Source organism: Rhizobium sp. SRDI969, from assembly GCF_025152725.1.
In the GTDB taxonomy this organism is placed as follows: Bacteria; Pseudomonadota; Alphaproteobacteria; order Rhizobiales; family Rhizobiaceae; genus Rhizobium; species Rhizobium leguminosarum_I.
The window spans coordinates 112230-169024 of record NZ_CP104035.1 but is presented as its reverse complement, the minus strand read 5'-3'; the positions used below and the strand labels follow the sequence as shown (position 1 = coordinate 169024).

The window sequence follows — 56795 nt, the reverse complement described above, 5'->3', positions numbered from 1 at the left end:
GCTGTCCTCGATGCTGACGCGATAGAAGCGCTCGGTCAGGCGCGGCACATGCTCGGCCGGAATGCCTGGGCCCTTGTCGACGATGCTGACCTCGACCGGCTGGCCGGTGCCGTTCTTCAGCCAGACGTCGACGACCTCGCCCTCTTGGCCGTATTTGCAGGCGTTTTCCATCAGGTTCTCGAAGACCTGGACAAGCTCGTCGCGGTCTCCGAGCACCTCGACCTTGCCGTCGGGCAGATGCAGGTTGATGGCGACGCCGACATCCGTTGCCAGCGGCACCAGCGCATCTCTGACATGGCCGAGCAGCGGCACCAGATCGACCTTCTCATCCGGGGCGATGTGCGATTTCAGCTCCAGGCGCGAGAGCGACAGCAGGTCGTCGACCAGCCGGCTCATGCGCGTCGTCTGATCCAGCATGATGTTGAGGAAACGCGCCTGCGCCTTCAGATCGTTCTTCGCCGGCCCCTGGATGGTTTCGATGAAGCCGCGCAGCGAGGCAAGCGGCGTGCGCAGCTCGTGGCTGGCATTGGCGACGAAATCCGACCGCATGCGATCGATGCGGCGGACCTCCGATATATCGCGGAAGGAGAGGATAAAATAGCGCTCATGCGGGCCGTCATCGGCTGCGAATTCTATGGGCGCGCTGCGGACCATATAGACGCGCTCGGACGGCAGCCGCTCGGCATGCTCTATCTGGTTCGGAGCGTTGGTGGCGATGGTTTCGCGCACCATGTCGAGCACGCCGGGCGAGCGCAGGCGGGCCGATATATGGGCGCCGAGCGCCACTTCGCCAAAAGCTTTCTCGGCAGCACGGTTCTGGAAGAGCACCGAGGCGTCGTCCGACAGCACCATGACCGGGATATCGAGGCCGGAAAGCGTGGCGGAAACCTCCGGCAAGCGGCTTGGCGGCGCCTCCGGCTCGATCTCCACCGGCGGGGCCGGTTCGGCCTCGATGATCGGCGCCTCATTGAAAAGCGCGGTGAGGATCATCACAAGCAGGAGGACAAGCACAACCCTTTTGTTCATGCCGGCGGCAAGCGCGGCGAGCGCGCTGAGGATCGCCGCAAGCAGCACCGGCCGTTCGCGCCTTATGCGCGCCAACAGGCTTTTTCTCCACGGAGTTTCGTCTTGCAAGTGCCCTCGCGGCGTCGATTCGTTTTTCTCTATATTGAACTCTGCCTGATAGCGGCAATTCATGACAGAAGTTTTCGGGTGGCCGCACCTCAAGCGAAAGGCCGCAGCCGAAACCCACGAAAAATGATCGGCCGCCCGTGAAAGATTTGATTTTCAACGGTAACTATGTTCGCCTGCAGAAAGAGAACAATCAGGCTGAGGAGCACCATATGGACGAGAAGGTCGAAAACAGGGCCGTGGAGCTGGAGATCCGCGGAAAGAAACGCATCTTCGACGTCGACGATCCCGCCCTGCCGGCCTGGGTGGACGAACACGCGCTGGGCTCCGGCGACTTCCCCTACAAGAAGAAGCTCAAGGAAGAGGACTATCTGGAGGAACTGGAAAAGCTGCAGATCGAACTGGTGAAGGTGCAGTTCTGGCTGCAGGCGACCGGCAAGCGGGTGATGGCGCTGTTCGAAGGGCGCGACGCTGCCGGCAAGGGTGGAGCGATCTCGGCCTCTTCGGCGCATATGAACCCACGCCTTGCGCGCGTCGTGGCGCTGACAAAGCCGACCGAGCGCGAACAGGGGCAATGGTATTTCCAGCGTTATGTCGCGCAATTTCCGACATCAGGCGAATTCGTGCTGTTTGACCGCTCCTGGTACAACCGCGCCGGCGTCGAGCCGGTCATGGGTTTCTGCACGCCGCAGCAATATGAGGATTTCCTCAAACAGGCGCCGCAACTCGAAAAGATCATCGCCCATGAGGGCATCTTGTTCTTCAAATTCTATCTCGATATCGGCCGCGAGATGCAGTTGAAGCGTTTCCACGATCGCCGGCATGATCCGCTGAAGGTCTGGAAACTGTCGTCGATGGACATCGCAGCGCTGACGAAATGGGACGATTACAGCGACAAGCGCAACCGGATGCTCAAAGAAACCCATACGGATTTCGCGCCCTGGACGGTAATCCACGGCAATGACAAGCGGCGGGCGCGCCTCGAACTCATCCGCCACATGCTGAACAGGATGGATTATGACGGCAAGGACAAACAGGCGCTCGGCACGGTCGATGCAGAGATCATCGGCTCAGGGCCTGGATTTCTGAAATAGGGCTTCCTGAAATAGGCGTTGGCTAAACGGGGTCACCGGCTCCGCCGGGACCGAGGTCACTGCCCCGGCAGGATGCGGATGGCGAAGAGGTTGATGCCGCGCGCCTTGCCGTCGAGATCGCTGTTGATCGTCAGCGTGCCCGGCGAATTCGGCGCGAGCGAGCGGTCGAACTTTACCTGCAGCAGCGCATCCGACTTTTCCCGGGTGACGTTGAAGCGATGGCGGGCGCAATTGCCGAGCGTCTGGAAATTGCACTCGACGGTGACCTGGGTCGGCTCGTCGCTGGTCGACTGCAGCGTCAGCGCGATCGTCGAGGATTTGCCGGCCAACTGCTGCAGCACCGAAGGGGGAACGCTGATCGAGACATTGCCATCGGCTGCACCGCTTTCGGAAATCAGCCGGACGGCGGGGCCATCATTCTCGTCGATTTTTTCGATGCGGGCCCGCGGGCCGCTTTGAATCTTGTCGGCGTTCTCAGGCTTGAACAGCGGGATCCAATCGGCCGAGAAACTGTTCTGCGGATCGATGGTCACCGGCTCATCGGTGTGAGAGCCCGCATTCCCGCTGTTGTCATTGCCGGTGAAATCCTCGGGCTGGGTGCTTGCCGGCGGATTGGCAACGCTGGTGTCGCGCTCGGCCGCCGTCATCAGCAGGCCCGATGTATGTGCCCACCAGGCGCCGATGCCGATGAAGGCGAGCAGGACGCACCAGACGAGCAGCCTCGAAAAAAACTTGCGCGGCTTGCGGCGGCCTGCCGCCCGCTCCGGGCGGAAATCCATATTGGTGGCGCGCTGACCCCGGGCAAGCCGCTCCTCGCCGACGGGGGCGGCAGCCAGGTGATCGGCATTGCCGGCATGCACGTCATGGAGGCTGGACTCGTCGCCGCGGCTGAAGGCCACCTCGGGAGTGCGGGTTTCGCCTGCGGGCACGGGACTATCGATAAGGCTGTCGATATCGGCCACTTCACCGCGCGGAACCGGCGGCGCCGGCATTTCCACGACCGGCGGCACGGGCACTTCAGGCGGCCTCTGGCGGGGGTGAAGGCGCTCGCGCTCCTCGCCTTCGATGGCGTGGATGGTGCTTTCCAGGCGATGGCGGTGATGGGCGACGACCTCGGTGTCGGTGATATCCTGCTTGCGCAGGCCGGCTTCCAGCGCCTGGCGGGCCGACTGATAGATCCTCGCTCGAACCTCCGGATTATCGCGATCGGAATTTTCGAGCGCAGTTCTGATGGCCGTTTCTAATCCGCTCACGTCAAGTCCTTCACCTTGAATTCGGCATCGGACTGCAATCCCCGCCGTTCTCCATCAAAATTCGGTAGCGGCAAGTGCGGCAAACCGCAAGCCTTGCGAGGGCGGGCCGCGGTTGATCGGCGGGGATAGTCGGCAGGTTTCACCGCTTGCGGGCCTTATTATATGAGCTTTCTCGGACGTATATATTCCGGCTGAAATCGACGAAGGCATGGCAGCCGCTCTTTTATCGCATTTTCATCTCTGTTATGAGATTGACGTTTTCGTAAACGTCAGTGGAAGCGATGAACCATGGCCCTGCCCCCAATCCTCAAGGACAGATTGAGACTGCCGGTCATCGGCTCGCCGCTGTTCATCATCTCGCATCCGGCGCTGACGCTGGCGCAATGCAAGGCAGGCATCGTCGGAGCGTTTCCGGCGCTGAACGCCCGGCCGGAAAGCCAGCTCGACGAATGGCTGGCCGAGATTACCGAGGAGCTTGCCCGCCACGACACCGCCCATCCCGAGCGGCCGGCCGCGCCCTTTGCCGTCAACCAGATCGTCCACATGTCGAACAAGCGGTTGGAGCATGACCTTACGCTCTGCGTCAAATACAAGGTGCCGATCGTCATCTCCTCGCTCGGCGCCGTGCCCGAGGTCAACGCCGCCGTGCACTCCTATGGCGGCATCGTGCTGCATGACATCATCAACAACCGCCATGCCCATTCGGCGATCCGCAAGGGAGCCGACGGGCTGATCGCAGTTGCCGCCGGGGCCGGCGGCCATGCCGGCACGCTGTCGCCCTTTGCCCTCGTCCAGGAAATCCGCGAATGGTTCGACGGGCCGCTGCTGCTGGCCGGCGCCATCGCCACCGGCGGCGCCATCCTCGCCGCAGAAGCGATGGGCGCCGACATGGCCTATATCGGCTCGCCCTTCATCGCAACGCAAGAGGCGCGCGCCGCGGACGCCTACAAGCAGGCGATCGTCGAAGGCGCCGCTGGCGATATCGTCTATTCCAACTATTTCACGGGCGTGCACGGCAACTATTTGAAGCCCTCGATCGTCGCCGCCGGCATGGACCCCGACAACCTCCCCTTAGCCGATGCCTCGAAGATGGATTTCGAGCAGGCTATCGGCGGCGCCAAGGCCTGGAAGGACATCTGGGGCAGCGGCCAGGGCATCAGCGCCGTCAAGGCGGTCGAGCCGGTCAAAAAACTCGTCGACCGGCTGGAAGCCGAATACAGGGCGGCGCGCGCCCGGCTGGCGCTCTGAGGCGCGCCTTCCCGCCCCCTCCCTCTTTTTTGCCAAAGCCATGACAGGGTGCTTGAATTCTTCGATCAATGCCTGTATCAGCGCCATGCAAATCGCAGGCCGCATGCTTCGGCCGCGAGGGGCCGCTTTAGCTCAGGTGGTAGAGCACATCATTCGTAATGATGGGGTCGCAGGTTCGAGTCCTGCAAGCGGCACCAGTTCTTCGCTGTCCATTCCCGACACATAGGTAACGGAACGTACCTAAGACATGGGTGACAACCTCGTGCCGAACGGGTTGTCGATGGTTTGCAAGGTTCTCTGCTCCAGGTCGATATATCCCAGATCATAGTGCATGAAGCTGACGAGCCAAATGCCGTTGTCGACTTCTTTGATGCCGAGTTTCTGTCCGGCCATGACGGTTGAGATATTGATCTTCTTGCGGTGCATACAGATGCGTCCACAATGGGTGACCAGCACGTCGCGGTCATGGAAGGGGTATTCGATCTCGGGCAGGCCGGTATAGAGGCGGTCTGACGGCCGATAAATCTCTGCCGGATGCCGCATGTTCAGCGCCTCATGTGGGCGTTCCTCGTTGAATTCGCGGATGAAGTCATCGAAGCGTGCCTGCTGTTGGAGGATCGTCCTGCCGGGCGGGCGGGTGGCCTCCTTCTTCAGCGTCAGATGCATGCGCTCGTGGCGGCCGTTCTGCTGCGGGTGACCGGGTTTGATGCGCTCGATGCCGATGCCGAGCCTCAGCCACCAGACCGACAGCTTCGACAGATTGTAGAGCCCATTGGGGCTGGCGAAGGGCAGACCGTTGTCGGAGCGGATGGCGGTGGGCAGCCCGCGTTCGGCAAAGAGCCTGCGGAAGGCTTCGAAGACGCCCTGCTCGCGGGTCGATTCGAAGGCCTCGCAGCAGAGAAGGTAGCGTGATGCCTGGTCGGTGACCGTCAAGGGGTAACAGTAGCGTCCGTTGCCGAGCTTGAACTCTCCCTTGAAATCGGCGCACCAGAGGTCATTGGGAGCAAGCGCTTCACCAAGCACCGTTCCCACGGCCTTGTTCGCCCGGTTCCTCTTGCGGGCCTGGCTCACAAGGCCGTGTCGGTCGAGCACGGCATGCACGGTGCTTGTGGCGGGAATGCGCACATCGCCTGCAAGCCGCTTGACCAGAAGCTCCCGGATTTTGCGTGCTCCCCAATATGGTTTTTCCTTCTTCAGTCGCACGATCATCGCCGTGACTGGCTCGGGCAACTGGTTGGCATAACGGACCGGTCGGCGCGACCGGTCCGTCAGGGCATCAAGCCCTTCGTCCTTGTAACGGTTGAAGATCTTGTAGCCGGTCTTGCGCGAGATGCCGAATTCCCGGCAAACATCGCTCATACCCTCGCCCTCAAGCAGCCGGGCGACAAATCGAAGACGTTCCTCCATGACCGAAATCTCTCTCCACGGCATCAACACCTCCCGCTTCAAAACGGAAAGTGTTACCCATGTCTCCGGTACAAAACGTCACCTATCTCTCAGGTCGGGCACGCGTGCTGAAAATCTATATTTTAAGCCTCTCTTAAAAGTCTGAATCCATCCTATAGACTGCTTTTGGCCACTCGGCCGGCAAAGCTTCAACAGTTTGAGAGCTGCTTCACTCAAGGGGCTGGCTGCCCTTCATCTACATATGCGCGACCAATGCCGATCGAACGAGAGCAGGTTAGCGATTAGGAGGATCCATGAAGACATCGCTTTTAAGCATCGCGCTTTTCACAATTACCCTATCCGCTGCGCAGGCAGCAGACTTCCCTCTCGCCTCGTGTGCTGGATGGAACGGAACGCTCGTCAGCAGGACCGGCACCGATTCAAGCACTGCCGTTATCACAGGCAAGCTCACTCGGGCCGACTTCCAGGAATATTGCAAGCGAGACCCGGGATGGGAGACAACAGTCCATGGCGGCAAACTTACCGTCAAGCAGTGCGTGGCGATGTACACAAAAGAGAATGGGAAAGACACTTTCCGTTCCACCGCCAATTGCAGCGAAGGCACCCTCTCCTTCGAACCTTCTGCCGGAAAACCGGTGAGCGTCACTTTCCCATTACCAGAGAATTCAGACGTTTCGTGCGCTTCGGGGATGCCGCCGCTGATCGAGCAATTCAGGCTTCTCTGCCCTCAGGCGGCACGGGAGTTTCATTTGATGGATGACGAATGACAGTGGGTGGATCGGCATGCTCTCGCTACTGCTTCTCCATGAAGCTTTGAGGCGGTATTTCGAGTCAGCTCTCAAATGATGGCGGGGTTGCGCCCTGCGCCGCTGACCGGTCCGCATAAACGCGAGGACGAGCGCCGATCTGCATAGCCAGCACGGTCCGAACAATTCCCACGCTGCGGCCGATCTGGCTTCAAACAAAATTTCGAGCCTCGACAGCCGGCTTTTCTGCCCATCATGGAGATACAGGTCCAGTAGTCGCCCAAGCCGTTATCTGTCCCAATCAAACGACCGTGAAAACCGCAACTACGACAGGAACAATGCCACCCCCGTTCCGGTTTCCTCCCCTGAGACAACAAGCATGGAGAAAATCATGTCCTGCAAGTTCATCGCGATATCATTGCTTTCGATCGGCCTGGCCGGTTCGGCCATGGCGCAGACGGCCGGAGGTGCGGATGCCAATGGGCGGCTTTCGGTGGCGCCGATTATCGGCGGATCGGGGAGTTCGGGCGCCGGTTCCGCCGGCGCCGGGTCGGCGGGCACTGGTTCTGTCGGCGGCGGTGCAACGGGTACCGGGTCTGTTGGCACCGGTTCTGTCGGCACCGATCCCGGCACCACCGGCAGCACGACCGGCAATGGCGGCGTCAATCTCAATAGCGGCCGCAGCACGATCAATCCCGGCGGGGTCAATCCCAACCTGCAGCAGACGCCGGGTTGCGCGGGAGCGGCCGGCACGGGCACGGATAACAGCTCGGTCGGCGATGCGTGCCCGCGATGAGGATAGAGCAATTGTTCGCCTTCCCTCCCGACAGAATGAAGGCCCGGCGTTGCTCAGCCCGGGCCTTCGCTCGACCGAAACCTCCCCTGACATCGCGCGAAAAGGATCGCTGCCGTCAGAAACCGGTCGCGGCCTGCTTTACCGTTCGGCCCTGAAGACGTAAAAGAGCCACATCACTCCGCAAGCGGCGCATCGCCCCACACCAAAGCCAGCCTGCCGATATTTCCGGCATCTGCGGAGCACCCGAAGAGGATCGTCATGTCGAATGCAGCGCAACGCTCGAACCGCGTGCTTATCGTCGCCACCATCATGCTCGCGACCTTCATGGTGGCGATCGAGGCGACGATCGTGGCGACCGCGATGCCGCGCATCGTCGGGCAGCTCGGCGGCTTTTCCTACTACAGCTGGGTGTTTTCGGCCTTCCTGCTGGCGCAGTCGACGACCACGGTCATCTACGGCAAGCTTTCCGACATCTTTGGGCGCAAGCCGGTGCTGATCGGCGGCATCCTGATCTTCCTCGCCGGCTCTTTGCTCTGCGGGCTTGCCTGGTCGATGATGTCGCTGGTGCTGTTCCGGCTGCTGCAGGGGCTCGGCGCCGGCGCCATCCAGCCGGTGACGACGACGATCATCGGCGATCTCTTCAAGCTCGAGGAGCGCGGCCGTGTGCAGGGCTTCATGGCGACCGTCTGGGCGACATCGGCGGTCGTCGGCCCGCTTGCCGGCGGCATCATCGTCGACAACATCTCCTGGGCCTGGATCTTCTGGATCAACCTGCCGATCGGCATCATCTCGATCCTCGCCTTCATGATTTTCCTGAAGGAGGATGTGGCCCACAAGCAGGCCAAGATTGATTACCTCGGAGCGGCGCTGTTTTCGATCTCGATCGTCGCACTTCTCATCATGCTGACGGAAACCGATGCCAGCGCCTGGATCCTGATTTCGCTCTTCGCCATCTTCGTGGTCGCCGGCCTTTTCTTTCTCGCCCAGGAGAAGCGGGCGCCGGAGCCGATCATTTCGATCCCGCTCTGGAGCCGAAGGCTGATTGCGACCAGCAATGCGGCAACGCTGCTGGCCGGCATGGCGCTGATCGGGCTTTCAACAATCCTGCCGATCTATGTGCAGGGCGTGCTCGGCCGTTCGCCCGTTATCGCAGGCTTCACACTCACCATGCTCGTCGTCGGCTGGCCCCTGGCGGTGATCCTCTCCGGCCGCTTCTACAAGGCCTTCGGCATCCGCCGCACCTTGCGCGTCGGCAGCCTGATGTTTCCCTTCGGCGCCTGTTTCCTGTTGTTCCTGACCCCTGACAGTTCGCCGGTCGTTGCCGGCGCCGGCTCGTTTTTCATGGGCTTCGGCATGGGTCTCATCAGCCTCACCAGCATCGTGCTGGTGCAGGAGAGCGTCGAATGGTCGATGCGCGGCAGCGCCACGGCGTCGATCATCTTTTCCCGCAGCCTCGGCAATACGCTCGGCGCCACCGTGCTCGGAGCCATCCTCAATGCCGGCATCAATTACTATGCGAGCGGCGAGGCGGCGGCAGGCCTGCATGAGGCGCTGAACCAGCCGACCGGGCTTTCGGCACTCGCCGCCGATCCGGCGATCCGCGCCGTCTTCAACGCGGCCCTGCACTGGAGCTTCTGGGGCGTCGTCGTCGTTGCGGTGCTGACCTTCTTCACCACCTGGCTGATCCCGGTCGGTCATGGCCAGCAGCGCGAAGGGGCGGCCGTCGCAAGCGAGGCGGCCTCGCATTAACGCGGTTCAGCTTGTGGGAACGCAGACATGCTGCGTTTTCACAACGGTGGATTGGGTTGGGAGAGTTGAAGGAATCCTGCAGCAACCTATCGCGTGCCTGTGATCACAGTTGCCGTTGAGCGAAGGTGAACTTGTCCATCGCTGACGGATTGTAGCGCCAGCTCCAGGACCTCGCCACGGATCCTCGCCCGTGTTGCCGCATCCGCCCTGGAAAGTCCGGCGACCACAGGCGCGGCGATCTCGGTCATGAAGTCCCAGTAGCGCTCCGGGGCATCGTGCACCATCATCGCCGACACCTCTTCCTCGGCGACATCGACAAGGCCCGCCTCTTTGAAGGTCTCGGCCATCATGCCTTCCGCCGCGCAGCGGAACAGGCCCGGAGAACCGGGCGGCGGCGGGGGCATTTCCACGTGGCGGGCGATCGTGCCCATGACCGTGGTCGCCCATGGATTTTTGGCAGGAGCGCTCCAGACTGCGGCGCAGACGCGTGCACCGGGCTTTGCCACGCGCGCCATCTCCCTGGCGGCGGCAGCGATATCCGGGAAGAACATGAACCCAAACCGGCAGAGGACGGCGTCGAAACTGGCATCGGCAAAAGGCAACGCGCCCGCATCGCATAATTGAGTTTTGAAGTTTTTGAGGCCACGCGTGGCCGCATTTTCGGCGGCAGCAGTCAGCATATTTTCCGAGAGATCGGTGACGACAACCTGACCGTCGGGAATTGCCGCGGCCGCCGTCAGCCCGGGTTCGCCAGTGCCCGCGGCTATGTCGAGCACGCTGAAGCCGCTGGAGAGATTGGCGCGCCGAAGCATGGCGTCGCCAAACGGCGCGAGCCAACCGAGAACCAGACTGTCCCATTTCTTCCAGCCGGCCGAAAACTTGTCCCAGGTCTCTCGCTGCTGGTTACGGATATCGTCGAGATTTGCTGACATGCCCCGCCTCCCCCATGCGCCGACCGGCAGAGCCGGGAATGCCGACACTATGGGCCACTGATGGCGGGATTCAATGGAAATAAGCGCCATTGCGCGGCAAATGCCACGATTGCTGCAATCCGGCGGCAGCTTTGGGCCGAGAAGATATGAACGCCGCTGCTGCCGGTGAGATCAGCACGCCCATCATCCGCCTGACCGCAGGTCTCGCCTACCCCTGCCCGGCAGAAAGTATGGCGAAAGCGCTACCACTGACCTCTTCTCCCCAACGGGGAGAAGTGCCGGAGCGATAGCGAGGCGATGAGCGACTATCTGGGTTGTCAAGTTGCGCATTCGAATTCTCTTCGCGCATCCCGTGCTTTTGCATTGAGAATGACCAGCAGTTTTCGGGCGAGCGCAATGCGGATAACCATTTTTGGCTTGCCAGCGCTCTGCAACCTTTGCCTGAAGGCAGCCAAATGCGGATCGTACCTGGCCGCGGTGGCGGCGACCAGGAACAGGATGCCACGCGGTCCGGAGCGCCCGCCGCGCACCGGCCGGGGTCCGCTGCGTTTGCCGCTATCGTTGGCAATCGGCGCCAGGCCGGCCAGTTTGACGATCGCCTTGTTGGAGATTCGGCCGATTTCGGGCAGTTCGGCCATCAGCCGGGCAACGGTACGGTCCGCCACCCCCTTGATCGAGCGAAAGGCTTGGTTGAGGCAGGCCCAGAGCGGATCGTCGTCGATCATCGAGGCAATCTCGCCCTCAAGGGTGCGGCTCTGGCGCACCAGAAGCGCGATCACTTCGTCGAGGCTTGCCACACTCTGCTGATCGCGGGCAGCACTGCGGCGCTGCCTCTGGACGGTCAGATCGCTGGTGACCTGAGACAGCCGCGTCATCAGCGCCGACAGCCGCAGCTGCGCGGCTTTCGGCGGCGGCAGGGCAGACAGCCGCCTGGCCTCGGCATAATGGGCGATCATCGCCGCATCGATCCGGTCGGTCTTTTCCAGAAAGCCCATGGCCTCGGCAAAGCGGCGCACATGGCGCGGATTGGCAAGCGCGCAGGCGATCCCCAACTCCCACAACAGCAGGAAGGCCGAACGCTCGTAGCCGCCCGACGCCTCCATGACGACGAGCTCGACACCCTGCTCCCGGCAGAGCGCAGCCAGCGCGCCGATGCCGGCCGCATCGTTGCTGAAACGCTCAAAAACCCCGGACGGGCGGATAAACGCATCCAGCCAGTCCTTCGAAACATCCACTCCACATATAACTCTGTTCACGGTAACCTGCCTTGTGCGTGCGGTTGAAGCCAAGCGACTATTCGGTCGTACGTGACGATGACGAAGATCCCAGGCTCATCCACGGTTGTAACCGGAGGGGGAAACGGGCGACTTCGTCACGCCTCTGGCTGGGTGGCCACCCAGCCAGAGGCTCAATCGCTTCCATCGCACATAAAATCTAACATGCAGATACAAGGGGGTGAGCGGCAGAGCCGCGAATGCCTGGAGCGTAAGCGAAGGGCAATCAACGGCGTGCCGTGCCGCCCCCTTCCGACCGTTCGGGCCACCGACCGGGTCGAGCCACGTGTCTCGACCCGTCCTCCGGACCCCCGAGGGGAGAAGAGGGAGCCAAGCCGCCTCGCCAGTCATCAACCGGATAGCATCTCCGCGCTGTGCGCAAGCGGCGCGGGGAATCCGATATCCGCCACAAGCAAAGATCTGCAGCAGCCATAGCCAGCGAACTCAGCAGCGCCGAGGCACTCCCATGACTGCCTTGTGTAAATCCTCAAAAAGCAGTTAGCTGCCATCGTTGGGGACGCTCATTCCTGCACGGCTGCTGAAATGTGTCCGCATTTCGAGGGATATCTCGTGCTCTGGTCCAAACCCCTGAGACTGCACCTCGGCGTCCTCGTCGTCGCATCGCTGCTTTGCACGTCGACGCCAATCATCTGGCTGGCGTTCAGGCAGGGAAGCAACGCTGCGGTCAGCGCCGGCGTGCAGCAGATGCGCGAGATGAGCCTGCGGCTGATCGAGGGATACCGCAATACGCTGCAGGGCGGCACCGAGGCGGTGGCGCTCGCATCGACCCTGCCGCTGCTCGCCTCCCCGCCGCCGCAGGATATCGCGGCAAAACAGCAATTCTTCCTGGAGATCCTGCGAAGCGTCCCCAACGCGACGAGCATTTACACCGGCTACCCCGACGGTTCGTACCTGCAGGTCATCAACACCGAAAGGCGCGATGTTCGCCAGACGCTGGCGGCACCCGACCGTACGGCTTTCGCGATCAGGACGATCGCCGGCAGACACGGTGCTGATGTCACCTCGACGCTGCGGTTTCTCGACAGGGATGCAAAGCCGATCGGCGAGCGGGAAATCGACTATGCATTCTTCGACCCCAGGCAACGGCCGTGGTATCAATCCGCCGTTCAGCACGGCGTGCCGGTGTCTGTTGGGCCCTATGTCACCGGAACGCTCAAGGTTCCGACGCTGACGATCGCAGCCCCGATGCGGGACAATGGTCAGGTGGTCGTCGGCATCAACATTCACCTGCAGACCATCAGTCGCCTGCTGGACGCGCAGGAGATTTCGCCGCGGGCGCGCGCCTACATCATCGACGATGCCGATGATCTGATCGCCCATTCCGACCCGGCGACCATGGAAAGGCTTCTCGGCATATGGTCGAAAAATGCCGATGGCGCCGTTGCCGTCGATACGACGACAGACAGTTACGACACGAGCCTGGAAACGGTGGCGAGGCTCAGGCGCGATCCCGCCTTTGCCAATGGCGGCGTGGCGCGGATCGATCTCGATGGCGAACGCCAGATCCTGCAGATCGCCCCCGTCGGCGTGTCCGGTCTGTTCAAGGGAAGCGTCGCCGCAATCGTCGTGCCTCTGGAAGATCTGGTGGCCGAGGCCAATCGGCTGCTCCTGCACAATCTCCTGATTGCCAGCGCCTTCGTGTTCGCGGGTGTCGCTGCCTCGGTGCTGCTGTCGCGCATGGTCAGCCGCTCCCTCTATCGGCTGGCCGACGAGGCGCGCAGGATTGGCGACCTCGACGTCGGCGAGAAAGGTGTCTCCCACTCCTGGATATCGGAGATCAACACGCTGGCGAGCGCGCTGGCGGCAAGCCGCCATGCCATCAGCCAGTTTGCCCTCTATGTTCCGCGTGAAGTCGTGAGAAGGATCGTCAATCCCGAAGGGCGAGCGGTCGCCAAGGCGCAGCGGCAGGATGTGACCGTGCTGTTCACCGACATCAGGGACTTCACCACCATCTCGGAGCAGCATTCGCCCGAGGAGGTTGTGGATACGCTGTCGGCCTATTTCGAACTCTTGAACACCATCGCCGAGCGCCATAGCGGCACTGTCGTGCAATATCTCGGCGATTCCATTTTCGTCATGTGGAACGCCCCAGTTCCAGATGCCAGCCATGCCGAAAACGGCTGCCGCTGTGCGCTTGCCATGAAAGCGGCGGTCGAAGAGTTGAATGAAGCCAACCGCCGGAATGGCCGTCCCGCGCTCGTCACGCGATTTGGATTGCACACCGGCCCGGCGGTCGTCGGCAGTTTCGGAGCGATTTCGCGCCAGCAGTACACGGCCATGGGAGATACGATCAATGTCGCCTCACGGCTCGAAGGACTGAACAAGGAATTCAACACCTCGATCCTGGTGAGCGCCGCCATCCACGATGCTGTCGGCACCTGCTTCGAACTTCGGCCGCTGGGTCTGGTGCAGGTCAAAGGGCGCGCCGAGAAGGTCGATTTATGGGAACTGGTTGGTGAAAGCCGGAGGACGCAGGAGAGAGGTTGAGGCGTTCGGGTTGCTACCAACGGCAGCTTCGCGCCAGCCGCCAGCGGCCTTTGTGGCCTAGTAAACTTCTCTATTTCTTCCGTCAATTTAATCATGGCCGCCAAGGGTATCGCCAATGGGATGGGAAGCACTCGGGCAATGGGGTGAAGACGCGGTTCGCATCGAACCGCTCACGGGTGGAGTTGCCAACGACGTGTGGAGCGTTCGCGTCCACGGGCAGATCGCGGTCGCTCGTCTCGGCTCCAGGAGCGACGCTGACCTCGCATGGGAAGCCGAGCTGCTCCAATACCTCGGCCGTGAAGGTATGACGGTTCCGGTACCGATCCCGACGACTGACGGCCGGCTGTTCGTGGACGGGCTGGTGGTGATGAAATACATCGAGGGCGGACCGCCCGAGACGGGGTCCGACTGGCGTCGCGTCGCCGACACACTGCGCGAGCTGCATCGGCTGACGCAAGGCTGGCCGCAGCGCCCGGGCTGGCGATCGTCGAGCGATCTCCTGCATACTGAGACCGGAACAAGGATCAACCTTGCGGCGATGCCGCCTGAGGGCGTTATTCGATGTCGAGCAGCGTGGGCGCGGCTCATCGGCCGTCCGACGTGCGTTGTCCACGGCAATCCCAACAGCCCTGCCAACGTCCGCATGACTGCAGATCGGGTCGCGTTGATCGACTGGGATGAGACACATGTCGACGTCCCCGACCTTGACCTGGTGCTGCCCGGCAACGCCGCCGATCTCGACGACGGCGCACATGACATGGCCGCGCAAGCCTCAGCCGCATGGGAAGCCGCCGTCTGCTGGCCAGACGATTACGCAGTCAAGCGGCTTGCCGAAGTTCGAGCGGTATAAGACGTTTCGAAGGCGCGCTGTCACGCGCTCGCACTGAGCGTGACGAGAAGTTCATCCAACTGCTCGAACTGCTCGGGCAGCGCGTCTTCCATGCCGACGAAAGACTGGTCGAGCGCTTCCTTCGAGGGATAGAGTTCCTGCAGGACCAGCAGCGTCCTGCCGTCCTGTTCCTCGAAGGTCACCGTGGTGACGGCGCCGTCCCCGCCTTCGTCATTGGTCCAGACGAGGCGCGATGGCGGCGACACGTCGAGATACTTGCCGAAGAAGGCCATGGCGTCCGACGCGTCGCGTCCGAACGCGATGCGATAGCTGCCCCCGGTGCGAACATCCATCTCGCAGGAAAGGATCGGCACGCCCATCGACTTCGGCGCCCACCACAGCTTGAACAATTCGGGCTTGGTCCACGCGTCGAATACGAGGCGAACCGGGGCGTCGAAGGTGCGCGTCACCACGAGTTCAAGCTCGGATCTCCGTTCGACCGCCGTGCGGCCGTTACTCACTCTGTCTCCCATCGATTTTCTCCCTCCGTTTCAGGCCCTCGACCACTTCATCCAGCGCATCGAAGCGTGCGTTCCAGATCTGGCGGCGCGCCTCGATCCAGGCCGCCTCCTCCTCGAGCCCGCGTGAGCCCAGCCTGCAGGTCCGCACTCGCCCGACCTTCTCCGTCGTCACCAGTCCCGCCTGCTCCAGGAGACTGACGTGCTTCTTCATGCCCGTGAGGCTCATGTGGAACGTCTCTGCAAGCTCCGTGATCGAAGCATCCGCACTGCCGAGTTGCTCCAGAACGCCGCGTCGCGTGGCGTCCGAGAGCGCGGCAAAGGAAGCATCAAGGCGGGCTGTCAAAAACTGAACCATCTGGTTCAGTATCTAGCACGCGGATCGGCGTCATGCAAGGGGCGGAAATCGGCCTCAGCTTGGTGACTAGCGTTGGAAAGTGAGGTGGATGGTGCCGCTCGGTGACGTTTCGGTCTTGACGGTGCAGCCGGCTTCCAGGCCGCGCAGATCGTCCCACAGGCGGATGCCGCGCCCCAGCAAAATCGGCGTGATGGCAACATGAAGGCGGTCGACAAGGCCGGCTTTGAGATAGTCGCGAACGACCGAGGGGCCACCGCCTATCCTCACATCCCTACCGTTTGCGACCCCCACGGCCTGCTGGAGCGCATCATCAGAGGTGGTATTGAGGAAGTGGAACGTCGTCCCGCCGGCCATCTCGATGGAGGGCCGCGGCTTGTGGGTGAGAACGAAGACCGGACACCCGAACGGTGGCTCGTCGCCCCACCAGCCGCGCCAGTTCGGATCGTCGGGAAAGTTGTGCAGACCGAACATGCCGGCGCCCATGATCTCGGCGCCCACATTCTCGAAATATTCCTTCGCATATTCGTCGTCGACACCTGTGATCCCTGCTCCCGTCGTATCCTTGAGCACGCGCTCCCGGAAGGTTCGCGTTGCCGCATAGGCGCCGACCAGACGCGGCCAGTCCTCGCCGAACGGGGTTTCGGGCGTCTGGTCCGTTGTTGTCGCGAAACCGTCGAGCGAGATCATGAGATCAACACGAACGACCATTGGAGTCCTCCTTGAAAGGTGTTGCGCCACAGCGGCTCCTGCATTCGGGGCTGAACACTAAGGCAACTACCTTCATATTTCGAGCCGGATACTAAGGCAAGTACCTTTTTATCCTTGACCGCCGCCCCCGACCAATTTACGGATTGATATGCCTTACCATTCGACCCCCCTCGATCTCGCCTTTCACGCTCTCAGCGACCCGACCCGCCGCGCCGTGGTGTCGCGGCTGGTCGAAGGCGAGTTGCCGGTCAGCGCGCTCGCCGAACCTTTCGACATGGCGCTGCCCTCCTTCGCCCAGCATCTCAGGGTGCTGGAAGATTGCGGGCTGATCGCCAGCGAGAAGCGCGGGCGCAGCCGCTGGTGCCGGCTGGTGCAGGCGCGTTTCGACGAGGCGGCGGACTGGATGATATCGGAGCGCCGGCGCTGGACCGAGCGGCTGGATCGGCTCGAAGTCTACCTGGACAAAACCGAAGAGGATGACGAAGGACATGGCAAACCTGTTTGAGACATGGTCGCTCGACCGCGAGATCGTGCTGGTGAAGCTGCTCAACCACCCACGCGACAAGGTCTTTGCCGCCTGGATGGACCCCAAGGCGCTTGGCGAATGGTACGGCCCGGCCGGCCTCAGCATCGAGACCCACGAAGCCGATATCCGCGAGGGCGGGGTCTGGCGGTTCGACATGGTGGGTGTGTTCGAGGGAAAGCAGCAACGCTTCCCGAACCTCATGCGCTTTCTGGAGATCGTGCCGAACGAGCGGATCGTGATGGACTATGGCACGCCCGACCCCGACGACCCCGACCGTTTCCGAGCCACGGTGACCTTCGACGAGCAGGCCGATGGCAAGACGGTGCTGACCATGCGCCAGCTCCACCCCAGTGCCAAGCGGCGTCAGGTGGTCATCGGCTTCGGCGCGGTGGAATACGGGCTGCAGACGCTTGATGGACTCGCCGCCTGGCTGGACGGCTGAGCCCTTGGTGGCTCGGTGCCGCTCACGCCACAGTTGGCGATGGCCGGGGCGGCGTGCAGATCGAGCTGCCAGCTGAAATATCAGACCGGGAACGGCCCGTGGCGGAGCATGATCTCATTGGCCTTGGCCCGGTTTACCGGGCACGTTCACCAGCTCGGCAAATTTCTCGAAATAACGCCGCCCGATCGTATCAGGCGTGATGGTCGCCAAGACTTTGGATGCGCCATCATGCAGGTTCTCGTGATGGTGCACCGTGCCTGCCCCCGGCATTGCAGCGTCTTTTCAGACGCGCAAAGGACCCTGCAACACTTTGAATCGCTGCATAATTCTATGCTTAGATCGATTCCGATTCCGGGAATTACGCAGTAATGCAAGTTTACAGTGCATCCCGGATATCGAAGCGGACGATCTTGTCGCCTTGCATGCGAAAGACATGCGTCACGGTCTTGTCCTTCAGGCCATGACTTTGATTTTCCAGTGGCCGGCCATCGAGGTTAAAGACCGACTGGATTACCTCGACAGCGACGGCGCCATCTGGCGTTTCTTCAAATGCGACCGGCTCGACGTGGGGACTAATGACAGCCCACTGGCGTGTCCAATAGTCGCGCACGGCCTCACGGCCATTGATATGGCCGCCCTCCATGCCGTTGGCCCAGGCGACATCATCGGAAAGAACGGCCAGGACAGCGTCAATGTCTCTGGCATTGAAGCTGGCATAGATGCGCTTGATCATTTCGACGTCATTTTTAGACATGTCGTTTCCTCAATGGAGATTGAACTATTCGCTGGGCGGCATCGAAATGACATTGTCTCACGCCGCACATCAAGATACATATGTACATATATATCTCGCGGTCAAGCGCAGGCAAGGGGGACGGAAATGAATGAAGACGTGCTTTCAACGCCGGGGCATCTCATCAGTCTTGCGGCGCGGGGGTTTATCCGCCTCAGCGAGTCACGCCTTAAACCGCTCGGCTTCGGTGTCGGCCAGTTGCCCGTCCTGGTAGCGCTGCAAGATGGCAAGGCCAGCACGCAGCGCGACCTCGCCCGCTTTGCCAGGGTCGAGCAACCGCCGATGGCGCAGATGCTCGCACGCATGGAGAGGGATGGCTTGATCGAGCGCACACCCGACCCAGCTGACGGTCGCAGCAGCCGCATCGTGCTGACGAAAGCCGCGCAGGAACGCATGCCTGAGGCAATCACAGCCTTGTTCCGGGGCAATCGTGAGGCATTGACCGGCTTCACAGATGCGGAAGCGGGACAACTTGTCGATCTGCTCAAGCGGCTGATCGAAAATCTGGATCAGATTGCAAGCGCGGAGTCTCCGCTGCGCGATTGATGATTTTGTGCCAAGCCGACTTCATTTTCCGTTCTAAGGCTGCGGCGCATTGCTCGCGGTCGTGCTGCCTTTCGGTGGGGAGCGGCGGTTCTCCAGAACGCGTGACAGCAGGTTCGGTTTTCTCGTGCGCTTGATAAGATCGATATCGCTGACCAGCTTTGCGCCGCCCTCGCGCCGCTCGAGCGTGATCTTGCGGCTATGAAAGGCTTCCAGCTCGGCGCGATGCGCGACGCTGATGATGGTGACCTCGGGCAATTCATCGATCACCATCTGCATCATCTTGTCCTGGCTCTTCTCATCGAGTGCCGAGGTTGCTTCATCCAGCACGATGATATCGGGTTGGTGCAGCAGGAGACGCGCAAAGGCGAGCCGCTGCTTTTCGCCGCCCGACAAGGTCTGGTCCCAGGGCGCCTCTTCCTCGATCCTGTCCTTCAGATAATCCAGTCCCACCTTGTCGAGGGCCGACTTGATCTCATCCAGCGGCCAGCTATCAGCGGCGCCTGGATAGGCGACGGCACGGCCAAGCGTCCCCGAAGGAATATAGGGCCGTTGCGGCAACATGAACAATCGCCTGTCGGCGCGGAAATCGACGCTGCCGCCGCCCCACGGCCAGAGACCTGAGATGGCCCGCACCAGCGTGCTCTTGCCCGACCCGGATTCACCGGCGACGAGCACCCGCTCGCCGGGCTCGATCTCGACCCGGGTTTCCGTGACCACGGCGGTGCCGTCGTCTAGCGACACCGAGAGATCGTTGAGGCTGAGCATCGCCTCGCCTTCGGTTTCGCCATGCTTGATGCGCCCGAGCGAGTCGCTCTGTTCGGCACGCTCCAGCCCGTCGAGCGACATCATCAGCGAAGCGACGCGCCGCGCGCAGGCATTCCAATCGGCAAGACGCGGGTAATTATCAACAAGCCATCCGAAGGCGGTCTGGACGATGGCGAAGGCTGAGGCCGCCTGCATGACCTCTCCCAGCGTCATGCTGCCTTCGAGAAATTTCGGCGCGCAAAGCAGGACCGGCACGACGGGCGCAATCAGCATCGACCCGTGCGAGACAAATGTCGTGCGCATGTGCTGGCGGGCCAGCAGCGCCCATTGCTTCAGCACATTGCGAAAGGTCTTGTCGAGGTCGTTGCGTTCCTCCTCCTCGCCGCCGAGAAGCGCGATGCTCTCGCCGTTTTCCCGCACATGCGTCAGCGTGTAGCGAAATTCGGCCTCGACCTGGTTCTTGACCTCGGAGACCTGCACGAAATGACGGCCGATCACCGCGATCACGCTTGAGGTGATCACGGCGTAGAGGACCGCTGTGACGACGAGAAAGCCGGGAATGGTGACGGTCCACCCGCCGATCGGCAGCGTCAAAGCACCGCCGATCGTCCACAGCACCACGATGAAGGTCGAGGCCGACAGGAACGCCGCGATGACACCGGCGATGAAATCGACGGGGGATTCGGTGGCAATCCTCAGATCCTCCGAGATGCGTGCCTCGGGGTTCTTGTGATCGCCGCCGATGAGGTTCAGCTGATAATATCGGCCGTTTGCAAGCCAGCGCGCGATGACTGCGGTCGCGAGCCAGGAACGCCAGCGCCGCTGTATCATCATGCGGACATAGACTTGTGCGGTGACCAGGATGACGCTTCCGAGCACGAGCGGCACGAACACGCCGCTGAGGTAATAGACGGTGCCGGCATCATGTCGCTCTATGGCGTCGAATATCCCGCGGTTCCAGCGATTGATCCCATACTGGAAGCCGACATTCATGCAGATCATCGCCAGCAGCCCGATCGAGCACGGCCAGGCAAACCTGTCACCGCGACGACCCCAGTAACGGCGCGCGCTAATCCAGAAGCGCTTGAGCAAATACCGCTTGCGCGCCTGCTCAGCCTCCTCAGGCGTCAACTCCGGATCGGGTTCAGTGACATTTGGCGGCGGCCCGACCTCGACAGCCGATGCCGTCTCCTGGCGTGTCTTATCGGCACCGTGCGGTTCGGTACCGTCGACCGATGTCGGATTGAGTTTAGCGTCGGCCATGCCAGCGATAACGGCTTACATACCGAAATGTTTCATGGTGGGCTCCCCTCACGCGCTCTCCGTCGCGATCTGCGGCAGGGATTGCAGCAGGGTCTGGCGGGCGGAATGCAGATGCGCGCGGCAGGCGGTTTCGATCGCCGCCTGATCGCCGGATTCCAGCGCTGCGATATAATCCAGATGTTCGTGGATGGCGCGCTCGTTGCGCGCGCGGGCGGCGGTCTTGTTCCACTGGTAGTGATAGTGGAAGACGATGGCGATGGCGTCGTAGAAATCGGCGATGAAGCGGTTCTTCGAGGCGCGGTGGATCAGCAAGTGGAAGCGCTCGTCGAGAACGGAAAAATCCTTGAAGCGGTGGTTGATGTCGGCAAGCATGGTGTGATGTTCGTCGCGGATAGTGGCAAGATCGGCCCAGCTCTGATTATCCCTGGGAAGCCGGCCGAATTCGGCGGCGGAATGCAGCTCGAACATCTCGCGCACATCGGCAAGTTCGAGGGCGAATTCGCGGGTGAAGCCTTTGAGCGTCCAGTGGCTGTTCGGCCGTTTCTCGATGAGGCCGAAGCGGGAGAAGCGGATCAGGAATTCGCGCACGCTTGTTGTGCCGGTGCCGATTTCGCGGGCGAGCTCCAGCTCGTTGATCTGCATGCCGGGGGCGGCATCGTCGGCAAGGATGCGCTGCATGAAGCTGCGCTCGATGATATCATGGAGGGAGTCGGTTTCTTCGGAGGGAAAGAGGTCATGGTCGGTGGGTTGGCGCAGCACGATCTTCTGGCGCTTGTTCCAGCGGATGATGCCTTCTTCGCTGAGCCGCGTCAGGATGGCGCGCGCCGTCGAGCGGCTGACGCCGAGCTGGGCCGCGATCTCCGGCTCCGAGGGCAGCGCGCTATCCCTGCGCAGCGCTGCGGCATACCTGTTGTAGGCTTCCTTGAAAACCGTATTCTGCCTTGCCACCAGACCCCGCTTTCCGCCCTCGTGACCGTCGCCCGCTTCAAAGCAGGGCAGAACAGACCGGGGCTTGTTCAAACGACCTTTAGCTTAGTTCCGGTCGCCTGCGGCTCATTGCCTCCCTCGTCCACAGGATCAATATTCCCGTTGACTTGAAAATGTTTATTGTAGATAAAAAACAAAATCAATGCGCATTCGCCGATGCAGCGAGCGTTTCGCTAGAACAGGGTGATTTTAGGTGGGATGGCCTGAAAATCTGAATCCTGTTCTAAATTAAAGAGTTAGAGCATGAAGTCGTCCGAAAACCGCTGACACTTTTCGGCATCATGCTCTAGGGAGATAGAGACTTGGACAAACTGCCTTGGATCATCCTTTCGGCTGGCGACAATGTCGCGGTCGCAACGGCGGCAATCGCGCCGGGTTCGACGGTTGCCGGCATTCAGACCCGTGAGAAGATCGACCCCGGCCATAAGGTGGCGATAGCGGATATTCCGCTCGGGTCACCCGTGGTGAAATACGGGCAGGCAATCGGCCGCACCACGGCCGAGGTCAAGGCCGGCGACCATGTGCACAGCCACAACCTGCATTTCGAAAACGACCGGCTGGCGGCGACCGCCAATTCGGCGCCGGAAGCGGCGACGGTCGACGACGTGGGGCGCACCTTCATGGGCTATCGTCGCGCCGACGGACGGGCGGCGACACGCAACTATATCGGCATCATCGCCAGCGTGAACTGTTCCACCACGGTCTGTCGGGCGATCGCCGACGAGGCCAATCGGATGATCCTGCCGCATTATGAAGGCATCGACGGTTTTGTGCCGATCGTGCACGACCAGGGCTGCGGCATGAGCTCGACCGGCGACGGCATGAATGTGCTGCACCGGACGCTCGCCGGCTACACAAGACATGTGAATTTCGGCGGCGTGCTGATGATCGGCCTCGGTTGCGAGGTCAACCAGTTGACGCTCTACGGTCAGAGTGGAGCGGGCGCCTCGAAGCGGCATTTCAACATCCAGGATGCCGGCGGTTCGCGCCGCGCGGTCGAGCGCGCCATGGGCATGCTGCGCGAAATCGCCGCCGATGTCGGCAAGGAAAAACGCGTGCCGATGTCGATCGGCGAGATCATCATCGGCCTGCAATGCGGCGGCTCTGACGGCTTTTCCGGCATCACCGCCAATCCGGCGCTGGGTGTCGCGGCCGACCTGCTGGCGGCGGCCGGCGGCACGGCGATCCTGTCGGAGACTTCGGAAATCTATGGTGCAGAACACCTGCTACGCAGCCGCGCCGTCAGCGACGAGGTGGCAAAGAAGCTCGACGAGAAAATCGCCTGGTGGGAGGACTATGTCGCCCTGCACGGCGCCTCGCTCGACAACAACCCGTCGCCGGGCAACAAGCGCGGCGGGCTGACGACCATCCTCGAAAAGTCGCTCGGCGCGGTCGCCAAGGGTGGGCGCTCGCCGCTGACCGCGGTCTATGGTTACGCCGAGCGTGTCACGGCCCCCGGCCTCGTCTTCATGGACACACCAGGCTACGACCCGGTTTCGGCGACCGGGCAGGTGGCGGGCGGGGCAAACATGATCGCCTTTACCACTGGCCGCGGCAGTTGCTTCGGTTGCCGGCCGGCGCCGTCGCTGAAGCTTTCCAGCAATTCGGCGCTCTATGCCTCGATGGAAGAGGATATGGACATCGATTGCGGCACGATCGCCACGGGCGACGCGACGATCAGCGGCAAGGGCCGCGAGATCTTCGATCTGATCGTCGATACCGCCTCGGGCAAGAAGACCAAGAGCGAGATCTTCGGCTACGGCGACAATGAATTCGTGCCGTGGCATCTTGGTGCGACGCTGTAATCTTTGTTTTTACGCAATTCCGGACGGAAAACCGCTTCACACTTTTCCTGGGATTGATTTGAAGTACGCAATCCCGGTCGGAAAACCGCTTCACACTTTTCCTGGGATTGCTCCAAATAATTCAGCTTCTTCGTGAGGAGGAATGATGAAGACGAGACGGATCGGCAAGACCAAGCTGGAGGTGACCGAAATCAGTTTCGGTGCGGCCGCTCTCGGCGGTCTCTACCGCGACTGCCCGCGCGAGCAGGCAATGGAGACGCTGCAGGCGGCCTGGGACAGCGGCATCCGCTATTTCGACGTGGCGCCCTGGTATGGGCTCGGCCTTGCCGAGCGGCGGGTCGGCGATTTCCTGCGCGACCAGCCGGATGGCAGTTACGTGCTTTCCACCAAGGTCGGCCGGCTGCTTCGGCCGGTGCCGACCGGCACCGTGCCCGACTACAGCTATGTCAATCCTCTCTCCTTCGATGCCGATTACGATTATTCCTATGACGGCATCATGCGCTCGGTCGAGTTCAGCTATGCGCGCCTCGGCCTCAACCGCATCGATATTCTCTATGTGCACGATCTCGGCGTCTATACCCATGGCGCGGCGAAGAATGCGGTCCACCAGAAACAGTTTCTCGATTCCGGCGTGAAGGCGCTGGAGGAACTCAAGTCGTCTGGCGCGATCTCCGCCTTCGGCCTCGGCGTCAACGAAGTACCCGTCTGCCTCGACGTCATGCGCCATTCCGATCTCGACTGCATCCTGATGGCCGGCCGCTACACGCTGCTCGACCGCTCGGCCGTCGCCGAACTGCTGCCGCTCTGCCGAGAGAAGGGCACCTCGCTCGTCGTCGGCGGTGTCTTCAACTCCGGCATTCTCGCCACCGGCCCGGTGCCGGGTTCGCATTTCGACTATATGCCGGCTGATGACGACGTGCTTGCCAAGGTCGGCGCGATGGAGGCGATCGCCAAACGCCACGGGGTGCCGCTCGCTGCTCCCGCCCTGCAATTTCCGCTGCGTGAGGCGATCGTCGCATCGGTGCTGATCGGCACAGCCAAGCCGTCGAGCCTGACGCGCAACATGGAGATCGTCGAGCCGCCGCTTGCCGACGAGATCTATGCCGAATTCGAACCCTATACGCTGGTCGCGCCGCCGCTCGGCGCCGAAGCCGTCCGAGTCTGAGGAGAGATTATATGCTCAAGGGTATTCATCCGCTGCTTGGCCCCGACCTGCTCCATGCGCTGAAGACCATGGGACATGGCGACGACATCGTCATATCGGACGCCAATTTTCCCTCGGGCTCGATGGGCCCGCCGGTCATCCGCGCCGACGGCGTCAGCGCCACCGCGATGGCCGAGGCCATCCTGACCCATATGCCGCTCGACACTTTCGTGCCGGAAGCGGTGTGGCGGATGGAGGTGGTCGGCGATCCCGATGCGATGCCCGAGGTCTGCGCCGAGTTCCAGGAGATCGTGACGCGTCGCGCCGGCGATTTCCGCATCGTGCCGGTCGAACGCTTTGCTTTCTACGCGATGGCCCGCAAGGCCGCCTATATCGTCGCGACGACGGAATTCCGGCTGTACGGCAACCTGATTTTGAAAAAGGGCGTCGTCCATCCGCACGAGGTCGATCAAGCCTGATCCCTATTTTAGGGTATCGCGGTATTGAAATAAAATCAGTTGCTTGGCGGGAGTTTACCAAAGAAAAAAAGCCGGTTTGGCGCTCTTGCAATTTGATTGCGCCTCGGCTAGCTTCAATCGGCAAATGTTTTTTATCGATAAAAATCGTCCGCCTGCGTTCAGCGGCCGATTTATTTGGAGGAGAACGCACCCTGAGAGGAGAACCCTTATGAGTATCGTGAAATCCCTTCTGTCCCGCCGCGCCTTTACCGCGCTTGCAGGTGCCGCAGTTATCGCCACGGCGATGCCGGCACCGTCGTTTGCCGCCGATGTGACGATCCCGATCATCGTCAAGGACACGACGTCGTTCTACTGGCAGATCGTTCTGGCGGGCGCCCGCAAGGCCGGCAAGGATCTCGGCGTCAAGGTGCCGGAACTCGGCGCACAGGCCGAATCCGACATCAACGGCCAGATCAGCATTCTGGAGAACGCCGTTGCCGGCAAGCCGGCCGCCATCGTCATTTCGCCGACCGAATTCAAGGCGCTCGGCAAGCCGATCGATGAAGCGGCCAAGTCGGTTCCGATCATCGGCATCGACTCCGGCGCCGACTCCAAGGCGTTCAAGTCGTTCCTGACGACCGACAACGTTCAGGGCGGCCGCATCGCAGCCGATGGTCTGGCTGCCGCCATCAAGGGAATGACCGGCAAGGAAGAGGGCGAAGTCGTCATCCTTACCAATCTTCCGGGCGTCGGCTCGCTGGAACAGCGCCGCGAAGGCTTCCTGGATCAGGTGAAGACCAAACATCCGGGCCTGAAGGTCATTGCCGACAAGTATGGTGATGGCCAGGCAACGACCGGCCTCAACATGATGACCGACCTGATCACGGCAAACCCGAACCTCGTCGGTATCTTCGCCTCGAACCTGATCATGGCACAGGGCGTCGGCCAGGCGATCGCTGAAAACAAGCTCGGCGACAAGATCAAGGTCATCGGCTTCGACAGCGACGACAAGACGGTCGGCTTCCTCAAGGATGGTGCGATTGCGGGTCTCGTCGTTCAGGACCCCTATCGCATGGGTTATGACGGCATCAAGACCGCTCTTGCCGTCTCCAAGGGCGAGAAGGTCCCGGCAAATGTGGATACCGGCGCAAACCTCGTCACCAAGGCGAATATGGCCGATCCGAAGATCGACGCGCTGCTGAACCCGAAGATCAAGTAACGAAGACAGACAGGCCGCGCCGGATTCAAAAACCGGCGCGGCCTTTTCCATCTGTGCTATGTTTTGCGCTGGATGGAGAGCAGACGCGACATAAGGAGGAGAGGTCCCATGATCGGACTGGAAGAGGTCAGTCATCGCCATGATGACAGCGCCACGCTGAAAGAAGCCAATCGAATTCCCGCCGGATCGCCTATCCTTGAACTCAAGGGCTTGCAGAAGAATTACGGTCATGTGCAGGCGCTGAAGCCAGCGACGCTGACCTTTCTCGCCGGCGAAATCCACGCCATCGTCGGGGAAAACGGCGCCGGCAAATCCACCCTCATCAAATTGCTGACAGGCGTCATCACCCGCACGGCCGGCGAGGTGCTGTGGTGCGGCCAGCCGGTAGCGCTGTCGACGCCGAACGAGGCAATCGCGCGCGGCATCAACGCCGTTCACCAGGAAGTCGTGCTCTGCCGGCACCTGACCGTTGCCGCCAACCTCTTCCTCGGCGACGAGGTCAACCGCTACGGTCTGATGCGCAAGAAGCAGATGGTGAAGATGGCGCAGGCCGTGCTCGACGATCTCGGCTTCGGCCTTCCGGCAGGAGCGCTGTTGAGTTCGCTGACGATTGGCCAGCAGCAGCTGGTGGCGACGGCGCGCGCGGCCATGCGCGGCACGCAGTTTTTGATCTTCGACGAACCCACAGCCTATCTCACACGTCAGGAATCGGCGCAGCTTTTCAAGCTGATCCGCCGCCTGCAGGGCGAAGGCGTCACCATCGTCTATATCAGCCACCGCATGGAGGAAGTGTTCGAGCTTGCCGACCGTGTCTCGGTGCTGCGCGACGGCACGCATGTCGGCACGCGCCTGATCGGCGAGACCAACGACGCCGAACTGATCGCACTGATGATCAACCGCTCGATCGAACAGATCTACCACAAGGAAGAGATTGCGATCGGCGAGACGATCGTCCAGGTCAACGGCCTGAGTGGCCCGGGTTTCGAAGACATATCGCTGAGCGTCAAGGCAGGACAGATCGTCGGGCTCTATGGCCTGATCGGCGCCGGGCGCAGCGAATTCGCGCTCGGGCTCTACGGCCGCCAGCCGACGACATCAGGCGATGTCCAATGGATGGGCAAGCCTGTCGATATCCGCAACGAACGCACGGCGATGGAGCTTGGCATTGCGCTGGCGCCGGAAAGCCGGCGCGACCAGGGACTTTGCCTCAACCTGTCGATCGGCCTCAACATCAATCTGCCGGTGTTCGGGCGGCTGAGCCACGGGCCGGTGATCAATCACACGCGCGAATCGGCCAATGCCGACAGGCAGATCCGCAATCTCAGCATCAAGACGCCGAGCCGGCGCGTTCCGGCCTCCAGCATGTCGGGCGGCAATCAGCAGAAGATCGTCATCGGCAAGTGGCTGAGCCATGGCGCAAGGCTTTTCATCTTCGACGAGCCTACCGTCGGCGTCGATGTCGGCACCAAGGCGGAAATCTACCGGCTCTTCGCCAAGCTTCTGAAGGAGGGCGCCGGCATCATCCTGATCTCCTCCTATCTGCCCGAGGTCTACGAACTGGCCGACCGGCTGCACGTCTTCCGCGCCGGCAAAATCGTCGCCAGCCATGATTTCCACGCGGCGACGCATGAAGAAGTGCTCAGCGAAGCGATCGGCGTCTGAGCCAAAAGAATAAGAGGGAGAAAATTCATGACTGCTACCCCCACCGAAATCGTCGCGCCGCCGCCGCGCCGGAAAATGAACATCCTGTTCGGCCTGACGCTGATCGGCCTGCTGCTCTTCCTCTGGGTCTTGCTCGGCATCTTTACCGTCAGCTTCTGGACGCCGCTCAACATCTCCAACCTGCTGCGTCAGGGTGCGATGACGGCAATTCTCTCGCTTGGCCAGACCTTCGTCATCATCACCGCCGGCATCGACCTTTCGGTCGGCGCCATCGTCGGTTTTTGCACCGTCATCATCGCCTGGCTGCTACAGGCGGGCGTGCCGCTCTGGGCGGCGATCGTGCTGACGCTGCTCATGGGCGTGGCGATCGGCGGCTTCCATGGCTTCGGCATCGTGCATATGGGCCTGCCGCCATTCATCATCACGCTGGCAACGCTGACATCGCTGCGCGGCATCGGCCTGCTGATCACCAACGGCTCGACGATCAGCATCACCAATGAGGGTTTCAGCAATTTCGCCCGCGCCGATCTGCTCAGTATTCCCAGCCTGTTCTGGATGGTCATCCTGGTGGCGGTTCCCTCCTTCATCTTTCTGCATCTGAGCCGCTGGGGCCGCTATCTCTTTGCGGTCGGCTCGAATGCCGAAGCGGCGCGCCTTTCCGGCGTCAACGTCAAGGGTATGATCTATCTTGCCTATATCCTGTCTGCCTCCTTCGCCGCCTTCGTCGGCGTGCTGCTTGCCTCGCGCATCGCGATCGGCAATGCGACGCAGGCCGACGGCTGGGAACTGCAGGCGATCGCCTCGTCGGTCATCGGCGGCACCAGCCTGTTCGGCGCGGTCGGCTCGGTGCATGGCCCGCTGATCGGCGCCTTTATTCTCGCCACCATCAACAACGGCGCGAACCTTCTGAACGTCAATTCCTTCTGGCAGCGCATCATCACCGGTCTGCTGATCATCGTGATCGTGTTCTTCGACCAGCTGCGCCGCCGCCGGAGCAATTGAGCGGCGAGCGGGAGATCGGCGTCTGCCCGGGAGAGCGCCGCCTGCCCCTCATCCGCCTGCCGGCACCTTCTCCCCGTTCTGACGGGGAGAAGGGGATATGCCGCAAACCTCTCCGTCCCTCGCCAGCATCCCGTTTGGCACGTCCCCTCTCCCCGTTTTTACGGGGAGAGGGCTAGGGTGAGGGGCAGATGTTTTCGATACGGCGCCACATCGGCGCGAGCCGGCCAGACAAACCGGCTTCCTCCTTTCGAAGAATGCGAGACCCGTCATGAAAGCAGTTCTTTGCCGGGAGCCCGGCGTGCTCGATATCGTCGAGCGTCCTTCGCCAGCGGCTCCCGCCGCCGGCTGGGTGCGGCTTGCCGTCAGCCATGTCGGCATTTGCGGCACCGATTACCACATCTTCGAGGGCAAACATCCCTTCCTCGAATATCCCCGGGTGATGGGGCATGAGATCTCGGCAACGGTGCTGGAAGCGGGCGACGGGGTCACTATCGCAGTCGGCACGCCCGTCATCGTCAATCCCTATCTCTCCTGCGGGCAATGTATCGCCTGCCGCCAGGGCAAGCCGAATTGCTGCACGAACATCAAGGTGCTCGGCGTCCATACCGACGGCGCCTTCTGCGAGGAGATTTCGGTTCCGGCCGAGAACCTCTATGCCGCCAAGGGCTTAAGCCTCGAAGCGGCGGCGACGACCGAGTTTCTGGCAATCGGCGCCCATGCGGTGCGCCGTTCGATGACCGGCGCCGGGGCGCGGGCGCTCGTCATCGGCGCCGGGCCGATCGGGCTTGGGGCAGCGATCTTCTCGCGTATTGCAGGCCATGAGGTGACACTGCTCGATACAAGCGCGGAGCGGCTGCAGATGGCATCCGAGCGTTTCGGCTTCACCTCCGGCATCGTCGCCAACGAGGCGACAGCGGAGACCGTCCGGGAAAAGACCGATGGCGACGGTTTCGACGTTGTCTTCGACGCGACGGGTTATGGCCCTTCGATGGAGAAGGCCTTCTCCTTCGTCGCCCATGGCGGCGCACTGGTGCTGGTCAGCGTCGTCAAGGACGATATCCGCTTTTCCGATCCCGAATTCCACAAGCGCGAGATGATGGTGATCGGCAGCCGCAACGCCACCCGCGTCGATTTCGAGCATGTGGCGGATTCGATCGCCAAAGGGCTGGTGCCGGTGGACAAGCTCATCACCCACCGCACGACGCTTGCGGATGCACCGCGCGATCTCGCGCGCTGGGCGCATGACAAGAACGGGCTGATCAAGGCGGTGATCAGTATTGGTGGCTAGGGCAATTTCGGGAACGATCAGAAGCGGCTGAGTTCTGTTCGAGACCACAGCTGTCCGGTTCGCGCTTGTGGCTGCTCCTCACCCTACCGGGCGTGCCTTGCGAGAGCGAGCGGGGGAACGGATAGGGCGCGGCATATCCTCTTCTCCCCTCGGGGAGAAGGTGCCGGCAGGCGGATGAGGGGGCCACACGGCACATCCCTCCCCTCATAACCTGTCCCGCGACGCCGACTGCAACGCCCTAAGACAACACGAACCGGTGAAACCCCGCATGGAAGTTGGGAAAGACCGGCTCCGCCGGCCCCCTCATCCGCCCTACGGGCACCTTCTCCCCGCTGGGGAGAAGAGGGAATCGAGATGTTGCGGCATATCCCTTCTCCCGCAGTCGGGCTAACCCGCCGCCTCAATCGCTCTGCGCATCTCCCTGACAATAGCGACATCCGTCTTGTTCGTGCTCCTCGCCTCGAAGCCGAAGGCGACGGCGCGTGGATCGGCGCTTTCGACCGGCGAGCTGCAGGAACCGTGGATCTCGCGGGCGCCGGTCGCCTGCAGGATCTCGCCGACATTGGCCGGGCGGATGCCGCTGCCGGGCATGATGGCGATGCGGCCGGCCGCCTTTGCCGAAATGCGCTTCAGCGTGTCGAGGCCATCCGCCGCCTTCAGCGCGCAGCCGGAGGTCAAGATGCGTTCGCAGCCGAGCTCGATCGCCTGCTCCAGCGCCTGATCGGCATCCGGCACCAGATCGAAAGCGCGATGCAGCGTCGAGCCGAGGCCGGCCGCATGCACCTTCAAACGGTGGATCAACGGCATGTCGAGCGTACCATCCGGCCGGTTGGCGCCGATGACGACGCCGGCAAGGCCAGCGGCACGCACGGCATCGATATCGATCATCATCGCCTCCTCGTCTGCCCCGTCGAAGATGAAGGGGCCGGCGTGGGGGCGGATCATCGCGTAGACCGGAATGGAGGCCCTGGCGGCGATCCGCATCAGGCTCGGCAGCGGCGTCAAGCCGCCGAGTTCCAGCGCCGAGCAGAGTTCGATGCGCCCGGCGCCACCTTCGATCGCGGCGGCGAGGCCCTCGGCGCTGTCCACGCATACTTCAAGCAAGATCGTCACGCTGCAGTCTCCCTGGCTCCGGCATCCGCCGGCCTTATGGTTCGCACGACGGATTCCGACGTAATTCTCGCCGCCGCCTCGATGATCATCGTGCAGGCATCGGCGGCGGCTTTGCGATGGTTGAAGGCGACGTGATAGGACATCGGCAGATGCTCGTCGAGATCGACGATGCGCACCTTGTCGGCGATCGGCATGGCGCTGACGCGACCGAGGAAGGAGACGTAACCGTGATTGGCGACGAGGTCGACGATGACAGGCAGCGAATCCGCCGCGGTGATATCCTGGCCGCGCAGGCGCCGGTTTGGCGCGCGCTCATAGCTGAAGGCCATGGCCGCATGGCCGAGGCCGGTGCGCAGGCTCGGCATGCAGATCGGGTGGCCGGCGACGAGATCAGCGACGCTGGTCTCGTCGCTATCAGGCGGTGCGATCACCACCATGTCGGTCTGCAGCAATTCGCGATGGCGGAAGTTTTCCAGCCCGAAGACCGAATCCAGGATAGCGACATCGATGCGGCCGCTCTTCAGCGCCTCGCGCAGATCGTCGGCGGTCATCGAGACCAGCGAAATCGCGTTGTTGTTGCGGCGCAGATTCCATTCCGAAACCAGCGTGCCCAGGCAGCGGGCCACCCAGCTTTCCGATCCGGTCGGGATGATCGAACCGATGCGCAGCGACCGGGCGGTACGCCGATAACGCTCATCGGCCGACGATTTGAGATCGTTCCACGCCTGGCTGATCGCCATGAAGATCAGGTATGCGCGCCTGCCCTCCTCCGTCAGGACCGACCCCTGCGCCTGCCGCTCGAACAGGCGATGGCTCATAAATTTCTCAAGATTGGCAAGCTGAAGCGAAAGCTGCGGCTGACCGAGGCGCAGGCGGCGAGCGGCCCGGTTGATGCTGCCTTGGTCGGCAACCTCCAGAAAACGCTCCATGGTGACGATCTTGACGGGAATGCGGGATGCCCACGCCTCGTCGATCTCGGCGCCGGCGCCGTCGTGACCGGCCCATTGACCGAGCTCACCGATCGCAGCCATGATCGGCTCCAAGCCTTCCAGCACCCTGCCGCTCGCAATCAGCGTCGCCAGCTCGCCGGAGGCACGTTCCGTCAGCTTCATCGCCAGTTCGGTCTCGAGATTATGGATTGCCGCCGAGACGGTGGAGGGCGACAGCTGGAAGCGCCGCGCGGTCTCGCGGACCGACCCGGAGGTCAGGACATGGCTTGCAATGAACAGGGCACCAAGATGCAAACGGTCAACTCCGGAAAGCGCTGGAAAAACCGGACGATATGATGTGTTCATGAAAAAAGATATCCCTGCTTCCGGAGAGGCCGGCTATCGTTCGATCATAGAAAAATCCGGGCGGCGGGAATCCGCAACAGAGCCCGGGAATATCGTGGAAACACGCAAGGGGACAAAAACAAATCGCGCCGGCCTTGGAAAAGGGAATGCGTTTCCGCGCGCGGAGGTGCATTCGCCGCGATAATCATGCCGTGACCGCAAATACTGGAGGGGCCTTGCATCGATTTTTCGGGCATGCACGCTATTTCCATCACGCACGCAATTCCGGCATGATGGCGGGCTCACCGCCCTCGCCGGCGGATTTTCCTGCGCGCAAGCCTCCGCCAAGGGCTTGGGCCTCATTCAATGGTGTTTAACAAGGGGATATTCCATGCTGAAGAAACTCGCACTTGCCGTTTCGCTCTCCGCCTTCGCGGCGGGCGCGGCCCATGCCGCCGACGTCGTCGTCTCGTCGAAGATCGACACGGAAGGCACGCTGCTCGGCAACGTCATTGCGCTCGCTCTCGAAGCGAACGGCATCAAGACGCAGGACCGCATCGCGCTTGGCGCGACACCTGTGGTGCGCAAGGCGATCACATCAGGCGAAATCGACATCTATCCCGAATATACCGGCAATGCCGGCTTTTTCTTCAACAAGGCCGATGACGCGGCGTGGAAGAACATCGACCAGGGCTATGAGCTGGCGAAGAAGCTCGATTACGATGCCAACAAGATCGTCTGGCTGACACCGTCGCCTGCCAACAACACCTGGGCGCTCGCCGTGCGCAGCGACGTCGCCGGCCCGAACAAGCTGAAGAGCCTCACCGACTTCGGCAAATGGGTTGCCGGCGGCGGTGCCGCCAAGCTTGCCGCCTCCGCCGAATTCGTCAATTCGGCCGGCGCGCTTCCCGCCTTCCAGACGACCTACGGCTTCCAGCTGAAGCCCGACCAGATGGTCGTTCTTTCCGGCGGCGACACGGCGGCAACGATCAAGGCGGCCGCCGACCAGACGAACGGCGTCAACACCGCCATGGTCTACGGCACCGACGGCGCGATCGAAGCGGCCCAACTGACCGTTCTCGAAGACGACAAGAACGTGCAGCAGGTCTATGCGCCGACGCCGATCATCCGCGAAGAGGTGTTGAAGGCCAATCCGAAGATCGAGGAAGTGCTCTCGCCGATCTTCAAGAGCCTGACCGCCGACGAATTGCGTAAGCTCAATGCCAAGATCCAGGTCGATGGCGAGCCGGCAAAGTCCGTCGCCGAAGCCTATCTCAAGGAAAAGGGCTTCCTGAAGTAATCATCGCTCGCTCCGCCCGATTGCGGGCGGAGCCTCCCTTTGCTGATAAGGTTGGGCTGATGTTGGCCAGACAGGGTTGATTTGATGGAAGAAACCTTAGCGGTCCGCAAGCTGGACCGGCTCGGCGTGGTTTTGGTGGCCGGCGGCATCGCGGCGACAGCACTGATGCCCTTCATCTATGTGAAGGCAAACCGCATCGCCGCCGGCAAGCCGATGCTGCTGATGCAGCTTCTTCCCCAGCCTTCCGTCATCGTCCTGACCATGCTTCTCCTTCTCACCGCCTTCGCCACGCTGTTCCTACGCCATGCGATCACGCGGCTTGTCATCGCCACACTCTGCCTTGCGGCGCTGATCGTTGCGATCGGCCTCGTTTCGACAGCGGCAACGCCGCCCGGCAGCACGGTGGCGCGCATGACGCCCGGCGGCGGCTTCTGGGTGCTGTTTGCGGTCATCGGCCTCGTCATATCCGATGCGCTGGTGAAGATCCGCCTGGCGCCCTGGATGCGGATCGCAGCCCTTGCCGCCTATGCGGCGCTGCTCTTCATCTCGCTCTCCTCCGGCCTGCTCGACAGCCTTTCGATCATGAAGGAATTCTCGACGCGGGCTCCGCAGTTCGAGACGGAGGCGATCTCGCATCTGCTCTTGGCGTTCGGCTCACTTGCGATCGCCATTGTTCTCGGCCTGCCGCTCGGCATCCTCTGCTTCTGGGTGCCGAAGCTGCGCGCCATCGTGCTGCAGGGCCTCAGCCTCATCCAGACGATCCCAAGTCTGGCGCTCTTCGGCCTGTTGATGCTGCCGCTCGGCTATCTCGCCACGCATGTGCCGCTCGCCGCCGCGATCGGCATTCGCGGCATCGGCACGGCGCCTGCCTTGATTGCGCTCGTGCTCTACTCGCTGCTGCCGATCGTCGCCAACACCGTCGTCGGCCTTCAGGGCGTCGATCCCTCGGTGCGGGACGCTGCGGCCGGCATGGGGCTGACGCGCTTGCAGATCCTGACCGGCATCGATATGCCGCTTGCCTTTCCCGTCATCCTCACCGGCATCCGCATCGTGCTGGTGCAGGCAATCGGCATGGTGACCATCGCCGCATTGATCGGCGGCGGCGGCTTCGGCATCTTCATCTTCCAGGGGCTCGGCCAGACGGCCATGGACCTCGTCCTGCTCGGCGCCGTGCCGACCGTCTTCTTCGCCTTCTCATCGGCCGTCATCCTCGATGCGGTCATCGAAAGCATCCGGGGATCTGCCGCATGACCATGATCGAGATCAGGAACGTCACCAAGCGCTATGGCGCGGCCACCGTCGTCGACAACGTTTCGATGAGCGTCGAGAAGGGTGAGATCACCGTCATCGTCGGCACCTCGGGCTCCGGCAAATCGACGCTGATGCGGATGATCAACCGGCTGGTGCCGATCACCGAGGGCGAAATCTCAGTCGGCGGGCAGAACGTGATGGATGTTGAGGTGACCGAGCTTCGCCGCAAGATCGGCTATGCGATCCAGGGGCACGGCCTTTTTCCGCACCGCACCGTGGCGCAGAATATCGCCACCGTGCCGCAGCTTCTCGATTGGGATTCGACGCGTATCGCCAAACGGGTCGAGGAACTGCTCGGGCTTTTCAACCTCGATCCGGCAGCCTTTGCCGACAAATATCCGCATCAGCTCTCCGGCGGCCAACAGCAGCGCGTCGGCGTCGCCCGGGCGCTGGCGGCCGAACCGGAATTGCTGTTGATGGACGAGCCCTTCGGCGCGCTCGATCCGGTCATTCGCGGTAAGGCGCAGGACGACCTCTTGGCGATCCAGAAGCAGTTCGGCACCACGGTCATTCTCGTCACCCACGACATGGACGAGGCCTTTCATCTCGGCAACCAGATCGCGGTGATGAGCGAGGGCAGGTTGCTGCAATGCTCGACGCCGGAAAAGATCCTCACCGAACCCGCCGATCCCTTCGTGCAGCAATTGACCGGCACCTCCGACCGGGCGCTGAAGCTGATGTCGCTGCTGCCGCTGAAGGAAAGCATGGAGCCGGCCAAGACCGGTCTTGCCTATGCCCTGCCGCAGTCGCTCAGTCTCCGCGACGCGCTGGCTGAAATGATCTGGCAGGGGGTCGACGAGGCGGCGGTGCAGGATGCGCAAAAGGCGCCTGTGGGATCGATCTCGATGACGCGGCTTCTCGAACTGGGCCGCAAGGCATGAAGCTCGTCGTCGCCAATCTCTTCCGCCTGGCGGCGCTGGCTTTGCTGCTCATCCTACTGTTCAGGACGGAGTGGCTTTCCTTCACGCTGGTGCCGCTGACTAGCAACAATGCGCCCGCCGTCTATACGCAAAACAGCCTTGCTTCGCTGACCGCCGGCCATCTGCAGCTGGTAATCGGCTCGATCGTCTGCAGCGCCGTGCTTGCGGTTATCGGCGGCATCTTCGTGACGCGGGAAAGCGGGGCCGATTTTCTGCCGCTGTCGCGCGCCATCGCCAATGCCGGGCAGACTTTTCCGCCGGTCGCAGTACTGGCGCTCGCGGTTCCGGCGACCGGTTTCGGCGCCATGCCGACGCTGATCGCGCTCTTTCTCTACGGCCTGCTGCCGATCTTCGAAAACACCGTCGCCGGGCTGAAGCAGGTTTCGCCGCAGGTTCTCGATGCTGCCGACGGCATGGGCATGAACGGTACGCAGCGGCTGTTTCGCGTCGAGCTGCCGCTTGCCCTGCCGCTGATCCTCGAGGGGCTGAAGGTCGCGACCGTGATCAATATCGGCACGGCGACAATCGGCTCGATGGTGGCCGCCAAGGGTCTCGGCGAGGTCATCATCGCCGGGCTGATCTCCGACAATACCGCCTTCATCCTGCAGGGCGGCCTGATCGTCGGCCTGATGGCGGTGCTGATCTATGACGCCATGGGTCTGGTCGAAGCGGCGATTACGCGAAGAATCGGCTTGCGCGCGGCGTAAAAGGACGGGTACCAAGACTGCCGCAGCAATTCAAAGTGCTACAGCGTCCTTTGCGCGTCTAAAAAGACGCGCGGCGCTGTAGTGGAATGGGAGGCAGACTTGGCGAAGATGATCCACTCCATGATCCGCGTTCTCGATGAGGCGCACTCCGTTGAATTCTACGAGAGGGCATTCGGTCTTTCGGTCGCCGACCGCGTCGATTTCGAAACCTTCACGCTGATCTATATGAGCAATGCCGAGACCGGCTTCGAGCTGGAACTGACCGTCAACAAGGGCCGGACCGCGCCATACGATCCCGGCAATGCCTATGGCCATCTCGCCGTCTCCGTCGAAGAGGTGGCGGTCGAGCGCGAGCGGCTGTCAAAGCTCGGGCTGAAGCCCGGTGAACTGGTGGAGCTCAACCGCGACGGCAAGCTCTTTGGCCTGTTCTTCTTCATCAGCGATCCCGATGGCTACAAGATCGAGGTGATGCAGCGCCACGGCCGGTTTCTCTGAGGCATCTGACGCCGAACCACCGATACGTTCCAATCACAGATAATCCCATAGCTTCAAGCGGCATCATGACAGGAGCCCGCCATGATCGAAAAGACTGCGCTCAATTCCGGCTGGACGCTCTCCTGTAACGATACAGTGAGGCCCGGCCTGCCGGCTGCAATCCCCGCGACGGTGCCGGGCTGCGTGCATCTCGACCTTCTCGCCAACCGGCTGATCCCCGATCCCTATATCGACGTCAACGAGATCACCAACGACTGGATCGGCAAGACCGACTGGACCTATCGCTGCAGCTTCGAGGCGATGCTTGACGATGCCAGGGTGCAGGAACTGGTCTTCGACGGGCTCGATACGGTTGCGGTGATATCACTCAACGGCGAAGAGATCGGCCGTACCTTCAACATGCACCGCACCTATCGTTTCGATGCTTCGGGATTGCTGAAATCCGGCGCCAACGAACTCACGGTCATCTTCCGCTCCGCCTACGCCTATGGCGCGGAGATGGAAAAACATTACGGCTACCGTCCCAACAACTATCCGGGTCCGGGCAATCTGATGCGCAAGATGGCCTGCAATTTCGGCTGGGACTGGGGGCCGACGCTGGTCACAGCAGGCCTCTGGAAGCCGGTCCGGTTGGAAAGCTGGGACCGGGCGCGGCTTGCCGAAACCAGGGTGTCGGCAACACTTGACGGCGGCGACGGGCGGGTGAATGTGCATGCCCGGCTGGCGCGGCAGGGCGACAAGACGCCGTTGAGGCTCGTTGCCGAAATCGGCGGCGTGACCAAGACAGTGGCGATTGGACCTGACGAAGAAGCGGTTTCCCTCGAACTTTCCCTCCCCTCGCCGCAGCTCTGGTGGCCGCACCATCTCGGCGCGCAGCCGCTCTATCCAATGACGCTGAGGCTGACCGACGGCGCCAGCGACGATCTGCTCGACAGCTATCAGCGCGAACTCGGTTTCCGTTCGCTGCGGCTCGATACTTCGGCCGACGACCACGGCTCGGCGTTTACCTTCGTCATCAACGACGTGCCGCTCTTCATCTGCGGGGCAAACTGGATACCGGACGATTGTTTTCCCCCGCGGGTGACGGCCGAGCGTTATGCCGCGCGGATCGAGGAGGCAAAGGCCGCCAATATTCATATGCTGCGCGTCTGGGGCGGCGGCATCTTCGAGGCCGACCAATTCTATGAGGCCTGCGACCGCGCCGGCATGCTGGTCTGGCAGGATTTTCTCTTTGCCTGCGCCGCCTATCCGGAGGAAGAGCCGCTCAGAAGCGAGGTCGAGGCGGAGGTGCGCGACAATGTCGCGCGGCTGATGCCGCATGCCTCGCTCGTCCTCTGGAACGGCAATAACGAGAACATCTGGGGTTTCGACGAATGGGGCTGGCGGCCGATCATCAACGCGGGCGAAAGCTGGGGGCTCGGCTATTATCTCGACCTGCTGCCGAAACTCTGCGCCGAACTTGATCCGGACCGGCCCTATTACCCCGGCAGTCCCTATTCCGGCTCGATGGAGATCGAACCCAATGCCGACGCACATGGCTGCAAACATATCTGGGACGTGTGGAACGATGTCGGCTACGAGGTCTACCGCAATTATATCCCGCGCTTCTGCTCCGAATTCGGCTGGCAGGCGCCGACCGCCTGGGCGACGATCGAAGAGAGCGTGCATGACGCGCCGCTGACGCCGCAATCGAATGGCGTCTTCCACCATCAGAAGGCAACCCAAGGCAACGATAAGCTGATCGGCGGCCTCTCCGGCCATTTGCCGGAGCCCAAGACGATGGAAGACTGGCACTTCGCGACCCAGCTCAATCAGGCGCGCGCCATCCGCTTCGGCGTCGAGCACATGCGCTCGCATCGCGATATCTGCAAGGGCGCGGTGGTCTGGCAGTTCAACGATTGCTGGCCGGTAACCTCATGGGCAGCCCTCGATTCGGCCGGGCGCCGCAAGCCGCTCTGGTATGCGCTGAAGGCAGCCTATGATCCGCGCCTGCTGACGATCCAGCCGCGCGGCGGTGGGCTTGCGGCGGTGGCCGTCAATGAACGGACGCTATTCTGGCGGGCGAAGATCAGCGGCAAGCGCCTGAAGCTTGACGGAACCGTTCTTGCCGAATTCGAATTCTGGCGCCTGCTCTGCGACCGCTTCGAGGCAAAGGAATTTCCACTGCCGGAGGATATCGTCACCCCCGACTTACCGAAGGACGAGCTCATCGTCGTGCAGATGCTCGACCGGCGCGCCTTCCACTATTTCGTCGAGGATATCGAGCTTGCCTTGCCGGCACCGCGGCTGACGGTCGATGTCGCCGGGATCGACGGCGGGTATCAGGTCAAGGTGACGGCGCAAAACTTCCTCAAGGATCTCTGCCTGATGACCGATCGATTGGATCCGGATGCCGTCGTCGATTCGATGCTGGTGACGCTGCTGCCCGGCGAGAGCCATGTGTTTGCGGTCAAGACGGCGAGGACGATTGAAGCAGGTGACATCACCGTCGGCGCCGTGCTGCGCTCGGCCAACGATCTCGTCGCCGGCCACTGAAAAGCCCCTCATCCGGCTGCCGCCACCGAAGGGGAGAAGGGATATGTCGCAGCGTCTCGATCCCCTCTTCTCCCCTCGGGGAGAAGGTGCCCGTAGGGCGGATGAGGGGGCCGATGAAGCCGACTTTTCCAATAACACCCTGCGGAGTTCAATCGCGCCGGTCCCATCTCGACTGTGTTCAAGGCGCTGGGGCACGGCATTCCATTGGCGTAACGGCATAGGTTAGAGAGGTGATGCCGTATGGCCCCCTCATCCGCCTGCCGGCACCTTCTCCCCGAGGGGAGAAGAGGATATGCCGCGGCCTCTCCGTTCCTCGCGCGCCTTGTAAGGCCCGTCCTCACTCAGGAGAGTCGAGACAAATAGCTCGACGCAGGCAGGCCTAAAGTTAGGGCAGCCATCGGCACGAACCAAACACCAAAAAGGCCCCGCATCCGCGGGGCCCTTCCAGCTCGGCCTATCGGATGACGTTACATCCAGTAGGGCGGCACGCCGTAGTAATCATAGACCCGGCGGCCATTGTCGTTGTACCAAGTGTCGTCATCGTCCGAATAGCTCGGAGCGCCTTCGATCTGCTCCTTTGTCAGGTCGATGCGATAGCCGTCCAGCTGGGTGTCGTAGTTCAGCTTTTCCCAGGGAAGCGGATAGTGATCGTGACCGATGCCCAGGAAGCCGCCGAAGCTCAGCACGGCATAGGCGACGCGGCCGTCGCGCTTTCCGATGATCAGGCGTTCGATCGAGCCGATATGCCTGCCATCCGGACCATAGACGCGAGTGCCCTCGACGCGGTCGCTGGCGATCAGCGAATGCGTGTCCTTGACATTCGGGTCACGGCGGGTGGCGTCAGTATCCTCGTTCAACATTGTGCACCTCCTTTTGGTGTTTCCTCATGATGGGTATGCAAGATGAACGTCATGGCGGACTCAAAGTTCCCATCCTTCCCATGATCCCGCGATGGGCAAATGTTGACGTTTACGTCAAGGTTAGTTTAGCTTCATTCGGCTTGAACCGTTCAGGCAATGGCATAAGCTGCTGGACTGGAAGATGGAGGACTCTTCCAGTCAATTGTGGGCCAGCCGATTACCGGCGCGGCCGGCGCGGCGGCCGCAAGGGAGAGAGGATACGATGAACAGCATTTCCGTCCATCCGAACGGAGCGAAGCCCGACAAGCCCTGGCTTGCCGCCTATCCCGATATCGTTCCGGCAGAGATTCCGCCGCTGGAATATGCCTCGCTTACAGAACTGCTCGAAAAATCCTGCGCCCGTTACGCCGACCGGACCGCCTTTTCCAGCATGGGCAAGGCGATGCGTTACCGCGAGCTGGAGAGCCAGACGCGCAAGGTTGCCGCCTGGCTGCAAAGCACCGGCCTTCAGAAGGGCGACCGCGTCGCCGTGATGATGCCGAACGTGCTGCAGAACCCGATCGCGACCTACGCCATCCTGCGCGCCGGCCTCGTCGTCGTGAACGTCAACCCGCTCTATACGCCGCGCGAACTCGAACACCAGTTGCGGGATTCCGGCGCCAAGGCGATCTTCGTGCTGGAGAATTTCGCCCGTACCGTGGAGCAGGTCCTCAACAAGACCGATCTGCGCCATGTCGTCGTCACCTCGCTCGGGGAAATGCTGGGGCCGAAGGGGCTGATCGTCAATTTCGTCGTGCGCAAGGTGAAGAAGCTCGTTCCCTCCTGGTCGATCCCTCAGCACAGGAGCTTCGGCCAGGTGCTGCGTGAAGGTGCGGGAAAAAAGCCCCAGCCGGTCACGCTGACGGGCAGCGATGTCGCCTTCCTGCAATATACCGGCGGCACGACGGGCGTTGCCAAGGGCGCGGTGCTGACGCATGAAAACCTGCTCGCCAACAAGCTGCAGCTGTCGCTCTGGCTTCGATCGGCCTTCGAGCGCAAGAAAGAGCCGGAGGTGCTGAATTTCCTCTGCGCCCTGCCGCTCTACCACATCTTCGCGCTGACGGTGAATTCGCTGATGGGCATGTCGCTTGGCGCCCACAATATCCTGATCGCCAATCCGCGCGACATTCGCGGTCTCGTCAAGGAATTCGAAAAATCGAAGGTGCATATCTTCCCCGGCCTCAACACGCTGTTCAATGCGCTGATGAACAATGCCGATTTTGCCAAGCTCGACTTCTCCTCGCTGATCATGTCGCTGGGTGGCGGCATGGCCGTCCAGCGCCCGGTCGCCGAACGCTGGCTGAAGATGACGGGCACGGCAGTGACGGAAGGCTACGGCCTTTCCGAGACATCGCCTGTTGCCACTGCCAACCGCTTCGATTCGCCTGAGTTCACCGGCACGATCGGCCTGCCGCTTCCCTCCACCGACCTCGACATCCGCGACGAAGCAGGCAATTCGCTGCCGCTCGGCGACGTCGGCGAGATCTGCATCCGCGGGCCGCAGGTGATGGCCGGCTATTGGCAGAAGCCGGAAGAGACGGCGCGGGCGATGACCGACGACGGCTACTTCCGCACGGGCGACATGGGTTTCATGGACGAACGCGGCTACACCAAGATCGTCGACCGCAAGAAGGACATGATCCTGGTCTCGGGCTTCAATGTCTATCCGAACGAGATAGAGGAAGTCGCCGCCATGCATGCCGGCATCCTCGAAGCCGCGGCCATCGGCGTGCCGGACGGACATTCGGGCGAGGCGGTGAAGCTCTTCGTGGTCAGGAAGGATCCGAACCTGACGGAAGCCGAGGTGAAGGCCCATTGCATCGCCAACCTCACCAACTACAAACGCCCGCGCTTCATCGAATTCCGCACCGAGCTGCCGAAGTCGCCGGTCGGCAAGATTATGCGCAAGGACTTGCGCGGCTGAATTTGACGATTTGACGAATAAGAGCCTTCCTGAATCGGCCATCCGCTTGCCGGGTGGCTTTTTTCTATTTCGGCAGGTGGCTGAACTTGATTTGCGGGTGAGAAAGCGAATAGTTTCCGCAACCTTTCCGCCTCCAAAGGAGCTTCCCATGAACGCCATCGTCGAACAGCTGAAAAGCACCGCTGATGCCACCAAGGCAACAGATATCCGTGCCGCCTTCGCCGCCGATTCGCAGCGCTTTTCGCGCTTTTCCGTTTCGCTCGACGACCTGCTGATGGATTTTTCCAAGACGGCGGTGAATGACGACATCCTCAAGCTCTTGGTGAAGCTCGCCGAAGACGGCGGCGTCGAGAAGAAGCGCGAGGAAATGTTCTCCGGCAAGGCGATCAACTTCACCGAGGATCGCGCCGTTCTGCACACCGCGCTGCGCAACCGCTCCAACACGCCGGTGCTGGTCGACGGCAAGGACGTCATGCCCGACGTCAATTCCGTGCTTGCCGCCATGGGCAAGTTTGCCGACGGCGTTCGCTCCGGCGCGCTGAAGGGCGCGACCGGCAAGGCGATCACCGATGTCGTCAATATCGGCATCGGCGGCTCGGACCTCGGGCCTGTGATGGCGACGCTGGCGCTTGCTCCCTTCCATGACGGTCCGCGCGCCCATTTCGTCTCCAACATCGACGGCGCCCACATCGCCGACATCCTGAAGCTGGTGCAGCCGGAAACGACGCTATTCATCGTTGCCTCGAAGACCTTCACCACCATCGAGACGATGACCAATGCGCAGACGGCGCGCAATTTCATCGCCAAGGCGCTTGGCGAAGCGGCCGTGCAGCACCATTTCGCCGCCGTCTCGACGGCGCTCGACAAGGTTGCCGCCTTCGGCATCGACAGCGCCCGCGTCTTCGGCTTCTGGGACTGGGTCGGCGGCCGCTATTCGATCTGGTCGGCGATCGGCCTGCCGCTGATGATCGCCGTCGGGCCGGAGAATTTCGGCAAGTTCCTCGACGGCGCCCACGCCGTCGACAATCATTTCCGTAAGGCACCGGTTACCGAAAACCTGCCGATGCTGCTCGGCCTGATCGGCTTCTACCATCGCAATGTGCTCGGCTACCCCACGCGCGCCATCCTACCCTACGACCAGCGCCTGTCGCGCTTCCCGGCCTATCTGCAACAGCTGGACATGGAGTCGAACGGCAAGGGCGTCACCATCGACGGCACGCCGGTCGAAGGCAATTCCGGCCCTGTCGTCTGGGGCGAGCCCGGCACCAACGGCCAGCACGCCTTCTACCAGCTCATCCATCAGGGCACGAGCATCATCCCGGCCGAGTTCATGATCGCCGCCAACGCCTTCGAGCCGGAGCTGCGCCACCAGCACCAGCTCTTGATCTCCAACGTTCTCGCCCAGTCGGAAGCGCTGATGAAGGGACGCACCTTCGCAGAAGCCAAGAAGCAGCTGACCGACAAAGGCATGGACGACAAAAAGGCCGATTTCATCGCGCCGCACCGCGTCTTCAATGGCAACCGTCCGTCGATCACCTTCGTCTATGACAAGCTGACCCCTTATGCGCTCGGCCGGCTGATCGCGCTTTACGAACACCGCGTCTTCGTCGAAGGCGTGCTCTTCCGCATCAACTCCTTCGACCAGTGGGGCGTCGAGCTCGGCAAGGAACTGGCGACGGGCCTGCTGCCGGTCGTCGAAGGCAAGAAAAGTGCAGCATCGCATGACTCCTCGACGCAGGGCCTGGTTGCGGCACTGGCGAAGCTTGCGAAGTAAGCGCTCGAGATTGCCCTTCACCCTAGCCCTCTCCCCGTTCTGACGGGGAGAGGGGACGTGCCCTGCGAGAGGCGAGTGAGGAACGGAGAGGTCACGGCATATTCCCTTCTCCCCGTCAGAACGGGGAGAAGTGCCGGCAGCGCGCCCAGTGCTGACTGCCGCCAATATCGTCATTGCGCCGCAAATGATGAACTAATATCAGCGGGCCTGATGCACCCGCACGATGGGCTTCGTTAAGCGAAACCGGATTGAACGTTCTTCTAATCAAAAATTGTAGAATGAATTCTTTCAATTCGAGGGAATCGCCCTAGATTCAAGCAAAATCTGTGCAGAAGATGCTCCGTTCGTTGTTCCCCTTGGGCCGCTCGCGTCCGGGTCGGCTCGTCGATGTCGGCGCCTTCACTGCATGGTCCCTGCCCAAGTTCAGGAGATGTCTCAAGACGCTCGTCACGCAGCGTTTTCATGTCTCATCTCCTTTAAAGGAAGCTCATGAGCCGTCTTGTCGTCGTTTCAAATCGTGTTCCCATGCCCGCCAAAGATGGGAGCGCCGCTGCCGGCGGCCTGGCCGTCGCGTTGCAGGCAGCCCTGCAGGAGCGTGGCGGCATCTGGATGGGATGGTCGGGAGAATCGAGCGGGGAGAAGGAACCTGGCCCGCTGTCGCAACTGCAGAAAGGCAACATCACCTATGCGCTGACCGATCTCACCGACACCGATGTCGAGGAGTATTATCGCGGCTTCGCAAACCGCGTTCTCTGGCCCATCTGCCATTATCGACTGGACCTCGCCGAATATGGCCGGAAGGAAATGGCCGGATATTTCCGCGTCAACCGCTTCTTCGCTCACAGGCTAGCGCCGATGATCGAGCCGGACGACATCATCTGGGTTCATGATTACCACCTCATTCCGCTGGCGGCGGAACTCCGCCAAATGGGGCTGAAGAACCGGATCGGCTTTTTCCTGCACATTCCCTGGCCGCCGGCCGACATTCTGGTCACGATGCCCGTCCACGAGGAAATCATGCGCGGGCTCTCGCATTACGATCTCGTCGGCTTCCAGACCGACTACGACCTCCAGAACTTTGCCGGATATCTGCGCCGGGAGGGAATTGGCGACGACCTCGGAAATGGATTGTTCGATTCGCATGGGCGGATATTCAAGGCCGGCGCCTATCCGATCGGGATCGAAACCGCTGCCTTCGCCGAGTTCGCCGAGAAAGCCGCAAACAATATCATGGTACAGAAGACCCGGCGCAGCATTGAAGGCCGGGACATGATCATCGGGGTCGACCGCCTCGATTATTCGAAGGGCATCATTCAGCGGCTGGAAGCGTTCGAACGCTTCCTCACCAGCAATCCTGGCTACCAGAACAAGGTCACCTATCTTCAGGTCACGCCGAAATCGCGATCGGAGGTTCCCGAATACGAGCATATGCAAAAAATGGTCGCCGAACAGGCAGGCCGGGTGAACGGCGCCATTGGGACGGTCGACTGGGTGCCGATCCGCTATGTCAACCGATCGATCAGCCGCAACGTGCTTGCCGGCCTCTACCGCCTGGCGACGATCGGGCTGGTCACGCCGTTGCGCGACGGCATGAACCTCGTTGCCAAGGAATATGTCGCCGCCCAGGATCCCGATCGCCCGGGCGTATTGGTGCTGTCGCGCTTCGCCGGTGCGGCTCGCGAGTTGAAGGGTGCGCTGCTGGTCAATCCTTACGATGTCGAAGGCACCGCCAATGCCCTCGCCCGTGGCCTTGCCATGTCGCTGGAGGAGCGCCGCGACCGCTGGAGCATGATGATGGAGCATCTGCTATCTCACGACGTCTCACTTTGGTGCAAAAACTTCCTGCGGGATCTGGTGCCTGCTCCCGAGCTTCGCTCGGAGCGTGACCCCGGATAGTCTCCTGATCGATCGACGACGGCCCGTCCTTCGGACCCGAGGGAAGAAGACGGAGTCGAGACGTAGCGGCAAGGAGGAGGTACTTACGGGCGAGATTCCGCGCGACCTGCTGCGTGATGTGGCGGATGACTGTCACTCGCCGTTTCGGTTGCGTTGACGCGTCTCAACCCTCGCCTTGGCACGATCATGTTTGGGAGCTTGATCGCCGAAGCCAGACCGAGCGTTGCCAACAGCCGGATGAAATACCAACCGAGATCCAACTGCCCCGGCTCGATGCCGAGCCGCGCCGAATCCGGAAAGGCGTGATGGTTGCCATGGAAGCTCTCGCCAAAGGTCACCAGCCCGAAACGCGGCAGGTTATAGCCCTGCACCGCGACATCATCGACACTCCAGCCCTGATGGCCGGCTCGATGCGCGAAATGACCGACCAGCCAGTGTCCGGTCAGCGACACCGATATCCGCACGGCAATACCCCAAACCACCCATGGCAGTCCGCCGAGCGCAAAAAGCGCGAGCCCCAAGGGAATCTGCTGCGCCATCCATGTTGCCTCCAGGAACCGATAGAAGCGGTCGCGCCGCTCGCGCTCCTCGGGGACGAAACGCGGCGGGTGGTCCAGCGCCACAATGCAATGCATCTGCCAGAAAGCATCGATGAAGAAAGACCGCCGATGCGCGTAGAGGTCATGGCAGTCTCGCTGCCGTTGTGCCCAGTCGCGAATGTCGTGCGCGTAGATCATACCGAAGGGGCCGGCCATGCCGACCAGCGTACCGAGATAGACGAGAAAGTGCTCGATCCAGATATGAGTGCTGAATGAGTGATGGATCAGCAGCCGGTGCATGCCGACCGAATGACCAAGGCAAATGGTGATGGCGGTCAAGAGGATAAAGACGGCAAAGGCGCTCCAGGTGAAGGTCAGTGGGCCACCAATGATGGCAATCAAGGTCATGGCGGTGATCCAGATCGACTTTGCAGGCATCCAGACCACTCTGCCCTTCACCGGATCGCTCCCATTGTCGATCATTCGTCCAGTGGAAATACTGCTCATGACAAACTCCTTCCCATCGGGCGCATTCTCTACTTGAACATCGCTCAGCAATTCATTATTAAGCAATTACCTAATTACTTTGCACGAACGAAATAATTAAGCAATGCGTTAATTGCTTAATTGTTTAACGGCTCGATGTGATGATTGCCGCTGGCACGGAGACCGGATTTGGACGAAGAGACTTTCGATGACGCCGTAGAAGGCCGCTCCGTCAGCGCCGCCCAACGGGTATTCCACGCGCTTTCCAGTGCGCCGCGCCGGAAGATCCTCGCCTATCTCTCGGCATCGGGGCTGACCGCTGGCGAGATCGCCGACCGCTTCAGCATGTCCAAGCCAGCCGTTTCGCAGCATCTTTCCATCCTCGAGGCTGCGGGTCTGATCAGACGAGAGAAACAGGGCCAGTTCGTCCACTATTCCCTGATCGAGAACAATCTCGTCAACACGCTCAACGGCTTCGTGCAGGAGGTCTGCCCGGTCGGTCGGCCGATCAAGAAGGAAAGCCAGGCGCGCACCCGCGCGAAAGAATTGCCTTGAGCACCGGGCAGATGCTGAGCTGGCGTGGTGCGAGAAACATGGTGCAAAGACGATGCGGCATATCCCCTTCTCCCCTCGGGGAGAAGGTGCCGGCAGGCGGATGAGGGGGCCGCACGGCACAACCCTCACTTAAAACCTATCCCGAAATGCGATGCCCAACGCGCTGAACAAGGTCGAGACGATTCCAGCGCGGCCGAACCCCGCAGGGCCTGGTCGCGGCACTTACAAAGCTCGCCAAGTAATTCGGCATTTACGCTGCTACCGAAGCCCATCCGTCACGCGGCCGGGCTTTTTTATTTGACCCTGTCGAATTGCAGGGCATGTCGTCGTCTATAGAAGGTCCGACAGAGGAGAAACCGATGACCGCGACGGATAACGAACTGGTGAACTTTGAGGCAAACGGCGCGCTGCCATTGCCCCCCACGAACGAGCAGGGCTTCGTCGAAAACGAGGGTGCCCGTATCTGGTACGCGAGCTACGGCGCCGGCCCAGCTGTCATTCTGCTGCATGGCGGGCTCGGCAATAGCGGCAATTGGGGTTATCAGGTTCCCGCGCTCATCGACGCCGGTCATCGGGTCTTGGTAATCGACAGCCGCGGGCATGGCCGCAGCACGCGCGATAAGCGCCCCTACACCTATCACCTGATGGCCTCAGACGTACTGGCCATCATGGATCATATCGGACTTGAGGAAGCGGTCCTTGTCGGCTGGAGTGACGGCGCTTGCACGGCGCTGATCCTCGCCGACCAGCAGCCGGAGCGCGTCTGCGGCGTATTCTTCTTCGCTTGCAACATGGATCCCAGCGGCACCAAGGAATTCAAGGCGACGCCTGTCATCGAGCACTGCTTCAGCCGCCACAGGAAGGATTATCAGGCGCTATCGGCAACACCCGACCAGTTCGAAGCCTTTGTCGCCGATGTCTCGAAGATGATGTCGACGGAGCCGAATTATTCGACGGAGCAGCTCGCAGGCATCAAGGTGCCGGTTTCGATCGTGCTCGGCGAGCACGACGAATTCATCAAGCCTGAGCATGCCGATTATCTGGCAAGGACGATCCCAGATGCGGAGTTCGTGCTGCTGCCCGGCGTCAGCCATTTTGCGCCACTGCAGCAACCGGACCTCTTCAATCGCGAGGTCCGCGCCTTTCTCGACCGGATCGAATGAGCCTCAGAGGCCTATTTCGCGCGCCCAAGGGGGATTTGCGCCAGCGCGGGAGACGGTGACGGCGGCGGTCTTGGCGCCAAGCGCCAGGGCGTTACGCAGGGCCTGCTCATCGAGATTGGCGACCTGTGCCTTGGTCAACAGATTGTCCATCTTCAGCGACGCCAGGATGCCGGCATCGAATGTATCGCCGGCGCCGACCGTGTCGACGACGGTGACGCGCTCACTCGGCACCGTCACCTTGCGTTCCTTGGTATAACCGGAGGCGCCTTCCGCGCCCTTGGTGATGACGACGAGCTTGGCGCCGTGGTTCAGCCAATGGGCGGCGAGCGCATCATGCTCGCCCTGCAGGCCGAACCATTCGAGATCTTCGTCGGAAAACTTGACGATGTCGGATTTCGCGGCCATCCGCTTGATGCGGGCCATATGCGACGGCTTGTCCTTGATGAAACCGGGACGGATATTCGGATCGAGCGAGATGACGCGGCGTGCGGCTTCGCGGTCGAGCAGGGCTTCGTAGGTTTCGCCGCAGGGGCTGGGGATCAGGCTGATCGCGCCGAAATGCAAGGCCTCGCAATCGTCGCCGAGATCCGGCAGGTCGGCCGTGGTGATCATCCGGCCGGCGGTGCCTTCGTCATAGAAGGCATAGGTCGCCTGGCCATTCACCAGCTTGACGAAGGCGATGGTCGAGGGACGCGGCGTGATGGCGCATGGGCTGTAATCGACATTGCTCGCCTTCAGCGTCTCGAGCAGGATTTCGCCCATCATGTCATCGGCAACGCCGGTGAAGAAGGCGGTGGGGATGCCGAGGCGGCCGAGCGCGATGGCGGTATTGAAGATCGCGCCGCCGGCATAGGGCGCAAAGCCCTTTTCACCGAGGGTGGTGTCCCTCGGCAGCATGTCGATCAGGGCTTCGCCGCAGCACAAAATCATCGTATTCCTCCCAACAGCATCTATACGTTCATCAACCGGCTAGGCGAGCTTTTGTCAACCGGCTAGAGCGAAAGCTCACTCACGCCACCATTCTTTCCCGACCACGCCAGCGGCGCGTCGAGGAAGGCCTCGACTTCCGACAGCGTCTTGTCGTCGAAGAGCTTCTGTTCTTTGGCAACGGCCAGAACATTACGCCAGGTGGCGATGTGATGCAGCCTGACCTTGCCATCGGCAAAGCGCTGTTCGCCGAAGATGCCGTAGAAGAACAGCGCGATGCCATGATCGACGATGCCGCCGGCGGCACGGACGGCATCGATGAACTTGAACATGCTGCCGCCAGCCGTCGTCAGGTCTTCGATAACAAGCACCCGCGAGCCTTCCGGCATGTTGCCTTCGATCTGGGCATTGCGGCCATGGCCCTTCGGCTGCTTGCGCACATAAATCATCGGGAGGCCGAGGCGATCGGCCAGCAGAGCGGCGAAGGGGATGCCGGCGGTCTCGCCGCCGGCGATGCAATCGAACTGCTCGAAGCCGGCATCGCGCAGCAGGGTGCTGGCGGCGAAATCCATCACCGTCGAGCGGATGCGTGGGAAGGAGAGCAGCTTGCGGCAATCGATATAGACCGGGCTCGCCATGCCGGAGGCGAGTTTGTAAGGCTGGGTGGCGTTGAAATGCACCGCCCTGATCTCCCAGAGCATTTTGGCCAACAATTCGGCCATCACGGCGCGGTCGGGAAATGTGGTCTGGATCATGCGGCTCTCCTTCGGCTTGGATCCTTGCGGGAATAGCAGCAAGAGCCCGCCGTTTCCAGACGAAAAGGCGGGGCTATTACAGCAGAGGGCCGATATGCATCTTCTTGAACAAGGCAATCGCCTGAGCACCCTCTTCCGCATTCAGCGAAACAGCGTAACGCACGGCGGCGGCAAGCAGCTGCATCGTCAGCCGGGCGATCGCCAGCAGCTCCCTGCGGTCGCGATCCGGCCATAGGCGGATAAGCACGGCGAGAAATGCCTGGGCATGGAATTCCATGTCCTCGGCATCGACCTGTTGCAGCAGCTTGTCGGTATGGGTCGCATGCCAGATGTCGCGCATCACAGGCTCGCGGCGGAAGAAGTCGTAATATTCATCGGCGATAGTGGCGAGCGCGCCCTGCAGGGCCGCAGCGTCCGTCACCTTTGCCAGTTCCGCTTCGACGCACCGCCTGCCCTCTTGGTTGAAGCGCTCGGCCAATGTGCGGATGATCGAGGTCTTGTCGGGGAAATATTGGTAGAGGGCGCCGAAGGAGAGACCGGCCTTTTCGACGATCTCGCTCATCTTCAAGCCGTCGCTGCCATGGCTTTCGATCAGCTCGGCGGCCACGGTGAGGATCTTTTCGAAGCGCTCGCGGCCGCGCTGCTGGCTGGGAATGCGGCGCAGCTGGCCGGTCGACTCCTGCTGGCGCCTGCGCGTTGCGACCGGCTGTTCCGACATGCTCTCTCCTTTTCCACGTTGACAAACAATATAAGAGAGATTATCGCATTTTGCAAATGGGAGAGTTTCTCTTGTTTTTAAAGTTTGGGAGGAGTTTTGACATGCAGATCATCCTGATCCTATCCCTCGTGGCCGCGGCGATCGGCAGCGGCCTCGTCGCCGGCATCTTCTTTGCCTTCTCGACCTTCATCATGGCCGCCTTCTCGCGCATCCCGGCGGAGCAAGGCATCGCGGCGATGAACTCGATCAACGTGACGATCGTCCGCTCTCCCTTCATGGGCCTCTTCGTGCCGACGGCGATCCTCTGCCTCGTCATCGCCGTGCTCGCCCTGATCGACTGGCGCGGCGGGGCATCCTTTCTGATGCTGGCGGGTGCAGCCCTCTACATCTTCGCCTCCTTCCTCTCGACCATCATCTTCAACGTGCCGATGAACGATGCGCTGGCAAAAGTCGGCGGCAACGGGACGGAAGCGGTTCAGCTCTGGACCATCTATGTCAGGGACTGGACGTGGTGGAACCATGTGCGGACCATCGCCTCGCTACTCGCCTCGGTCGCCTTCGTCCGGGCGCTGATGATCGTCTGAACGATTGCTTCTCGGCGATCCGCCGCGCCTTTCAGGAATCGGGTGGTTGGCCCCGTGCGGGCATGCGATGTTGGGCAATCGCCGCGAAAGGACCGTCATGTTTACGCTTCACGACTATATGCCGTCGCAAAATGGCTGGAAGGTCCGGGTTTTGCTCGGCCTGCTCGACATACCGTACCGCAGCCGTATCGTCTCGATCTTCGAGGGCGAGAGCCGCACCGAGGCGTTTCTCAAACTCAATCCGGTGGGCGCCATCCCAGTTCTCGAACTCGACGATGGGCGTCCGATTGCCGAATCCAATGCGATCCTCACTTTTCTCGCCGAGGGCACACGCTTCCTGCCTTCAGACCACTATCTGCGCGCCAAGGTCATGCAATGGCTGTTCTTCGAACAGTATCATGTCGAGCCGGTCATCGGCTCGCTGCGATTCTGGACGTTGACCGGACGGCTGGAGCGTAACCAGAGCATGATTGCGGGCAAGCGCGAAGCCGCAGCCCGCGCGCTTGCCGCCATCGATCGCAGCCTGAGCGACAGCCTGTTTCTTGTCGACCAGCAGCTGACGATCGCCGATATCGCCGTTTACGCCTATAGCCACCGGGCCGAGGATTGCGGCTTTTCTCTCGCAGCCTATCCCGCCTTCGCCGCCTGGTCCGACCGCGTTCGAGGTGCCATCGGGGCAGATTATCCGGTCTATCCCTATAGTATGGACCCGCATTCGGCCGGCTAAGACAGAGTCCGCCTCGTGGCCGACCGGGAGTTTAGCGATAGCGCCGGCGCGAGCCGTTCCGGCTATTTGCCAGCATCCGGGTTCGAAAAGCGCGCCAAGCGGAGATCACGGCGAGCAGCAAGAACAAGCCTGCCAAACCAGCCCACAGAGAACCGCCTTGCGTCAGGTTGTCACCTTCGGGAGTGAGGTAGCTGGATAGGGCTTGCAATATGCAATCTCGAAACTTCCAGTACCTTTCATAGAATAACCATCCGAAAATGCAACTTTTCCCCGATATATCTTGCTCTGACTAAGAAGAAACCGTACCGCGCAGCTACACGTCTCTTCTCCCCAGCGGGGAGAAGGTGCCGGCAGGCGGTTGAGCGGCAAAGCCGCGAGTGTCCGGAGCGCAAGCGCAGGACAATGAATGGAATGCCGTGTGGCCCCCTCATCCGACCCTTCGGGCCACCTTCTCCCCGCTGGGGAGAAGAGGGAGCCAAGCCGTGACCATGTAGCGGTAGTCCTTGCCTGAGAGTTTCGGCGTGATAGGCCCGCACATTGGCGACGCGGACGAAGGCCTTGGCGCCGGGGCTGGCGTCGCCGGAATGTTCGCTGAGGTTGTCTGGATGCATTCACCTTAACGCAGAAGCGTCGCGGGGCGGCTGGCCGCATCCGGGCGAGGGCGATGTTATGGGAGGTCAGCCGGGAATCAAGACGCGGTGCGTGTTGCTTCGACGGGAACCGCCTTGAGGTAGCTGGCAAGTTCGACCCGGTTGCGGCCGGCGCGCTTGGCGACGTAGAGCGCCTTGTCGGCGGCACTCAGCATGGCGTCGAAATCCAAGCTCTTCGAACGGCCGGGGGCGACGCCGACGCTGACCGTGAATGTCAGCACTTCGTCGTCGATATGGATCTCGCGCGCTTCGAACGCCCTGCGGATGCGCTCGGCCGTGAGTTCCGCCCGGCCGGGCATGATCTCCTTCAGCACCAGCACGAATTCCTCGCCGCCGAGCCGGGCAGCGGTGTCGCCGGTGCGGCAATGGGCCGAAAGCTCGCCGGCGAAGACATTGAGCACGCGGTCGCCGGCGGCATGGCCGAAGCGATCGTTGACGGATTTGAAATGGTCGATATCGAAGACGATGACGGCCGTGGTCGTTCCCATCGGACGCGTGCCGTATTGGTCGAAGAGGGCACGACGGTTGAGCAGGCCGGTCAGCGGATCGGTGATCGCATCGAGACGATGGCGGGCAGCGAGCCGCCATTGATGCAGCGCCAGCGACAGCGCGCCGATACCGGTCATGCCGGCAATGCAGACGGCAAGGCTCAGATCTTCGGCCCAGTTGCTGGGGGCTTTGCCGAGCACCAGCTTGCCGTCGGAGATCAGCACGGCGGCGCAGAGAACGAAGGAGATCGCCGTCAGCGTATAGAGCGTGGTAATGCCGAGGAGCGGCGCGGGTGCTTCGGCGCGGGCGAGCCAATATTGCCGGGCGGTGGCAAAGAGCAAAAGGGCGATGGCGAGATTGTCCGCGATGAAAGCCAGGCCATCATAGCCCGATAGCATCGGCACGACGGAGAAGACCATCGCCGCAAGCGCGCGGATCGCGATGGCAAGGAGAGACATCCGGCCGGTGAGGAATTGTTTGCCTGCTCCCCAGATGGTGGCAAAACCGGCATGAAACAGCACGAAATTGGCAACGCCGAGCCATGTCTTGGGCGTATTGACATAGCCGCTATAGACGAAAATGCCGCTGACGACGAGGACAAGGCCGACGGTGGCGGTGAGCAGCACGGTTTCCGCGCGACGGACAAGCCAGCTGCCCATCAGCGTCACCGCAAGGCAGGCCGCGGAGACGCCGAGCGCCAACAACAGGGAGTTATAGTCAAGCATCATGCTTTTCAGTCTCCGCAGCTGTTGTCGCATCGAATGGCGGCTTACCGGTCTGCGAGGAGAAATGTCTTATGCATCCGTTAACAAATGATGCACTGCACAATGCAAATGTTACGCGTTTAACGTCGCGTCGAACTTTAAAATGAATATTCTATTTAAAATTGAAATCCGAAAGCTTACTCCTGGTGCAGCACCTGCCAGCGCAGGGGAAACATCGGATCGAACACCGTCACCGGACCGGCGCCGGTTTCAATCCTCGCGGGAAAGACGACCGGCTCGGCCTGCCGTGACAGGGTGATGCGCTCCTCGTTCGGCTGCAGCCCGTACCAGGCCGGCCCGTTCAGCGACACGAAGGCTTCGAGCCGTTCCAGGGCGCCCTCCTGTTCGAAGACATGGGCGAGGCAGCTCATCGTATTGACCGAGGTATAGATGCCGGCGCAGCCGCAGGCGCATTCCTTCAGCGGATCGACATGCGGGGCGGAATCCGTGCCGAGGAAGAAGCGCGGATCGCCGCTGACGGCCGCCGCACGCAAGGCCAGCCGGTGGTTTTCGCGCTTGGCGACGGGCAGGCAGTAATAATGCGGGCGGATGCCGCCGACGAGGATGGCGTTGCGGTTGATGATCAGATGGTGGGTGGTGATCGAGCCGGCGAGATTGCCCTTGGCCGCCTTGATGTAATCGACGCCATCCCATGTCGTCACATGCTCCATCGTTACCTTCAGCTCCGGCAGGCGCTGGCGCAGCGGATCGAGCACGGTGTCGATGAAGACGGCCTCGCGGTCGAAGATATCGACCTCCGGCGTCGTCACCTCGCCATGGACGCAGAGCGGCAGGCCGATCTTTGCCATGCGCTCCAGCACCGGCATCGCCTTTTCCATGTCGCGGACGCCGCCATGCGAATTGGTCGTGGCGCCGGCGGGATAAAGCTTGACGGCGGTGATGAGGCCGCTGTTCTTCCCCTCCTCCACATCATCCGGGCTGGTATGTTCGGTGAGATAAAGTGTCATCAGCGGCTGGAAGCGATGGCCGTCCGGCAAGGCTTTGAGGATGCGCTCGCGATAGGCCCTGGCGTCAGCTGACGTGACGACCGGCGGCACGAGATTGGGCATGATGATGGCGCGGGCGAAGGTGCGGCTCGTATCAGCGATCACGCCCTCCAGCATGGCGCCGTCGCGCAGATGCAGGTGCCAGTCATCAGGACGGCGGATGGTGATCGATTGCATGGCAGGCCTCCGAAGCGATGCGTCTGCGGTCTCGATAACACTAAAGCGCATCGCATTGAAATTGATTCATGCGGCGGGCTTTCGCTCTTTTCATGCCCGCTGCTCTATCTCCGAACCGATCTTATCAGGCACAATGCCGCTCCGAGCAGACAGAGACCGGCGCAAAGCTCGAACAACGACCAGTAGCCAAAGGATTGCGCCCAAAGGCCGGTCCCGAGCCCCGAGAAAAGAAGGCCGGCATTCGCGCTATTGCCAAAGAGGGCCGCTGCGATTCCAACCCTGCCAGGCAACAGATCCTGCAAATGAGCCATGCCGACGATACTGATGATCGCGATGCCTGTCGCCCGCAGCAACTGCGCAAGGTAGAGCGTCGTCAGTGAAGGCCAGGGGATCGGCAACAGGTAATAGACGGCGAAGACCCCGAAGCCGGCCAGCAGGAGCAGCCTGTTCGCCCCGCGTGCCGGCCGAAACACGAACAGGCTCATCACAATCACCTCAAGAAGCGCGCAGAGGCTGAACAGCAGGCCGACGTCCGCCTCGGATCCCAACTGCTGGGCAACGACGATCGACACGGCATTGGCACCGGTGAACATGGCCGTGTGAAAGGCGGTAAGCGCCAACACGGCAGGCGCTGTGGACATCAAAACGTCCAGCG

At 61.7% G+C, this 56795-nt stretch carries 53 protein-coding genes, 1 tRNA gene and 1 pseudogene (2 of these 55 cut by a window edge); 32 read left to right on the top strand and 23 right to left on the bottom strand.

Features of this window, described 5'->3' with window-relative positions:
• Positions 1-1101: the 5' portion of a phosphate regulon sensor histidine kinase PhoR gene (phoR, locus tag N2A41_RS00855; RefSeq protein WP_260109998.1), read on the bottom strand. 123 nt of this gene lie to the left of the window's left edge; 1101 of the gene's 1224 nt are visible here — the first part of the coding sequence; its start codon is at positions 1099-1101; its stop codon lies off the left edge, out of view.
• Between the two features lie 242 nt (positions 1102-1343).
• Between phoR and ppk2 the strand changes: the two genes are divergently transcribed.
• The gene (gene ppk2 / locus N2A41_RS00850) at positions 1344-2225 is read left to right on the top strand and encodes a polyphosphate kinase 2 (RefSeq protein ID WP_222386702.1); all 882 of its coding nucleotides are present in this window, start codon (positions 1344-1346) and stop codon (positions 2223-2225) included.
• A gap of 56 nt (positions 2226-2281) precedes the next feature.
• On the opposite strand, the gene N2A41_RS00845 is transcribed toward ppk2, so the two are convergent.
• A complete protein-coding gene (locus N2A41_RS00845; RefSeq protein WP_260109997.1) occupies positions 2282-3478 on the bottom strand; it encodes a regulator in 1197 nt (398 codons plus the stop codon).
• Positions 3479-3766: 288 nt separating this feature from the next.
• Between N2A41_RS00845 and N2A41_RS00840 the strand changes: the two genes are divergently transcribed.
• Positions 3767-4726 (top strand): NAD(P)H-dependent flavin oxidoreductase, encoded by a 960-nt coding sequence (locus N2A41_RS00840; RefSeq protein ID WP_260109996.1) that lies wholly within the window; start codon positions 3767-3769, stop codon positions 4724-4726.
• Between the two features lie 121 nt (positions 4727-4847).
• Positions 4848-4923: transfer RNA gene (locus N2A41_RS00835), tRNA-Thr, on the top strand.
• A gap of 43 nt (positions 4924-4966) precedes the next feature.
• Here N2A41_RS00835 and N2A41_RS00830 read toward each other — a convergent pair.
• Positions 4967-6157 carry an IS481 family transposase gene (locus N2A41_RS00830; RefSeq protein ID WP_260109368.1) on the bottom strand — a complete coding sequence of 397 codons (1191 nt, stop codon included), beginning with the start codon at positions 6155-6157 and terminating at the stop codon, positions 4967-4969.
• A 269-nt stretch (positions 6158-6426) separates the two neighbouring features.
• Here N2A41_RS00830 and N2A41_RS00825 point away from each other — a divergent pair, with 269 nt between their 5' ends.
• From N2A41_RS00825 to N2A41_RS00815, 3 genes are all read left to right on the top strand, one after another.
• The gene (locus tag N2A41_RS00825; RefSeq protein ID WP_017966863.1) at positions 6427-6900 is read left to right on the top strand and encodes a hypothetical protein; all 474 of its coding nucleotides are present in this window, start codon (positions 6427-6429) and stop codon (positions 6898-6900) included.
• 370 nt (positions 6901-7270) lie between these two features.
• Positions 7271-7675 (top strand): hypothetical protein, encoded by a 405-nt coding sequence (locus N2A41_RS00820; RefSeq protein ID WP_222280888.1) that lies wholly within the window; start codon positions 7271-7273, stop codon positions 7673-7675.
• 258 nt (positions 7676-7933) lie between these two features.
• A complete protein-coding gene (locus N2A41_RS00815; protein ID WP_260109995.1) occupies positions 7934-9424 on the top strand; it encodes an MDR family MFS transporter in 1491 nt (496 codons plus the stop codon).
• Between the two features lie 86 nt (positions 9425-9510).
• On the opposite strand, the gene N2A41_RS00810 is transcribed toward N2A41_RS00815, so the two are convergent.
• The gene (locus N2A41_RS00810; protein ID WP_170262953.1) at positions 9511-10356 is read right to left on the bottom strand and encodes a class I SAM-dependent methyltransferase; all 846 of its coding nucleotides are present in this window, start codon (positions 10354-10356) and stop codon (positions 9511-9513) included.
• A 317-nt stretch (positions 10357-10673) separates the two neighbouring features.
• Positions 10674-11612 carry an IS110 family transposase gene (locus N2A41_RS00805; RefSeq protein ID WP_260109994.1) on the bottom strand — a complete coding sequence of 313 codons (939 nt, stop codon included), beginning with the start codon at positions 11610-11612 and terminating at the stop codon, positions 10674-10676.
• 561 nt (positions 11613-12173) lie between these two features.
• Here N2A41_RS00805 and N2A41_RS00800 point away from each other — a divergent pair.
• Both N2A41_RS00800 and N2A41_RS00795 read left to right on the top strand, forming a co-directional pair.
• Entirely contained in the window at positions 12174-14138 is a 1965-nt protein-coding gene (locus N2A41_RS00800) for an adenylate/guanylate cyclase domain-containing protein (protein WP_206119885.1), read from the top strand.
• 115 nt (positions 14139-14253) lie between these two features.
• Complete coding sequence (locus tag N2A41_RS00795; protein ID WP_260109993.1) at positions 14254-14988, top strand: phosphotransferase enzyme family protein; 735 nt, start codon at positions 14254-14256, stop codon at positions 14986-14988.
• A 20-nt stretch (positions 14989-15008) separates the two neighbouring features.
• Here N2A41_RS00795 and N2A41_RS00790 read toward each other — a convergent pair whose 3' ends face one another.
• The 3 genes from N2A41_RS00790 to N2A41_RS00780 form a co-directional block, all read right to left on the bottom strand.
• Complete coding sequence (locus N2A41_RS00790; RefSeq protein ID WP_170262950.1) at positions 15009-15500, bottom strand: SRPBCC family protein; 492 nt, start codon at positions 15498-15500, stop codon at positions 15009-15011.
• Positions 15481-15843, bottom strand: a complete 363-nt coding sequence (locus tag N2A41_RS00785) for an ArsR/SmtB family transcription factor (protein WP_170262949.1) — start codon at positions 15841-15843, stop codon at positions 15481-15483. Before N2A41_RS00785 ends, N2A41_RS00790 begins: the two co-directional genes overlap by 20 nt.
• A gap of 66 nt (positions 15844-15909) precedes the next feature.
• Complete coding sequence (locus N2A41_RS00780) at positions 15910-16551, bottom strand: dihydrofolate reductase family protein (RefSeq protein WP_170262948.1); 642 nt, start codon at positions 16549-16551, stop codon at positions 15910-15912.
• A 148-nt stretch (positions 16552-16699) separates the two neighbouring features.
• On the opposite strand from N2A41_RS00780, the gene N2A41_RS00775 reads away from it, so the two are divergent.
• Both N2A41_RS00775 and N2A41_RS00770 read left to right on the top strand, forming a co-directional pair.
• Positions 16700-17056 carry an ArsR/SmtB family transcription factor gene (locus N2A41_RS00775; RefSeq protein ID WP_064245196.1) on the top strand — a complete coding sequence of 119 codons (357 nt, stop codon included), beginning with the start codon at positions 16700-16702 and terminating at the stop codon, positions 17054-17056.
• Positions 17040-17519, top strand: coding sequence for an SRPBCC family protein (locus tag N2A41_RS00770; RefSeq protein ID WP_170258816.1), 480 nt, complete (start codon positions 17040-17042; stop codon positions 17517-17519). Before N2A41_RS00775 ends, N2A41_RS00770 begins: the two co-directional genes overlap by 17 nt.
• A gap of 114 nt (positions 17520-17633) precedes the next feature.
• On the opposite strand, the gene N2A41_RS00765 is transcribed toward N2A41_RS00770, so the two are convergent.
• Together N2A41_RS00765 and N2A41_RS00760 are read right to left on the bottom strand one after the other, a co-directional pair.
• Positions 17634-17789 (bottom strand): hypothetical protein, encoded by a 156-nt coding sequence (locus N2A41_RS00765; protein ID WP_246726217.1) that lies wholly within the window; start codon positions 17787-17789, stop codon positions 17634-17636.
• Positions 17790-17895: 106 nt separating this feature from the next.
• Positions 17896-18273: a nuclear transport factor 2 family protein gene (locus N2A41_RS00760; RefSeq protein ID WP_260109992.1), complete on the bottom strand. Its 378-nt coding sequence runs from the start codon at positions 18271-18273 to the stop codon at positions 17896-17898.
• Positions 18274-18399: 126 nt separating this feature from the next.
• On the opposite strand from N2A41_RS00760, the gene N2A41_RS00755 reads away from it, so the two are divergent.
• Positions 18400-18858 carry a MarR family winged helix-turn-helix transcriptional regulator gene (locus tag N2A41_RS00755; RefSeq protein WP_017966851.1) on the top strand — a complete coding sequence of 153 codons (459 nt, stop codon included), beginning with the start codon at positions 18400-18402 and terminating at the stop codon, positions 18856-18858.
• A gap of 33 nt (positions 18859-18891) precedes the next feature.
• Here N2A41_RS00755 and N2A41_RS00750 read toward each other — a convergent pair whose 3' ends face one another.
• Positions 18892-20886, bottom strand: a complete 1995-nt coding sequence (locus N2A41_RS00750; protein WP_260109991.1) for an ABC transporter ATP-binding protein/permease — start codon at positions 20884-20886, stop codon at positions 18892-18894.
• A 48-nt stretch (positions 20887-20934) separates the two neighbouring features.
• Complete coding sequence (locus N2A41_RS00745) at positions 20935-21834, bottom strand: GntR family transcriptional regulator (protein ID WP_017966849.1); 900 nt, start codon at positions 21832-21834, stop codon at positions 20935-20937.
• A 341-nt stretch (positions 21835-22175) separates the two neighbouring features.
• Between N2A41_RS00745 and N2A41_RS00740 the strand changes: the two genes are divergently transcribed.
• The 7 genes from N2A41_RS00740 to N2A41_RS00710 all read left to right on the top strand — a co-directional run bounded on the left by N2A41_RS00740 (position 22176) and on the right by N2A41_RS00710 (position 30451).
• Entirely contained in the window at positions 22176-23678 is a 1503-nt protein-coding gene (locus N2A41_RS00740; protein ID WP_260109990.1) for a UxaA family hydrolase, read from the top strand.
• Between the two features lie 145 nt (positions 23679-23823).
• A complete protein-coding gene (locus tag N2A41_RS00735; protein ID WP_222296229.1) occupies positions 23824-24843 on the top strand; it encodes an aldo/keto reductase in 1020 nt (339 codons plus the stop codon).
• Between the two features lie 11 nt (positions 24844-24854).
• Complete coding sequence (locus N2A41_RS00730) at positions 24855-25301, top strand: RbsD/FucU family protein (protein ID WP_017966846.1); 447 nt, start codon at positions 24855-24857, stop codon at positions 25299-25301.
• A gap of 208 nt (positions 25302-25509) precedes the next feature.
• A complete protein-coding gene (locus N2A41_RS00725; protein WP_170258803.1) occupies positions 25510-26499 on the top strand; it encodes an ABC transporter substrate-binding protein in 990 nt (329 codons plus the stop codon).
• 108 nt (positions 26500-26607) lie between these two features.
• Positions 26608-28161, top strand: coding sequence for a sugar ABC transporter ATP-binding protein (locus N2A41_RS00720; protein ID WP_260109989.1), 1554 nt, complete (start codon positions 26608-26610; stop codon positions 28159-28161).
• Between the two features lie 27 nt (positions 28162-28188).
• Complete coding sequence (locus N2A41_RS00715) at positions 28189-29163, top strand: ABC transporter permease (protein ID WP_017966843.1); 975 nt, start codon at positions 28189-28191, stop codon at positions 29161-29163.
• Between the two features lie 268 nt (positions 29164-29431).
• Positions 29432-30451, top strand: coding sequence for a zinc-binding alcohol dehydrogenase family protein (locus tag N2A41_RS00710; protein WP_260109988.1), 1020 nt, complete (start codon positions 29432-29434; stop codon positions 30449-30451).
• A 387-nt stretch (positions 30452-30838) separates the two neighbouring features.
• Here the strand turns inward: N2A41_RS00710 and N2A41_RS00705 are convergent, their stop codons facing one another.
• The gene (locus N2A41_RS00705; protein WP_260109987.1) at positions 30839-31564 is read right to left on the bottom strand and encodes a copper homeostasis protein CutC; all 726 of its coding nucleotides are present in this window, start codon (positions 31562-31564) and stop codon (positions 30839-30841) included.
• A complete protein-coding gene (locus tag N2A41_RS00700; RefSeq protein ID WP_260111092.1) occupies positions 31561-32808 on the bottom strand; it encodes a LysR family transcriptional regulator in 1248 nt (415 codons plus the stop codon). Before N2A41_RS00700 ends, N2A41_RS00705 begins: the two co-directional genes overlap by 4 nt.
• Before the next feature lie 49 nt (positions 32809-32857).
• Here N2A41_RS00700 and N2A41_RS00695 point away from each other — a divergent pair, with 49 nt between their 5' ends.
• From N2A41_RS00695 to N2A41_RS00665, 7 genes are all read left to right on the top strand, one after another.
• Entirely contained in the window at positions 32858-33043 is a 186-nt protein-coding gene (locus N2A41_RS00695) for an acetyltransferase (protein ID WP_260109986.1), read from the top strand.
• Positions 33044-33229: 186 nt separating this feature from the next.
• Complete coding sequence (osmF, locus tag N2A41_RS00690; protein WP_017966838.1) at positions 33230-34138, top strand: glycine betaine ABC transporter substrate-binding protein OsmF; 909 nt, start codon at positions 33230-33232, stop codon at positions 34136-34138.
• Positions 34139-34222: 84 nt separating this feature from the next.
• Positions 34223-35389, top strand: coding sequence for an ABC transporter permease (locus N2A41_RS00685; RefSeq protein WP_260109985.1), 1167 nt, complete (start codon positions 34223-34225; stop codon positions 35387-35389).
• Entirely contained in the window at positions 35386-36330 is a 945-nt protein-coding gene (locus N2A41_RS00680) for an ABC transporter ATP-binding protein (protein ID WP_260109984.1), read from the top strand. The genes N2A41_RS00685 and N2A41_RS00680 overlap by 4 nt, the downstream gene beginning before the upstream one ends.
• Entirely contained in the window at positions 36327-37076 is a 750-nt protein-coding gene (locus N2A41_RS00675; RefSeq protein WP_260109983.1) for an ABC transporter permease, read from the top strand. The genes N2A41_RS00680 and N2A41_RS00675 overlap by 4 nt, the downstream gene beginning before the upstream one ends.
• Before the next feature lie 99 nt (positions 37077-37175).
• Positions 37176-37571: a VOC family protein gene (locus N2A41_RS00670; protein WP_222332358.1), complete on the top strand. Its 396-nt coding sequence runs from the start codon at positions 37176-37178 to the stop codon at positions 37569-37571.
• An 81-nt stretch (positions 37572-37652) separates the two neighbouring features.
• Positions 37653-40106, top strand: coding sequence for a glycoside hydrolase family 2 protein (locus tag N2A41_RS00665; RefSeq protein WP_260109982.1), 2454 nt, complete (start codon positions 37653-37655; stop codon positions 40104-40106).
• 467 nt (positions 40107-40573) lie between these two features.
• Here the strand turns inward: N2A41_RS00665 and N2A41_RS00660 are convergent, their stop codons facing one another.
• Positions 40574-40966, bottom strand: coding sequence for a PRC-barrel domain-containing protein (locus N2A41_RS00660; RefSeq protein WP_017958814.1), 393 nt, complete (start codon positions 40964-40966; stop codon positions 40574-40576).
• A gap of 262 nt (positions 40967-41228) precedes the next feature.
• Between N2A41_RS00660 and N2A41_RS00655 the strand changes: the two genes are divergently transcribed.
• The 3 genes from N2A41_RS00655 (at position 41229) to otsA (ending at position 46599) form a co-directional block, all read left to right on the top strand.
• Positions 41229-42929 carry a long-chain fatty acid--CoA ligase gene (locus tag N2A41_RS00655; protein ID WP_260109981.1) on the top strand — a complete coding sequence of 567 codons (1701 nt, stop codon included), beginning with the start codon at positions 41229-41231 and terminating at the stop codon, positions 42927-42929.
• 148 nt (positions 42930-43077) lie between these two features.
• Positions 43078-44703 (top strand): glucose-6-phosphate isomerase, encoded by a 1626-nt coding sequence (pgi, locus tag N2A41_RS00650; RefSeq protein ID WP_222365522.1) that lies wholly within the window; start codon positions 43078-43080, stop codon positions 44701-44703.
• A 489-nt stretch (positions 44704-45192) separates the two neighbouring features.
• Positions 45193-46599, top strand: a complete 1407-nt coding sequence (gene otsA / locus N2A41_RS00645) for an alpha,alpha-trehalose-phosphate synthase (UDP-forming) (RefSeq protein WP_260109980.1) — start codon at positions 45193-45195, stop codon at positions 46597-46599.
• A gap of 83 nt (positions 46600-46682) precedes the next feature.
• On the opposite strand, the gene N2A41_RS00640 is transcribed toward otsA, so the two are convergent.
• Positions 46683-47645, bottom strand: coding sequence for an acyl-CoA desaturase (locus N2A41_RS00640; RefSeq protein WP_260109979.1), 963 nt, complete (start codon positions 47643-47645; stop codon positions 46683-46685).
• A gap of 168 nt (positions 47646-47813) precedes the next feature.
• On the opposite strand from N2A41_RS00640, the gene N2A41_RS00635 reads away from it, so the two are divergent.
• Positions 47814-48179, top strand: coding sequence for a metalloregulator ArsR/SmtB family transcription factor (locus tag N2A41_RS00635; RefSeq protein WP_222332364.1), 366 nt, complete (start codon positions 47814-47816; stop codon positions 48177-48179).
• Between the two features lie 359 nt (positions 48180-48538).
• Positions 48539-49342, top strand: coding sequence for an alpha/beta fold hydrolase (locus tag N2A41_RS00630; protein WP_222332365.1), 804 nt, complete (start codon positions 48539-48541; stop codon positions 49340-49342).
• 3 nt (positions 49343-49345) lie between these two features.
• Here N2A41_RS00630 and N2A41_RS00625 read toward each other — a convergent pair whose 3' ends face one another.
• The 3 genes from N2A41_RS00625 to N2A41_RS00615 form a co-directional block, all read right to left on the bottom strand.
• On the bottom strand, positions 49346-50272 hold the full coding sequence (locus tag N2A41_RS00625) for a carbohydrate kinase family protein (RefSeq protein WP_222386657.1): 927 nt from the start codon (positions 50270-50272) through the stop codon (positions 49346-49348).
• 62 nt (positions 50273-50334) lie between these two features.
• Complete coding sequence (locus N2A41_RS00620) at positions 50335-51024, bottom strand: orotate phosphoribosyltransferase (protein ID WP_162119307.1); 690 nt, start codon at positions 51022-51024, stop codon at positions 50335-50337.
• Between the two features lie 76 nt (positions 51025-51100).
• On the bottom strand, positions 51101-51742 hold the full coding sequence (locus tag N2A41_RS00615; RefSeq protein WP_222386656.1) for a TetR/AcrR family transcriptional regulator: 642 nt from the start codon (positions 51740-51742) through the stop codon (positions 51101-51103).
• A 101-nt stretch (positions 51743-51843) separates the two neighbouring features.
• Here N2A41_RS00615 and N2A41_RS00610 point away from each other — a divergent pair, with 101 nt between their 5' ends.
• Both N2A41_RS00610 and N2A41_RS00605 read left to right on the top strand, forming a co-directional pair.
• Positions 51844-52326, top strand: a complete 483-nt coding sequence (locus tag N2A41_RS00610; protein ID WP_170263581.1) for an anthrone oxygenase family protein — start codon at positions 51844-51846, stop codon at positions 52324-52326.
• 97 nt (positions 52327-52423) lie between these two features.
• Entirely contained in the window at positions 52424-53053 is a 630-nt protein-coding gene (locus N2A41_RS00605) for a glutathione S-transferase family protein (RefSeq protein WP_222280016.1), read from the top strand.
• A 487-nt stretch (positions 53054-53540) separates the two neighbouring features.
• Here N2A41_RS00605 and N2A41_RS00600 read toward each other — a convergent pair.
• From N2A41_RS00600 to N2A41_RS00585, 4 genes and pseudogenes are all read right to left on the bottom strand, one after another.
• Positions 53541-53652: pseudogene (locus N2A41_RS00600) on the bottom strand (glyoxalase superfamily protein); the annotation flags it as partial.
• A gap of 89 nt (positions 53653-53741) precedes the next feature.
• Positions 53742-54920, bottom strand: coding sequence for a GGDEF domain-containing protein (locus tag N2A41_RS00595; RefSeq protein ID WP_260109978.1), 1179 nt, complete (start codon positions 54918-54920; stop codon positions 53742-53744).
• A gap of 173 nt (positions 54921-55093) precedes the next feature.
• Positions 55094-56140, bottom strand: coding sequence for a dihydroorotase (pyrC, locus tag N2A41_RS00590; protein ID WP_260109976.1), 1047 nt, complete (start codon positions 56138-56140; stop codon positions 55094-55096).
• A gap of 104 nt (positions 56141-56244) precedes the next feature.
• A protein-coding gene (locus tag N2A41_RS00585) for an MFS transporter (protein ID WP_260109975.1) crosses the window boundary here: on the bottom strand, positions 56245-56795 show its final stretch. The gene runs 631 nt beyond the window's last position; 551 of the gene's 1182 nt are visible here — the last part of the coding sequence; its start codon lies beyond the right edge, outside the window; the stop codon is at positions 56245-56247.

Coding starts and splice junctions, on each gene's coding strand:
- ppk2 (WP_222386702.1), top strand. CDS start 1,344: ATGGACGAGAAGGTCGAAAACAGGGCCGTGGAGCTGGAGATCCGCGGA.
- N2A41_RS00840 (WP_260109996.1), top strand. CDS start 3,767: ATGGCCCTGCCCCCAATCCTCAAGGACAGATTGAGACTGCCGGTCATC.
- N2A41_RS00830 (WP_260109368.1), bottom strand. CDS start 6,157: ATGCCGTGGAGAGAGATTTCGGTCATGGAGGAACGTCTTCGATTTGTC.
- N2A41_RS00825 (WP_017966863.1), top strand. CDS start 6,427: ATGAAGACATCGCTTTTAAGCATCGCGCTTTTCACAATTACCCTATCC.
- N2A41_RS00820 (WP_222280888.1), top strand. CDS start 7,271: ATGTCCTGCAAGTTCATCGCGATATCATTGCTTTCGATCGGCCTGGCC.
- N2A41_RS00815 (WP_260109995.1), top strand. CDS start 7,934: ATGTCGAATGCAGCGCAACGCTCGAACCGCGTGCTTATCGTCGCCACC.
- N2A41_RS00810 (WP_170262953.1), bottom strand. CDS start 10,356: ATGTCAGCAAATCTCGACGATATCCGTAACCAGCAGCGAGAGACCTGG.
- N2A41_RS00800 (WP_206119885.1), top strand. CDS start 12,174: ATGTGTCCGCATTTCGAGGGATATCTCGTGCTCTGGTCCAAACCCCTG.
- N2A41_RS00795 (WP_260109993.1), top strand. CDS start 14,254: ATGGGATGGGAAGCACTCGGGCAATGGGGTGAAGACGCGGTTCGCATC.
- N2A41_RS00790 (WP_170262950.1), bottom strand. CDS start 15,500: ATGGGAGACAGAGTGAGTAACGGCCGCACGGCGGTCGAACGGAGATCC.
- N2A41_RS00785 (WP_170262949.1), bottom strand. CDS start 15,843: ATGGTTCAGTTTTTGACAGCCCGCCTTGATGCTTCCTTTGCCGCGCTC.
- N2A41_RS00780 (WP_170262948.1), bottom strand. CDS start 16,551: ATGGTCGTTCGTGTTGATCTCATGATCTCGCTCGACGGTTTCGCGACA.
- N2A41_RS00775 (WP_064245196.1), top strand. CDS start 16,700: ATGCCTTACCATTCGACCCCCCTCGATCTCGCCTTTCACGCTCTCAGC.
- N2A41_RS00770 (WP_170258816.1), top strand. CDS start 17,040: ATGGCAAACCTGTTTGAGACATGGTCGCTCGACCGCGAGATCGTGCTG.
- N2A41_RS00765 (WP_246726217.1), bottom strand. CDS start 17,789: ATGCCGGGGGCAGGCACGGTGCACCATCACGAGAACCTGCATGATGGC.
- N2A41_RS00760 (WP_260109992.1), bottom strand. CDS start 18,273: ATGTCTAAAAATGACGTCGAAATGATCAAGCGCATCTATGCCAGCTTC.
- N2A41_RS00755 (WP_017966851.1), top strand. CDS start 18,400: ATGAATGAAGACGTGCTTTCAACGCCGGGGCATCTCATCAGTCTTGCG.
- N2A41_RS00750 (WP_260109991.1), bottom strand. CDS start 20,886: ATGGCCGACGCTAAACTCAATCCGACATCGGTCGACGGTACCGAACCG.
- N2A41_RS00735 (WP_222296229.1), top strand. CDS start 23,824: ATGAAGACGAGACGGATCGGCAAGACCAAGCTGGAGGTGACCGAAATC.
- N2A41_RS00730 (WP_017966846.1), top strand. CDS start 24,855: ATGCTCAAGGGTATTCATCCGCTGCTTGGCCCCGACCTGCTCCATGCG.
- N2A41_RS00725 (WP_170258803.1), top strand. CDS start 25,510: ATGAGTATCGTGAAATCCCTTCTGTCCCGCCGCGCCTTTACCGCGCTT.
- N2A41_RS00720 (WP_260109989.1), top strand. CDS start 26,608: ATGATCGGACTGGAAGAGGTCAGTCATCGCCATGATGACAGCGCCACG.
- N2A41_RS00715 (WP_017966843.1), top strand. CDS start 28,189: ATGACTGCTACCCCCACCGAAATCGTCGCGCCGCCGCCGCGCCGGAAA.
- N2A41_RS00710 (WP_260109988.1), top strand. CDS start 29,432: ATGAAAGCAGTTCTTTGCCGGGAGCCCGGCGTGCTCGATATCGTCGAG.
- N2A41_RS00695 (WP_260109986.1), top strand. CDS start 32,858: ATGAAAAAAGATATCCCTGCTTCCGGAGAGGCCGGCTATCGTTCGATC.
- osmF (WP_017966838.1), top strand. CDS start 33,230: ATGCTGAAGAAACTCGCACTTGCCGTTTCGCTCTCCGCCTTCGCGGCG.
- N2A41_RS00685 (WP_260109985.1), top strand. CDS start 34,223: ATGGAAGAAACCTTAGCGGTCCGCAAGCTGGACCGGCTCGGCGTGGTT.
- N2A41_RS00680 (WP_260109984.1), top strand. CDS start 35,386: ATGACCATGATCGAGATCAGGAACGTCACCAAGCGCTATGGCGCGGCC.
- N2A41_RS00675 (WP_260109983.1), top strand. CDS start 36,327: ATGAAGCTCGTCGTCGCCAATCTCTTCCGCCTGGCGGCGCTGGCTTTG.
- N2A41_RS00665 (WP_260109982.1), top strand. CDS start 37,653: ATGATCGAAAAGACTGCGCTCAATTCCGGCTGGACGCTCTCCTGTAAC.
- N2A41_RS00660 (WP_017958814.1), bottom strand. CDS start 40,966: ATGTTGAACGAGGATACTGACGCCACCCGCCGTGACCCGAATGTCAAG.
- N2A41_RS00655 (WP_260109981.1), top strand. CDS start 41,229: ATGAACAGCATTTCCGTCCATCCGAACGGAGCGAAGCCCGACAAGCCC.
- pgi (WP_222365522.1), top strand. CDS start 43,078: ATGAACGCCATCGTCGAACAGCTGAAAAGCACCGCTGATGCCACCAAG.
- otsA (WP_260109980.1), top strand. CDS start 45,193: ATGAGCCGTCTTGTCGTCGTTTCAAATCGTGTTCCCATGCCCGCCAAA.
- N2A41_RS00640 (WP_260109979.1), bottom strand. CDS start 47,645: ATGAGCAGTATTTCCACTGGACGAATGATCGACAATGGGAGCGATCCG.
- N2A41_RS00630 (WP_222332365.1), top strand. CDS start 48,539: ATGACCGCGACGGATAACGAACTGGTGAACTTTGAGGCAAACGGCGCG.
- N2A41_RS00625 (WP_222386657.1), bottom strand. CDS start 50,272: ATGATTTTGTGCTGCGGCGAAGCCCTGATCGACATGCTGCCGAGGGAC.
- N2A41_RS00620 (WP_162119307.1), bottom strand. CDS start 51,024: ATGATCCAGACCACATTTCCCGACCGCGCCGTGATGGCCGAATTGTTG.
- N2A41_RS00615 (WP_222386656.1), bottom strand. CDS start 51,742: ATGTCGGAACAGCCGGTCGCAACGCGCAGGCGCCAGCAGGAGTCGACC.
- N2A41_RS00610 (WP_170263581.1), top strand. CDS start 51,844: ATGCAGATCATCCTGATCCTATCCCTCGTGGCCGCGGCGATCGGCAGC.
- N2A41_RS00605 (WP_222280016.1), top strand. CDS start 52,424: ATGTTTACGCTTCACGACTATATGCCGTCGCAAAATGGCTGGAAGGTC.
- N2A41_RS00595 (WP_260109978.1), bottom strand. CDS start 54,920: ATGATGCTTGACTATAACTCCCTGTTGTTGGCGCTCGGCGTCTCCGCG.
- pyrC (WP_260109976.1), bottom strand. CDS start 56,140: ATGCAATCGATCACCATCCGCCGTCCTGATGACTGGCACCTGCATCTG.